Genomic DNA, 57,141 nt, shown 5'->3' with positions numbered 1-57,141 from the left:
GCAGGTAGTCCTCGGCACGATAGAGGTAGTCGGCGACGTCGGGGTGCACGTAGGCGTTGAACAGCGCGGTCGCCCGACGCCGGTCCGGGTCGGGATCAGGTGCGACCTCCCCGGCCCGCAGGAGTGGCACCGAGTCCAGGCAGTGCCGTGGATAGTGCTCGGCGAAGGTTTCCGCGAGGTCTTCCTCGGTGACGGCAGCGCCGTCAGCACAGGCCACGACCAGTCCGCGAGCGCCGTCCTGCAACAACGAGCGGATTGCGGGCAGGGCGTGAGCCCTCGCGTCCCCGTCACCGCCCTTCGGTACCTCGGCCACCATGGCCGGCGCCACGAACAGGCCGATCCCGCTGTCCGGTCCGAACTGGGCGGGATCGGTGTCGGTGAGCAAACCGATCCGCGGCCCCCGTCGCTGCACCACGGTGTTGGTGCCGACGGTTGTCGCGTAGCGCACCGTGACGGTGTCGCGCAGCATGTCCGGCACGGTCATCCCCAGCGCACCGGCCGCGCCTTCGATGACCTCGCGGAAACAGGCGGCCAGGTCATGCGGGGTTGTCAACGTCTTGATCGTGTGCGCGACCCCGTCCCGCACGATGAACCCGTCGGTGAACGTACCCCCGGTGTCGATATCGATCGTTACGACCGCCATGTCTCTCCTCTCCAGCCACCCCAGGAGGGCTTGACCCGCGTCCAGCGCGGCACGGCATAACCTTGGTCACAGCCGTGACCGCACTCAATGGGACCAACGGACACCACCTGGTGTGGTCGGCGAACAACGCGGACGAGCTTGCGCCCCAGCCGAACTCCCTTGCGGCTGAGGGCATGTTTGCGCACCTCGGCGGCCTTAGGATCCCGCCATGTCGAGGACAATGACTGCTGCACATCCCATGAGTCAGGTCGACTCAGCGCCGCAGCCGTTGCGGTGGCTGGTCCGCTGGACGAACGCGGAACTCGACGTCCTGCTCGATTCCCTGGTGGACGAAGAGCTCGCCGAGATCCCGGAACTCGCGGTGGCGCGGAACGACCCACGCGGCGCCATCAGGGATTCGGTTCGGATCCACCTGGTCGCACTCTCCGCCTGCGTCGGCCAGCCACCGCGTGACGGCCGGATGACGATGCCCGCCTTCATCGGCAAACACACCCGCGCCCTGGCACGGCGGGACATGCCCTCACTGACCGCTCTGCTGCGAGCCTTCGAGAAGATTCACGCGGGCTTGTGGCGGCGGTTGGCCGCCGCCCTGCGGGAGGGCCCGTACCAGCTGGCTCCGGAACATCGCGCCGACGTCCTCGAACTCGCTTCGGCTCATCTGTTCGCCTACTTCCAGACCGCGAGCAAGGAGACCGCCGCCGCGTACGCCGCCGAACGCGCCCTGCTGGAGCGGCGGGCGATGTCCCGGCGAGCGGAGGTCGTCACGGCCATGCTCGCCGGATCGATGAGCCCGATCGAGGCCGAGCACGCCCTTGGCTACGCACTCAACGCCACCCATATCGGTTATGTGGCATGGACGGACTCACTGTCCCAGCTGGACCGGTTGGACGCCGCCGTCACGACGCTGATCGAACACATGCGACCGCGACAGCACCTGTCGGTACCTCATGGTGAACGCAGTGTGTACGGCTGGATCTCCTGCCATGCGAAAACGTGGCGGGACGTGCTGCAGGACGGCTCGCTGCCCGAGGGAATCCACTGCGCGTGGGGCGCACCGCAGCAGGGTGTGGGCGGTTTCCGTGCCAGCCATCTCGAAGCGCTGGAGGCGCGCCGGGTCGGTGAGGCCGTGGGGCTCACGAAGGGCGTCAAGCCGGTGCTCTTCGATGACGTCGCCGTCGCTTCGCTCGCCTCTCGCGACCTGGCGTCGGCGAGCACGTTCGTGCATCGGCAACTGGGCAGGCTGGCAAGCGAGGACGAGTCGGCCGTTCGCCTGCTGGAGACCCTGCGCGTCTACCTGGAGGAGCTGGCCAGTCCCACGAAGACCGCACGTCGCCTCCATGTGCATCCCAACACCGTTATCAAGCGGGTGGAGCGGATCGAGGCGATGACGGGCAGGTCGGTCGACCCGGCGAGCCTTTCGCTGCGAGTGGCGGTGGAGCTGGCCGCCTTGGCCAGCCCCACCCACGACGTGTGACTAGGTGCAGTCGACGACGCCTCCGTCCAACGGGATCAGTGCGCCCGTCAGATACGCCCCTGCACGCGAGGACAGGAACTGCACAACCCCCGTGATGTCGGCGGTACCGCCGGTCCTGCCCATTGGAATGAACTGATCGAGTGCCTGTTTCGCATCCGGGTCGTTGAACACGAAGGCGCTCATCCTGCTCTCGAAGTAGCCGGGAGCTATCGCGTTGACCGTCACGCTCTCGGTGCTGAGGCGACTGGCCAGGTGGCGGGTGAGCATATGTACCGCCGCCTTGGTCGCGCTGTAGGCGTAGTTCTCCATGGACGTCACCCGAATGCCTGCGATCGACCCGATGTTGATCACACGAGCGGGATCCGCGGCACTGGCCCCCGTGCGCAACGCGTCCAGCAGGGCGACGGTAAGCCGGAACACCCCGGTCAGGTTGAGGTTCACCAGCTTGTCCCACGCCGCGTCCGGAAACTCCTCGAGTGGCGCGCCCCAGGTGGCACCCGCGTTGTTCACCAGGATGTCGAGCCTGCCGTCGAAGATCTCCGTCACCGCGTGCTTCAGTACCGCCACACCCTCCGGTGTGGACACATCGGCAGGAACACCCGAACACTGCCCGAACCGGCTGAGCTGGTCCGCGGTGTCCGCGCATGCCTGTGGTTTGCGGGAGGAGACCACCACCCGCGCACCCGCCCGCACCAGTCCCTCGGCGATCATCAACCCGATGCCGCTGGTGCCGCCGGTCACCACGGCGGTCTTGCCCGCGACATCGAAAAGTCCGGTCGTGAACTCCGTGGAGGCGACGCTCATAGGGTCACCGAATACCCGCCGTTGACCGGGATCGTCTGCCCGGTGATCCAGGACCCTGCGGCGGAAGCGAGAAACGTGACCATGCCCGCCGCGTCCGACGGCTCGCCGACTCGGCGCACCATGTACTGCGACAGGATGCGCTTGCTCTGCTCGGGATCGGCGAGGTACTGCTCGGTAGCCGGCGTACGGGTCGCACCGAGCGCGACGCAGTTGGCCGTGACCAGATGCCGGCCGCCCAGACGCGCCAGTGACCTGGTCAGGCCCGCGGCGCCGGCTTTGGCGGCGGAGTACGCCTCGAGACCGTTGATCTCTCCGACCCGCCCGGCGTCGGAGATGACGGTGACGATCCGGCCACCGGATTTGCCGTAGACCATTTGCGCGAGTGCGTTCCTGGTGCAGTTGAGCACACCGTGCAGATTCACCCCGATGGACGGCAGCCACTGTGCGGGCCCCTGCTCCCAGAACGGCACTGATGGGGGCGCCGCGTCGCCACCCTGATTACCCGCGTTGTTGACCAGTACCCCGACCGGGCCGTACGCGTCCTTGATCGCCGTGAACATTTCGCCCACCGCGTCGAAGTCCACCACGTCGCACTGGGCGCCCATGGCTTCGGTCCCGCTCTTCCTGATCTCGTCGGCCACACTCTCCGCACGCTCGCGGTTGATGTCGTTCACCACAACCGCGCCCGCGCCGTGCGCGGCGAGATCGAGGGCGATCTGGCGGCCAACACCCTGACCGGCTCCGGTGACCACGGCGACGCGGCCCTGGATGTCTAGTAGCTGTCGTGTTTCGCTCACAGGGTCAGCGTCCCTTCCATACTGGTTGACGTTTCTCGGCGAAGGCGGCCATCCCCTCGCGGTAGTCGGCGGAGTTCAACACCTGGTCGATGAACGGAACCTGGTTGGTCCAGCTCTCCTCGTCGGTCCACTCCTGACTCCGGCGCACGATGGCCTTGCTGGCGCGTACCGCGACCGGTCCCGCCGCCGCGATCTCCTCGGCCAGTTCGAGCGCGACGGTCAGCGCCGAACCTGGTTCGGCGAGGCGATTGACCAGGCCGAGCTCATGGAACCGTTCCGCGGACCAGGTGGCCCCGGTGATGGCCGCCTCCATGGCGATGGCATACGGGATGCGCCTGGGCAGCCGGAACAGTCCACCGCCCATCGCGGGAAACCCCCGTTTGGCCTCGGTGAGGCCCATTTTCGCCGTACGCGCCGCGACCACGAGGTCACAGCTGAGACAGACTTCGAGGCCGCCACCCACCGCGTGTCCCTCGACCGCCGCGATGATCGGCTTCTCCGGTGGCTCGGCCATGATGCCGCCGCCGCCCCGACGTTCGGTCGCACCGATCTCGCCCCGGGCCGCCGCGATGATGTCCTGTCCCGCGCAGAACATCTCCCCGGCTCCGGTGAGTACAGCGACCCGCAGGTCGTCATCGGCCTCGAACTGGTCGATCGCCGATTCCATCTCGTGCGCTGTCGCCAGATCGAAGGCGTTCCTACGCTCCGGCCGGTTTATCGTGAGAATCGCGACGTGCCCACGGCGTTCGAACAACACCCGCTCGGTCATGCCGCCGCCTTCTGGTAGATGGTGACCACACCGGCGCTGCCGAGGCCGACGTTGTGGGCCAAGCCGACCCGCGCGTCCTGGGCCTGGCGGCGCCCGGCCAGGCCACGCAGCTGCCAGTTCAGCTCCGCGCACTGGGCAAGACCGGTCGCGCCCAGTGGATGTCCCTTGGAGATCAGCCCCCCGGAGGGATTGACCACCCACTTGCCGCCGTACGTGGTCGCCCCGGCGTCGATCAGCGAACCGCCTTCGCCTTCGGCACAGAGCCCCAGTGCCTCGTAGGTGAGAATCTCGTTGATCGAGAAGCAGTCGTGCAGCTCGATCACGTCGATGTCCTCCGGGCCGAGTTGGGCCCGCTCATAGGCCTGTCGAGCGGCCCGCTCGCTGACCCCCATGCCCACGATGTCGAACGCGCTGTCGTAGGCGTCCTCTCTGTCCGTGGTCAGTGACTGACCCACGATCTCGATGGCCTGATCGCCGAGTTGGTGTCGCTCGACGAAGTCCTCGGAGACCACGATCGCCGCGGCCGAGCCGTCCGAGGTGGGCGAGCACTGGAGCTTGGTCAGCGGATCACACACCAGCGTGGAGGAAAGAATCTCCTCGAGCGAGTACACGTCCTGGAACTGGGCGTTGGGATTCGCCGCGGAGTGGCGGTGGTTCTTCTCCGCCACCTTGGCGAACTGTTCGGCCGTGGTCCCGTAGCGCTCCATGTGCTCCAGCCCGGCGGCGCGGAACATCTCCAGCACGATCGGGGCGCCGGTCGGTTCGCGAAACTCGGCGGCCGCCCTGACGAACTTCTCGACGGGATTGGCCGCCTGCGGATGTGCGGGCGTGCCGAGGGAGCCGCGCTGCATCTTCTCGAAACCGAGGGCCAGCACGCAGTCCGCGAGACCACCCGCGATGAGCTGCCGGGCGTAGAACAGCGCCGTCGATCCGCTCGCACAGTTGTTGTTCATGTTCAGCACCGGGATGCCGGTCATCCCCAACTCGTAGACCGCACGCTGGCCCGCGGTCGAGTCGGCGTGCACATAGCCGACAGCTGCCTGCTCGATGTCGGGATAGGTGATCCCGGCGTCGGTCAGCGCAGCGGTCACTGCCTCGAGAGCAAGCTCGGGATAGTTGGGGGCAGGCTTGCCCGGCTTGTCGAACTTGGTCATGCCGACGCCGACAACGAATACACGTTTCATGGTTTTTGTTCCGATTCTCATTGGGTTGCTTCGGGGCGGTACTGGTCCCGCACCAGCCGGCGCAGCACCTTGCCCACTGGGGTCTTCGGCAGTTCGGTACCGAAACGGACGCTGGTGACCCGTTTGACGGCGCCGACCCTGTCCCGCGTCCAGGCGATCAGTTCGTCCTCGGTGGCCGTGGCGCCGTCCGCCAGCACGACGAGCGCCAACGGCGTCTCACCCCACTTGTCGTGGGGGATCCCGACGACCGAGGCTTCGCGCACAGCGGGATGCGCGACCAGCGCGTTCTCCAGTTCGGCCGGCCAGATGTTGAAGCCGCCGGAGATGATCATGTCTTCCTTGCGGTCGGTGAGAAAGAGATAGCCGTCCTCGAGATAGCCCATGTCACGAGAGAGCACGGAGCCGTCCGGCAGTCGGCGTGCGCTGGTGGCGGCCGGGTCGTCCCAGATCTCGGTGAACGCACTCGGCGTCTGGAACGCGATCTCGCCGATCTCGCCCTCCGGCAGCTCGTTGCCCTGTTCGTCGACGATCCTGATCCGCGAGTTGGCGGTCGGCTTGCCCGCGGATCGCAGCAGTCGCCCACCCTGCGCGGTGTGGTCCCCGGGCGGCAGACAGGTGACCGGCGCTCCTTCGCTCTGCCCGTACAGCTGCAGCATGACGTCACCGAACACGGCGCGCGCCTCGTCGAGCGCGGTCTCGGTCATGGGTGAGCCGCCGTAGACGAAGACCCGCAGGCTGCTCAGTTCGGTTCGTTGTGCCGTCGGATGCTGCGCGGCCAACTGCACCATCGTCGGGACGCCGAAGGTCAGGGTGCAGCGATGCCGCTCGATCGCCGCGAGGAACTCGCCCGGCTCGAACGCGCGTAGCACCACCACCGAGCCGCCCGCCGCGAGTACCCCGGCGACGGGCATGATCGTGGCGTGGGCCAGCGGCCCCGCGGCGAGGTAACAGTCCGCCGAGGTCAGCTCCGGCAGTATGCTGGCCGTCTCGGTGCCCAACCCCGTCCACGCGCGGACCGAATGCATGATGCCCTTCGGCTTTCCGGTGGTTCCCGCGGAGAACCGGATCGTCTGCGGCGCGTCCGGCGGCAGCACGAGGCCGCGATCCCCGTCGGAGGCCTCGGCGAGCAGACCCTCGTAGTCGAGCACCCCGCTGGGCACCTCACCGTCGAGTACCAGGACGTGCCGCACAGTGCGGGCGGACGCGAGATGTGGGGCGATGCCGTCGTAGTGTTGCCGTTGCACGATCAGCACGGTCGCGCCGATGTGGTCCAGCAGGTAGCGATTCAGTTCGGCACTGTTGTGGGTGTACAGCGACGCACGCACGAAACCACCCAGCGCGATACCGAACACGAGCTCGAGCGCTTCGGGACTGTTGTCGGTCAGCGTCGCCACCCGATCACCCTGCTGGACGCCCAGACCAGCAAGGGCGTTGTCCAGCTTGCAGGAGCGCCGGTAGACCTGCGCGTAGCTCTGGCTCCTGCCGTCACAGACGATCGCAGGCTGGTCGGTGTAGTGCTTGGCTCCGGTACGAATCAAGCTCGCGAGGTCCATAGGAAGACCCTCCAGTGAGACGTTGGATGCCCGATTCGCGTTCGATCGGTCGGGCCGTGCAATCACGCTAGGAGCGCCCTGAGCGGGCAACAATGGGCCGAACTGACACCTGGTGGTGGTGCGTGAGCACTGGTCACACGGCTGGGCAGGTTGGCGTCGCCGAAACGTGAGCTAAGCTACATCGGGTCGGATGCCTGGAACGACCGACAGGAGCGACAGCCGTGCCCCACACCGAGTTTCACGCCGAGACGGCGAGCACGGCCGGGATGCCACCCGGCGACGCCCGGGAGTTCTGGCGCTCGGTCGCCACCAACTACCAGTGCCAGATGGACTGCGAGTTTCCCGAGAACGAGGCGGTGACGGGCACCCTCACCCGTATGCGAACCGACCGGAACCAGGTACTGGCGTGGCATTCGCCGCCGGTGCGGTACGGCAGAAAACCGAAGCACGTGCGGAAGGACGGTATCGATTCCTACGTGCTCCTGGCCCCGACGGCCGGTACCGCGATCATCGACGCCGACGACGGCGAACTCGTCCTGCGTCCCGGTTACGCGAGTCTGGTGTCAACGGCCCGGCCGTTCACCGTCACCCACTCACCGCACGCCCAGCTACGCGCCGTCACCATCCAACGGCGCGAGATCCAGCGGCGGATGAACCGGCACGCGAGACTGAGCGCCCCGCTCGACTTCTCCACTGGGCTGGGCGGTGTGGTGCATAACCTGCTCGACAGCATCGTCCGGGAGTTGGACCAGCTCACCTCACACCAGTTCGACGCGGTCGTCGACCGGCTGACCGAACTGCTGTGCATACAACTGGGCGACTGCGTGATCAACGCCGGTGATCACTACAGCGAGATCGAAGCAGCGATCCGGCGCTATGTACGCGACCACGCCCAGGACCCCGGACTCAATGGCGAGATGATCGCCAGCGCGCTCGGTTGGTCGGTGCGGCAGATCCAGTTGGCGCTCCAGCGGGCAGGCACCACTGCCCGCGAACTCGTTCGCGAGGAGCGTCTTTCGCTCGCGCACGACTGCCTGGCCAATCCGGCCTACCGGAACATCTCAATCACCGAACTCGCCCACCGGTGTGGATTCGTCTCCGCCGGCACGTTCAGCACGGCCTTTCGGCAGCGCTTCGGGATGACCCCACGGGAGCTGCGCGTCGCCTCCTTCTGACGGGTCAGCACTCCGTCCCGCCGTTCGGTGGTGTTGCGGATGTCCTGGTCATCGCCGCTCATCCGCAGACCGTTGTAGAGATTGTCGTGCATGTCGGCGCTGCCCGCGTCGATGGCGGAGAACAGGGCGAAGCTGTCATCGGCGTGGCGGCGGTGCGTCCCCTTGCAGCAAAATTGCGCAGCCCGAGGTTCGAAGGACAGGGAGCATCGGACTCTACTCGAACACCAGTCCTACCCCCAGGTCTCCTCGGCCTACAGTTCCCCTGATCCGGCAGCAGCCGACCCGATCACCCCACTTTCCCGGGAAAGTGCGGATGGGGGTAGGTGACGGCGAGGGTGATCTTGCATGGTGGTACTTGCAGGCGCACCATCCTTGAGGGAATCGGATGGGACCCACCATTAGCAGCCAAACCCGGCTGTAGTCCATAACGGACTCCAGTCGGGTTTGGCCACAACGCCAGGTCACGCCTGGCGGTTGTAGAGCTTCTTCGCCCACACGTAGCCGAGCAGTGCGATGCCCGCGCACCAGGCCAGCGCGATCCACACGTCGTTGCCGACCGGAGTGTCCATCAGCAGTGCCCGGATGGATTCCATGATCGGGGTGAACGGCTGGTACTCGGCGAACCAGCGCACGCTCGCGGGCATCGACTCGGTCGGCACGAACCCGCTGCCGAGAAACGGCAGGAACATCAGCGGCATCGGCAAACTGCTGGCGCCTTCGACGGTCTTCGAAGCCTGGCCGACCGCCACGGTGAACCAGACCAGCGCGAAGCTCACAGCGGCGAGCACTCCGACCAACGCCAGCCAGTCGACGAAGCCCGCTTGTGGGCGGAAGCCGATCGCCAGGGCGACCCCGATCACCACGGCGAGGCACAGGAAGACCTGGATGATGCTGCCGACCACGTGGCCGGTCAGCACCGACACCCTGGCGATGTTCATGGTGCGGAAGCGGGCAATGATCCCTTCTGTCATGTCCATGGCGACGGATATCGCGGTGCCCTGAACAACGGTCGCGATGGTGATCACCAGGATCGCCGGCACCACGTAGTTGACGTATTCGGCACGGCCGCCGGAAGACCCGCCGAGCCCGGCGCCGAGGGTGCCACCGAACACGTACACGAACAACAGCAGCAGGAGGACCGGCATGGCGATCAGCTGCACGGTCATCGACGGATATCGCACCATCCGTTTGAGGTTGCGGCGCACCATCGTCGTCGAATCGCGCAATGGATAGTTCGCAACTGCGGCGGTCATTGGGCCGTCACCTTCTCGTCGTCGGAATCACCAGTAAGGGCAAGGAAAACGTCGTCCAGATCGGGCGTGTGCACGGAAAACCCGTCCACCGCGATCGACTCACGATCGAGATGGTCCAGCAGTTCCTTCAGCGAGCGCAGGCTGCCGTCGTTCGGCACCCGCAGAGCCAAGGCGTCCCCGTCGGAGTGTGCGGCTCGGCCGAGAACCCGTTGCGCGGTCCGGTAACCACTGGCTTCGGTGAACTGGAGCCGGACGTGGCCACCCGGAATCCGGCGTTTCAGCTCCTCCGGGGTGCCCTCGGCGACCAGTCTGCCGCCCTCCAGCACCGCTATCCGGTCGGCCAGTTCGTCGGCCTCGTCCAGATACTGTGTGGTCAGGAAGATGGTCACGCCAGCGGCCACCAACTCCCGCACGATCTGCCACATCTCCCGCCTGCTGCGCGGATCCAGCCCGGTGGTCGGCTCGTCCAAGAAGATCACTCGGGGACTCCCCACCAGCGTCATCGCCAGATCCAGCCGCCGCCGCATGCCACCGGAGTAGGTGGATGCCGGTTTCCGCGCAGCCTCGGTCAGATCGAACCGCTCGAGCAGATCGTCGGCCGCCCTCTTTCCATCCTTTTTGGATAGATGGTTCAGGTCCGCCATCAATCGCAGGTTCTCCTCGCCGGTGAGCAGGTTGTCCACCGCGGAGAACTGGCCGGTGACCCCGATCGCCGCGCGCACCGAATCCGGCTCGGATGCCACATCATGTCCCGCGACCTCGGCCCGGCCGCCGCTCGCGGCGATCAACGTGGACAGGATCTTCACCGTGGTCGTCTTGCCTGCGCCGTTCGCGCCGAGCAACGAGAAGATCGTGCCCTGCGGGACGTGCAGGTCGATCCCGTCCAGCACCACCTTGTCATCGAACGACTTCCGTAGCCCGCTCACGGAGATCGCCGGTTGCGCCACATTGTTCGTCATCAGAGTTTCCTTCGCTGTAAGAACCGGGGCTCATGCCGCGCCACGCGCCCGTTCATGCGCGGTTGACCGTGATGTCGCCAAATCCGGTGTGCGCGCGTACTTCGACCGTCTCACCGGTCTTCTCCTGCGGCTTCGCTGTCTCGTCGAGCGCGTTGCGCACCTGCCCGAAGTTGGTCTTCACATCGAGCCAGGCCGCCACGCCCGCACCGATGCCGATTTCCAGGTCGCCGTTCGAGGTCTCCAGCACGACGGAACCGCGAGCCACCTCGCCGACCCGGATGGCCCCGTTGGCGGTCTTCGCATCCACTCCGGCGCCCGCCCGGTCCACCGTGATGTCGCCGTTCGCCGAGCGCACTCGTGCCTCGCCGCCGATCGTGCCGATATCGGTGTTGCCGTTGGAGTTCTTGATAGTGGCGCTGCCCTCGATCTCACCGATCCGGACCCGGCCGGACCCGGTGGTCACCTCGGCGTCGCCCGCCACGCCCTCGACCGAGACCTGCCCGGCGGAGGTGTTCACCCGCAGCGGCCCGGTCCGGCCCAACCGGGCGTGCCCGGCGGAGGACTTGAACCGGCACTCGCCGAGCCGTCCGGTCGACTGGAAGTCGCCGACGGACGCGTCCGCCTGCACCTGCGAGCCCTCGGGCAGTTCGACGGTCACGTCGACCGACCAGCTCTTGGTGGACAAGGCCTCGAACGGGCGCGGGTTCTTGCCCTTGATCAGCAGTGTGCCGCCCGAGTACTCGACGCGGACCTGCTTGGCCGCTTTCACGTCCGAGGATTCGTTCTCGTCTGTCGGACGCACCTCGACCACGGTGTCGGTGCGCTCGCTCGCGACGAACCGCGCGTTGGCGACGCTCATATCGAGAGTCACGATGATCGGATCTGGCGTATCGAATGTAGGCATAGGTATCCCCTTCAATGTGGTGAGTGTGACGTTCTCGCTGGTGAGAACGTTGAGATGCGGTGGTGCGGCCTGGCTCTAGCTGACCCAGCCGGTGTAGCGCTGCTTGCCCCTGCCGCCGCGCTGTGCCGAGGCCTGCTCCTTGCCGGGTTGCCGCAACGCGGCCGAGGCGACCCTGCCGAGCCACGCGTTGACCGAGCGGCCCTCCTTCGCGGCCGCCTCCTCGATCGAGGCCTTGAGCTGTTCCGGGAGCCGGAAGTTGATCCGCGCGGTTGCGGCCTCCTCGGCCCCCGCCGGACCGGGGTCCATTGCCGGCTCGGGCTCCGGCGCTGCCGTGACGTATGCGGGCTCGGACGGCGGCGGCGTCACCACGAAGTTCGGATCGCGGCCCCGCAGCCGGACCTCGACCGAACCGGGCGCGAGATCACGGGTGATCTCGTCGGCCGCGGCCGACAACGCCTCCAACAGGGTCAGCCGGACCGCCGACTCGATCGGCCTGGTCAATCGCTCAGCCAGCGCACGGGCCTCCTCGCCCCCGGCCTCGGCGGCGGTCGCCAGCTCCCGGCCGAGGAAATCCACATAAGATGTCAAGTCCATGGCGCCACTATGGCACACGAATGGCGCCATCACAAGCCATTGTGGCGACAGACGGCGCCACAATGGCGTTACGCCTGGTAAAGGTGGCGCCGCCGACAGGCCCGACAAAGCCGTCGGACGTCCTGACCGGGACGTACGACGCGGCACGTCCCGGTCAAGGGCGGCCTATCTCAGAGGGCGCTCGCCAGGCGATCGGCCAGCAGGCGGGTGAACCGCGGCGGGTCGCTCAACTCGCCACCCTCGGCGAGGAGCGCCATCCCGTAGAGAAGTTCGGCCGTCTCGGCCAGCCCGGTTTCGTCCCTGCGGTCGTCGTAGGCCTTCCGCAGGCCGCTCACCAGCGGGTGCGCCGGGTTGATCTCGAGGATTCGCTTGATGTGCGGTACGTCCTGTCCCATCGCGCGGTACATCTTCTCCAGAGTGGGCGTGACGTCGTGCGCGTCGCCGACGATGCAGGCGGGAGACGTGGTCAGCCGGGAGGACAACCGGACTTCCTTCACGTTCTCCTCCAGCGACTTCGTCATCCAGGACAACAGGTCGGCGAAGTCCTTCTGCCGCTGGTCGCGTTCGGACTCGGCGGTCTTCTTTTCTTCCTCGGTATCGAGGTCGACCTGTCCCTTGGCGATCGACTGGAACTGCTTGCCCTCGAAATCACGAACCGACTCCACCCACATCTCGTCGACGGGGTCGGAGAGGATCAGCACCTCGAAGCCCTTGGCGGCGAATGCCTCCATGTGCGGCGAGTTCTCGATGGCCGACCGGGAGGCGCCGGTCAGGTAGTAGATGTTCTCCTGCCCCTCCTTCATCCGCTCGATGTACTCGCGCAGGTTGGTCGGTTTCTCCGCGTCGTGCGTCGAGGCGAACGAGGCGATGTCGAGAATCGACTCACGATTGTCGACATCGTTGAGCAGACCCTCCTTGACGGCAGGGCCGAACTCCGTCCAGAAGGTCTGATAGCGATCGCCATCGTTGGCCATCATCGTCTTGACCGTCGAGAGCACCTTCTTGACAAGGCGCTTGCGCATCAGGTGGATCTGCCGATCCTGCTGGAGAATCTCCCTCGACACGTTCAGCGAGAGGTCCTGCGCGTCCACGACACCCTTCACGAAGCGCAGGTACTCCGGCATGAGCGCCTCGCAGTCGTCCATGATGAACACGCGCTTCACGTACAGCTGGACACCGCGCTTGCGCTCACGCATGTACAGGTCCAGCGGCGCGTGGGACGGGATGAACAGCAGCGCCTGGTACTCGAAGGTCCCCTCGGCCCGCATCTGGATGGTCTCCAGCGGATCGGTCCAGTCGTGGCTGATGTGTTTGTAGAACTCGTTGTACTCGTCCTCCGTGGCCTCGTCCTTGGGCCGGGCCCACAGCGCCTTCATCGAGTTGACCGTCTCGACCTCGCGGGTCGCATCTTCCGCACCGTCCGGTCGCTCGACCTCCATCCGGATCGGCCAGGTGATGAAGTCGGAGTACCGCTGGATGATCTCCCTGATCTTCCAGGTACTCGTGTAGTCGAAGAGCTGGTCGTCCTGGTCCTCCGGCTTGAGGTGCAACGTCACGGACGTGCCCTGCGGGGCGTCGTCGACCGTCTCGATGGTGTAGGTGCCCTCTCCGCTGGACTCCCAGCGGGTTGCGTCGCTCTCCCCGGCACGCCGGGTCAGCAGGCTGACCCGGTCGGCCACCATGAAGCTGGAGTAGAAGCCGACACCGAACTGCCCGATGAGTTCCTGCGAGGCCGCGGAGTCCTTCGATTCCTTTAGTTTGCGCAGGAGGTCGGCCGTTCCGGATTTCGCGATGGTGCCGATGAGGGTCACGACCTCGTCGCGGGACATACCGATCCCGTTGTCCCGCACCGTGAGTGTGCGCTGCTCCGCGTCGACTTCGAGGTCGATGTGCAGGTCGTCGGTGTCGACCTCGAGGTCCTTGTCCCGGAATGCCTCCAGCCGCAGTTTGTCCAGCGCATCGGATGCGTTGGAGATGAGTTCCCGCAGGAAGATGTCCTTGTTCGAGTAGATCGAATGGACCATCAGCTGCAGGAGCTGACGTGCCTCTGCCTGAAACTCGAGCGTTTCGGTCTGCGTTTCCACTGGAGTCCTTTCGGGGGAAGTCACCGAAGTCAGAAATGGGCAGCGCGGTCACCCGGCGGTCCCCGCGCACCCGCGGATTATCGCAACTGGAATGACTCGCCGCGCATGGCCTTCCCTGTGTCGCGCGTCACGAAATTCAGGACGGCCTTCAGCGCTACACAGGAGTAGAAAGTTCCTACTCGAGGGAGTGACATGTCCGCCACCGCCACACCGGAAGAAGCATCCGCCACGTCGGTCGTCCCCGCGCTCGACGACTTCGACTTCCCGCTCACCGACGGAGCCGCCTGCCGCATCGAGGACCCCGACTGCGAAGCCTGCCAATGAGATCAGGAGCCGTCGCCTGAGGCGAGCGCCGGCGCAACGACGAACTTCTCCGGCGATCTCGGCGTGACAATACGCTTGTATTGTCCGTAATATGATCGTATAGTACGGCCTATGGGGTCGATCTTCGGTTCCGCCGACCGCCCGGCGGAGGACCTGACAGCACGAGCCAGGATCAGGGACGCCGCACTGGCGCAGTTCGCCGAGCACGGCACCAAAGGCGCAACGATGCGGGGGATCGCGGACGCGGCCGGTGTTTCACTCGGGCTGGTGCAGCACCATTTCGGTACGAAAGACGCGCTCCGGGATGCCTGCGACGAGGCGGTGATCGAGGTGTTCCGCCGTCGGCTGACGGACAGCGCCACCACCAACTCCCTCGGGGAGCCGGGCTTTCTGACCGACCTCTTCGAGACCAGTGGCCTGCTGCTGCGCTACCTCGCGCGGGCCATGATCGACGGCTCACCGGCGGCGGCCAACGTGTTCGACGAGCTCGCCGGGGGCACCGCGGATTTTCTCAGCCACACCTGGCCGGACCGCTTTCCGCCGGGCTCGGCCAGAGCCCGCGACGCGGCGTCGGTGATGGCGGCGATGCACAGTGGGACGGTCCTGCTGCACGAGCAGCTCGCCAGACACTTCGGCGATGACCCACTCGACCGCGAGCACGCGACCCGCATCGGTATGGCGATGTTCGACGTCTACGCCTCAATCGGCGAGTTCACCACCTCACCCGCCGGTCAGCGGATCAAGGAGTCCACTGCGAAATACCGCGACCACATGGGAGGGCAAGCGTGAAGACGTACAGCATCGACCACCTCACCCCGGTACAGAAAACCCTGCTGGTCACCCTGAAAGGCCGCGTGCTGGACAGTCGGTCGAACAACCCGATCCTGCGTGACCCGCTGGTCACCGACATCGCGCGACGACTCGACTACGACATCGACACGGTGAAGCTGAGCTTGGGTGTACCGGAAGCGATCGCCATCCGCACCAGCATCCTGGACCGCGCCGTGGACGCGTTCGTGCGCACGCATCCCGATGCCGTGGTCGTCGAACTCGGCAGCGGACTGGAGACCCGCATGTTCCGTCTCGCCCCACCCGCCACTGTGGACTGGTACGACGTCGACCTTCCCGAGGTCATCGAGTTGCGCGACGAACTGATGCCGCACCGCGAGAACGCGCACTCGGTCGGCACCTCGCTGCTCGACCCTGGCTGGACCGACACGATCCCGAGCGATCGCCCGACGATCGTCGTCGGTGACGGCATTCTCGGGTTCCTCGGCGAGGAACAGAACAAACAAGTGCTGACGCGCATCACCGATCACTTCACCGGCGGAGAACTCGTCTTCAACGCCTACACCAAGATCGCCGCCCGCATGACCGGCCGCTACACCAGTTCGGTCGGCATGCCCAAGGAATTTCGCGGATTCGGTTTCAACGACCCACACGACGTGGTCGCCATGAACCCCAGGCTGACCTTCGTCGACGAACAGACCGGCGCCGCCGCACCGGAAAGTGAGCAACTGAACGGCCTGTACCGCCTGCTCGCACGCTGGTTCGCCCGCTGGCCCGCCCAAGCCCGCCGCGGAGTCTGGGTGGTCCGCTACCGCTTCTGACCCGCACGTCAGATCACGACCCCAACCCTGGAGTACTTGCGGTCAGCACGGTGAGGAAGTCGGTCACCACGCGGTTGCGGTAGCCACCGGCACGGCGGACGGCGACGACCGGGACGCGTGCCTCCATGCTGGGCACGTCGATTGTGCGCAGGCTGCCGATCCGGAGCTCTTCCCGGATGTTGTCGACGGGCATGAGCGCGACACCGAGACCGGCCTCGATCAACCTTTTCTGCGCGGTCAGGCTGTCGACCGTGGTGATCGCCGGATCGGTGATGCCCGCGGCCGCCAGTTGACGTTCGAGGAGGCCGCGGAAGCTGCCGTCGCGCCCGCGTTCCGCCGGGAAGCCGAGCCACTTTTCGTCCCGCAGCAGGCGCAGGTCCGGCAGCAGGCCCGCGGTGACCTGATGACCGGCGGGCACCACGACGTAGAGCTTCTCCTCGCCGAGCGGAATCGACTCCAGCTTGGGGTCGGTGTCGGGGTGGTAGCGCAGGCCGAGGTCGGCGTCCCCGCTGCGCACCAGCGCACTCACCTCGCGGCTGGTCGCGGTGCGCAGGTCGACCGAGACCTCCTTCGACCGCGAAGAGAACTCCCGCAGCGCATCCACGATATGCGAATCGGCAAGCGTTCCGACGATGGCCAGCCGGAGTGTCACAGCACCCTGCTCCCGGTCCCGGACGGCGCGTTCACCATCGCGGATCGCGGCCAGCGCGGCCTCCGCATAGGGAAGCAACCGGCGCCCCGCCTCGGTGAGGATCACCCGGCGCCCGACCCGCTCGAACAGCGCCGCGCCCAGGCTGCCCTCCAGTTCGTGGATCCGTCTGCTGATCGCGGGTTGCGACCGGTGCAACCGCCGCGACGCCTCGGTGAACCCTCCAGTGTCGGCGATACAGACGAAGGCCTCGATCTCGTCGAACGTCATGTGATGAGTATTCCTGATGAGTTCCGGTCAGAACTATGCATTTGCCTGATCGCCGAGCCGGCGGCACAGTGAACTCGTGACAACTGATCTGGTAGCGAAAGTTGCGCGATTCCGCGCCCTGCACGAACGGCCGGACCCCTTGCTGCTGCCGAATCCGTGGGACGCCGGCACGGCAAGGCTGCTGGCCTCGCTCGGCTTCGAAGCACTCGCCACCACGAGTCTCGGCGTGGCCAATGCCGCCGGTCGCACCTTCGCGACCAGGCAGGAGATCCTGGACAACTGCCGGGTGATCAACGAGGCGACGGTCTTGCCGGTGAACGCCGACCTGGAAAACGGCTTCGCGCACGAGCCCGCGGAGGCAGCCCGAATGATCGAAGACGCCGCGCACGCGGGCGCTGCCGGAGCATCGATCGAGGACTACAGCGGCGAGAGCCACTCGCCGATCTACGACTTCGCGTTGTCGGTCGAGCGGATCCGTGCGGCCGCGGAAACGGCGCACGCCCTGCCTGCCCCCTTGCTCCTCACCGCACGGGCCGAGAACCTCCTACACGGTGTCGACGACCTCGACGACACGATCAAACGCTTGCAGGCGTACGAGAACGCCGGAGCCGACGTGCTGTACGCGCCTGGACTCCGCACGCTGGACGAGATGCGCGCAGTGGTGTCCTCGGTGCGCAAGCCCGTCAACATCGTGATGGGATTCGCGGATCCGTCGATCACTCTGGAACAGCTCGGCGAGATCGGAGTGCGCCGGGTCAGCATAGGCGGCGCACTTTCCCGGCTCGCACTCAAATCCTTCATGGCCGGAGCGAAGCAGATGCGCGCAGGCCGGTTCGGGTTCGTCGCCGAACTTCCGCCGACCGCCGAACTGCACGAGGCGTTCGGCGATCAGTAGCGGGTTGAGGTGCCACAGCGCCGACGCACCGCAGCGCCAGGACGGCCGCGCGCCTCGCTGTTTTCGCTGAACAGAACGACCGGCCACGGATGGCCGCCGCTTGACCTTCCCAGTACGTCCCGCCCCCGACACCGTGGTGACCACGCTGGCGAGCAGCCGGCAACACATCGAGGGGCGAGTGGCTCCCAGTCAGGAGGACAAGCGTGACGACCAGTCGACGGCGGCTCATCGGCTTCGCGGGAGGGTTGTCGCTCGCTCTCACCGCGACCATCGCGCCCACGGCCGCAGCTGAGACCGAGCACGTGGCAACCCAGGAAGCACTCAACCAGTACCGGGCGGTGGGCGGGCCGGGAGCCGCTGTCCACGCCGGCGACGCCGACTCGGCGTGGACGCTGACGGCCGGAACCGCGAAGATCGGCGAAAACCGGCCGATCACGTCGAGCGACCACTTCCGCCACGGCAGCCAGACGAAGACGTTCACGGCGGCGGCGGTTCTGCAATTCGTCGACGAGGGGTTGGTCGAACTGGACAAGCCGATCGAGGAGTACCTGCCGGGCGTGGTGAGCGGCAACTACGACGGCAACGTCATCACGGTGCGACAGCTGCTGCAACACACCAGCGGGTTGGTCCGGGATCCCCGCGACGCGCAACCGGCCGCGGACGGCACTTACGAGCTGGCGGAGCTGGTCCGCTCGGCGATGGACGAGCCTGCGCAGGCCGCCCCCGGCGGGGCGCCGAAGTACTCCAACGTCGGTTACCTGGTCCTCGGCATGCTGATCGAGGAGCTCACCGGCCAGCAGGTCGGTGACGCGATCACCGCAAGGATCGTCGAACCGCTCGGCCTCGAAGGAACCTCGTTCCCGGAGCGAGGTCAGCGAGCACTCTCCGCGCCCTTCGTGTCCGGCTACGAAATCCTCCGGCTCCCGCCCTTTGTCTTCTGGACGGAGAGGACCACCGCGTTCGAGCTGTCGATCATGTCCAGCGCGGGGGCGATGCAGTCCACATTGGCGGACTCGGCGTCGTTCTTCAGGGCGCTGCTCGACGGCAGGGTCGTCTCGGAGCGTGCGCTGGCGGAGATGCGGAACACGGTGCCGTATACCGCCGATTACGGAATGGGCCTCGGAATCAATGACAGGCCGCTTTCGTGTGGTGGAACTGCTTGGCTCAAGCACGGCGCACTGACGACAGGACACGCATCGGTGACAGCGGTCACCGATGACGGCCGGTTCGCGTCGCTCGTCACGAACAGTTTCGCGATCGGCGAAGCAGCGGTGACGCGGGCTGACGCGGTCCTGGACGCCGCGCTCTGCGAGTAGCCGGAACCTCCGTGCCCCGTAGTCGCCCCCGTTCGGGGTGGCTACGGGGCAGCACCCGCACCCTGACTAGTCGATGCCCACGGCGAGCGTGATGAGCATGGCGAGCCGTTTGCGGGGATTGTCGAGTCCGAGTCTCGCGATGTCGGTCATTTTGCGGAGCCGGTAGCGAATGGTGTTGGGGTGAACGCCGAGCTGTGCCGCGGCGTCGGCCAGGTCGCCTTGTGCTTCGAGCCAGGCTCGCAGCGTGGGTATGTACTGGGTGGAGTTGGCGTGGTCGTGGCGGGCGAGCTCGGCGATGGGGCCGCGTGACGGGAGGCGTCCGCCTGATGCGGCCGTGCGCAGGCGTTGCAGCAGGATCTCGTCCCAGGACTCGTCGTAGCAGACAGGTGGGGTGTTGGGGCGCGCGGTGTGGAGGGCGAGGCTCTCGTCGGCTTCCTGACGACTCGCCGAGAGTTCGCCGGGCTCCGCGGTACCGCCGATTCCGGCGGAGATGGCGACATGCGGCGGCATCGCGTGCAGCATGTCGCGTAGCCAAGCCTGTGCAGGCGCAGGATCGTGGTCGCAGGGCAACAGGGTGTAGACGGTGTTCCCGAACAGCGTGCTGCGACTGGGGCGCGACCAGCCGAAACCGGTCGTGGCGCGTTCGAACGCGAGCAGAATCGCGGCGTGCCGTTCGCTCTGGGCGTGCGCCTGCAGGGCAACGACGCGCAGGCGTCTCGGCGGCAGACCGAGCTTGCTGATGACGGCGGCCGCGTCCGGAGTGCCTTCGAGCAACTGGATGACCAGTTCGGATTCGACCTGCCGTTCCAGGTCCGCGCTGACTCGTGAGCGCAACAGGTGCAACGCGACGGTGTGTGCTCCATCGGCGAGGACTTGCGTCCGCACGGGTTCCAGCGGCGCGTCACTGCTGACCCAGACCGAGCCCAACAGCTCCCTGCCTGCTCGTACGGCGACGACAACTCGCCCGTGCAGGCCGTGTTCCGGCGAGGCCGGCACGTACAACGGCTCGTCCGAGGCTGCGAGATGCGCGAACACACCCCGCCTCTCGAACAAGGCTCTGACGGCGTCCGGCACCCGCCTGCCCAGAATGGTGTCGAGACGCGCCGGGTCGGCGCCCTGCTGCAGACTGGAATACGCCATCACCCGCGAGAGCTGGTCCTCGATGGTGACCGGACCACCGGCCGCGGCCGCGATCGTGTCGGCGAGGGCGAAGAGATCGCTCGGACCACGCCCGGACTCTGTCTCACGGCCTTCGAGTACCAGGCCGTAGACGACGCCGGACACCTGACTCCAGGACACGCTCGGGTCGATGAGCAGGAGTGCGATGCCGTGCTCGCGCGCGGCGGCCAGCACCTCGCCGGTTGGCTCGGTGTCCGTTCGCGCCAGGACCACGACCGCCTGCGCCACCGCCGCGAACTCGACGGCCGAGGACACGTCCTCGACGCCGACGGCCAGGAACGCGTCGCCTACGCTCGGCCCGTTATCGGTCGGGTCGTGCACCACGACACTGCGAAGTTCCTGATCACGTGCACGACCGGAGCCGATCAGGCGAGCACCATAGCCACCGAGAACGTTGATCAACCGATCCAGTCTGACCATGCGTCGATCCGTTTCGCCTCTCCGTCGCCGGCGAACTCGTACCTGCTCCGGCTGGGTTTGTCAGTCACGTCCGCGCTCGGCCGCCAGGACTCCGTGCGTCCCTGGTCGCCAGCACACCTCCCATCATCCTGCCTACTGGCCGAAACCAACAATCCAGGGCACCTCGATTGTTCATTATCGACAACAAGCGCGGCTGCCTGCTCGGACATGCTCGGTGGGGAGCAGCGTTTCGAGGAGTTCGCGGAGGTACACATGGACGAGGTCGCGCACATCGGTGACGGTCCCCGAACGGCCGTCGTCATCGGTGCGGGCGTGGTGGGCCTGTCGACGGCCTGGTTCCTGCAGGAGCGGGGGGTCGAGGTCACGGTGGTCGACCGGGACGACGTCGCCACAGGAGCGTCCTGGGGCAACGCGGGCTGGCTGTCCCCCGGGTTGGCGATCCCGTTGAACGAGCCGAGCGTGCTGCGTTTCGGGCTGCGTGCTCTGCTGGACCCACGGGCGCCGCTCCATGTCCCCGCCACGTTCGACCCGGGACTGTGGCGGTTCCTGCTGCGGTTCGCCAAACACTGCACCTGGAAGTCGTGGGAGCACGCGGTGAGCGCGAACCTGCCACTGAACACCGAATGCCTCGAGGCGTTCGACGTGCTCACCGCCAACGGGGTACGAGCACCCACGGTCGAGGCGCCGATCACGGCGGTGTTCGAATCCGCACAGCACGCTGCCGGGCTGCTCCATGAACTGCGCAGGCTGACCGGCGCCGGGCAGGCGGTCGACTACACCGGGATCTCCGGCACGGAAGTGCGCGCGCAGTTGCCGCAGGCGTCCGGCCGAATCCGTGCCGGGGTGCGACTGGACGGACAGCGCTACGTCGACCCCGGGGCCTTCGTCGCCGCGCTTGCCGAGTCGGTCCGCACGAGGGGCGGGGTGATTCGCAAGGGATTCGACGTGGTCGAGTTGCGTCCTCAGCGCTACGCCGTGACGGCACGTTCGAGGTCGGCGGAGACGATCTCGGCCAGCGTCGCGGTACTGGCGACCGGCGCCTGGATGGGCAGCCTCGCCAAGCGCTGGGGGGTACGGGTCCCCGTGCGAGCGGGTCGGGGCTATTCGTTCACCGTCCCGACCGACGAGCCCATTCCTGGGCCCGTCTACCTGCCCGACGTCCGCGTCGCCTGCACGCCGTACCGGCACGGGCTGCGGGTCGCGGGGACGATGGAGTTCCGCACGCCGGACGCCGCACCGGACAACGCGCGAATCGACGCGATCATCGCCTCGGCGCGGCCGTTTCTCGACGGCGTCCGCTGGGAGGAACGCACGGACGAGTGGGTGGGGCCGCGGCCCGTCACGCACGACGGGAAGCCGTTGATCGGTGCGGTACGGGCACCTGGGGTGTATGTGGCAGGTGGACACGGCATGTGGGGGCTGACGCAGGGACCGATCACCGGGCGACTGCTCGCCGAGCAGATCACGACAGGAAAACGACCGGAAGCCCTGCGCGAGGTCGACCCGCTGCGTTGAACGGCCGATCCTCCGGAAAGGACAGAGGACGACATGTCCCAGGCTGAGCCGATCGCCGATCGGACCCCACCACTCGACCGGGATGAGCGTGCGGAACTGGAATGGCTGCGGACCGAGAACGCGCTGTTGCGCACCGAACGCGACATCCTCGTGCGAGTCGCCAGCGGCTTCGCCGACGACGCCAACGCCACCCTGCTCGCTCGCCGCTCCCATATGGAGCGACCGTGGACCGATCAACACAAGGAAGCACGATGAACACGACTCGAGATGTCTGGTTGACCCCGGACGCCTTCGACCGGCTGCAGGAGGAACTGGCCGTCCTGCTCGCCAAGGACGACAGCCCCGTGCCCGAAGGGACGGATCACGTTTCGGAGGCTCGCCGCAGAAAGGCTCGCGTCCGCGAAATTCAGGAGCTGATCCACCACGCCGTGGTCGGGCATGTGCCGCCGGACGACGGCATCGCCGAGCCAGGGATGGTCCTCACCGTCCGGTTCGATGATGATGCCGACACGGAAACATTCCTGCTGGGCGTGCGCGACGGGGCAGATCCCGGTGGGCTCGAGGTCTACTCACCCGAGTCACCTCTGGGCACAGCGCTGTCCGGTGCCCGGCAGGGCGAGCAACGCCGATACACCGTGCCCGACGGCCGGACGATGCACGTCACGCTCGTCCGCGCGGTTCCGTACGGACGCCACCACGAATCCCACGAATAGGAACGCGGACGTGCCACCGGCATGGCGTCCGGGTCCGCGGACGCCGCCGGTCACTACCGCATCCTCGGGTCGTGCGTGGGGTCGGCGTACCTCGGCGGGCCGCCGTGCTCGGCACCGTGCTCGGACAGCCACGCCAGGGCGTCGAAGGGCCCCGATGCCGACCGCGTTCCCCGACACCAGACCGTGGTCGGGTTCGCCTCGTTCTAGTTGGCAGACGTGCCCTCGACCCGCACCGGCGTCTTCTTCGCCTCGACAGGCTTGGGATCGACGAACCTCGTCTCCACCTTGCCGAATCTCTGCCGCCTCCGACGCGGTGTCCGCGCGGTCGCCGGCATCGAGCCGATCGCGGCAGGTAGCGCCTCACCTGGCGCAACGCCGAGCTGGCGGCCATACGCGAGGTCCTGTGCGGTCTGCTGGGGCTGCTGGTCCTCGTGCTCCCGCCGTGCCGCAGGCCGGTGCGGAAGCTCGTGCCCTGCCGGTCGAGCGCACGGCTCTCCGGTCGCGCGCAGCAGGTGCCCACAGAAGTGTTCCATCCGTTGAGGCTACGGCACCCCTGTTGCGGATCGGCAGGCCCTGACCTGCGGTCCACATCCAGACACTGCCGAGGCGCGGTCGTTGTCGGCATGGATTCCATGCAGCGATCAAGCCGCGGCGCCGGGCTGCGAGGGACAGCTCACCGGGCAGGCACAAACCGTGAACGATGCGTCCACGAGGTCCCCGCACCACGAATTATCACGGTGACGCGCTCGCCTGCGAGTTGCCCTGGAGCGCGGCCAGTGCCTGGCGGTGCCGGTCGGAAAGCCGGTAGACACTTGAGTCGTCGACGGAGTCGGAATCGAGGTACTCGTCGAAGCTCATGTTGTCGATCGCCAGGTTGCCGATGACGGATTGGAACGCGTCGGGCACGACCGCGCGGAACGTCCGACCGGGTTCGCCCCTGACGTCGATCAGCAGCAGCGAGCGCTCGGCGGCGGAGAACGTCCGGTCGTCGGCGACGACGAGCACCGGATATTGGCTGCCGTCGGGGACCAGTGCCACCAGCTCCGGCACGGACAGGCCCTGGTGAGCGGGGTCGGCCATGACGGCTACCCAGCTGTCGTCGATCTCGTCCAGTAGCGCCTGCCAGGCCGTGTCGTCGGTGAAGTCGGTACGCAGGAGTGGCGAATAGTCGGTCACGGTCAACCGTGCTGCCGTCATGTGTCCTCCAGCGCTCGAAAGAAGACTGCCAGGCTACAAGATCAATCCAGCCGGACCAACACGTATCGGGGGGTGGCGTCGCAACGGTTGGGGCATTCTGTCCTACCTCGCACGGCGTGCCCGATACTTCCTGTCTTACCTCCTTTGCGGACGCCGTCCTTCTTTGCAGCAAGCCGGATCGACGACAGATGGGCCACCGCTGTCCTACTATCAGATTTTCTGCCACAGCGCGGGCGTGCTTGCCGGGTCCCACCCTTCCTGCGCCGTGTGTGACTGGCGGCAGCGGTAATCAGCGCCGTTGTAGGTCACTTGGTCTCCGGTCGCGTACTGACTTCCCGCAGCCCAGGTTCCGGTGTCCGGCGGGTTCGGCGGCGGGTCCGTGGGGGGCGGGTCCGTGGGCGGCGGGGAGGGATCGCCGCCGCCATCGCCGACCTGAACGTCTACACAGGAGTAGAAAGCGTTCGCCGTGTCAGCGATGTTCCAGATCGCCAGCACCTTTTGCTTCCCGCCGACCCCCCGCAGATCGACTGTGTGGGAGACCCTTGAACCTGGCTGCCTGCCGGCGTCGTCGAAAACTGCTACGCGCCGGTCTCCCACGTAGTACTCCCAGGTGCTGGTCGCGTGTCGCGCGGTCAGGATCCAGTTGAAGGTCACCGTATTGCCGACCGAGGTAGCGGGCCAGTTCCGGCTGTCGTCGTCGAGGACGGCGAACCTGGCGTTGCCGCCACTGCAGCTGCGCAGGCCCTTGGGACCTTCCACACTGTGCGGTTCCCATTTGATGGCACCGCAGTCAGGGACTCGCTCGGAGGCGCACAGTGCCTGCCTGCTCGGTGGCGAGGACACATAACCGTGAGCATTCGCTGTCGCCGTCGGCATCGCCACCACGAAGAGCGGAGCGAGTCCGACGCCCGCCATGGATGCGATGAGCTTTCGCCTCATATGCATGACATCTCCTACAGGTGCGGAACCACCGCATGGTTCAGCGGAGCGAGCGACTATATGTCCGCAGGGCAGGTTGCCCCGCGGACGACGGGCCTGTACCGGTCGCGAAGGACGGAAAACCGCCGGCAGGGGCCGAATCGCACAACTCGGATGTGAGGTCTAGACCATGATAGGGACAACTGACTCCGTCCGAGAGGGCCGAAAGTAGGTAGCTGCCCTGAGATCCGACGTAGTGGCACATGACCACCCTCCACAGTGGTCCCGTCGAGAAACATCCCGCTCGACATCGAAGAGCTTTCCTACCCCCCGGTAGGCTTCCGAATGGTCTATACCAACCGTGCGTCGGGCTTTATACCATCGGCCTCACCCTGCACACGCCCTCACTGAGGAGAGAGCGGAAATGAAGAGAAAAATTCCCGCCGTTATCGCGGCGGTTGTCAGCACGGCAGGCCTCGCCACCGCGTTGGCCGTCACCCCGTTGGCTACGGCCGATCAGCCGACCATCGACGAGAACCAGTCAGCGATCCTGGCTGCCATGTCCCGCGATCTGAACATCACCCCGCACGAGGCCAAGCTCCGGCTGGACCGCGAGCATGCTTCCGCCCGCACGGACAGCAAGCTCAGGACGGCTCTCGGTTCGGACTACGCGGGCTCCTGGCTCAACGACGATGCCACGACCCTGACGGTTGCGGTGTCCGATCCGAGCCGGGCGGACGAGGTCCGCGCCCTCGGCGCCGTACCGAAAACCGTGGCACGCAGCCAATCTGAACTCACCACACTGAAGGAACGATTGGACGCAGAGGCCACCACGGCCCCTGAGACCGTACCCGGCTGGTACGTCGACGAGACCACGAACGAGGTCGTCGTGCTGACGAACGCGGGTGGCGAGGCTACCGCTCGAGCCTGGGCGGAGTCCGCGGGCGTGACCGGCGACGTAGTCGATTTCGTAGCGTCGGCCGAAGACCCCCAGCCGTTCATCGACATCATCGGCGGCAACGCCTACACCTTCGGCCAGGGCCGCTGCTCCATCGGCTTCTCCGTCGAGGGCGGCTTCGTCACCGCGGGCCACTGCGGACGCACCGGAACCCGCACACAGAACCCCAGCGGCACGGTCGCGGGCTCCAGCTTCCCCGGCAATGACTACGCCTGGGTCCGCACGTCCTCGGGCAACACCCCGCGCCCGCTCGTGAACCGCTACCCCGGAACGGTGCCGGTGGCGGGCTCGCAGGAGGCCCCGGTCGGCTCGTCGGTCTGCCGTTCCGGATCCACCACCGGCTGGCGCTGCGGGACGATCCAGCAGAAGAACGCGTCGGTCACCTACCCCGAAGGCACCATTTACGGCCTCACCAGGACCAACGCCTGCGCCGAACCCGGCGACTCCGGCGGCTCCTGGCTGACCGGTGACCAGGCCCAGGGCGTGACCTCGGGCGGCTCGGGCAACTGCCGGACCGGCGGCACGATCTACTTCCAGCCGGTCAACGAGATCCTGTCTGTCTACAACCTGAACCTGGTGACGACCGGGGACGACCCGCCGCCCACCGATCCCCCGACAGACCCGCCGAACGAGGGCACCTGGGAGGCGGGGACCTACTACGAGGTCGGTTCCCAGGTCACCTACAACGGCGCCCGCTACGCGGCAGTGCAGAGCCACACCGCACAGTCGGACTGGACGCCACCCAACACTCCCGCTCTCTGGCGCCAGCTCTAACTGCCCATCGGACCAGGTGCCGCCGCCACCGGGCACCTGGTCCACAAGGGGCTGTCCGCGAGCGGTATCGGCCCGGTAGTCGCTACCCGATGCGGGTGAGGAAGAAATCCCGGACGTCCTCGGCGAGCAGCTCCGGCACCTCCATGGCCGCGAAGTGACCTCCGCTGTCGAACTCCGACCAGTGTCTGATGTCGTAGCGCCGCTCGGCCAGTGGTCGCACCGACTGCGTGATGTCGTGCGCGAACACGGCCACGCCGACCGGCACCGGGCATGGCTCGCTCCGCCGCGGCGCCTCGCGGTGCAGCCGGGCCGAGGAAGCCGCGGTGGCGGTCAGCCAGTACAGCGAGATGTCAGTGAGCATCCGCTCATCACTGACCGGCGTGGTGGGGTCGGTCCACTGTGCGAAGCGCTCGGCGATCCATGCCAGCTGGCCGACCGGCGAGTCGGTCAGCGCGTAGCCGATGGTCTGCGGGGTGGTGGCCTGCAGAGCCTGGTACGGCGGACGATTCGCCATCAACTGCCGGACCTTGTCCAGCCGGGCTTCATCCGTTTCGGACAGTTCGATGCCGGCGTCCGAGTCCGGCCGTGTCGGCAGGTAGTTGACGTGCACCCCGACGACCTGCTCGGGTGCAACCGCGCCGAGCGCCATCGAGATACCCGAGCCGAAATCGCCACCCTGCGCGCCATAGCGCTCGTATCCGAGACGGCGCATGAGCTCTGCCCACGCCCACGCGACCCGGATCATGTCCCAACCACGTTCGTGGGTCGGTCCGGAAAAGCCGTAGCCCGGGATGGACGGGATCACCAGATGGAAGTCGCGCGCCAGCGGCTCGATCACGTCGAGAAACTCCAGGAAGGAACCGGGCCAGCCGTGGGTGAGGACCAGCGCGAGCGCGTCCGGTTTCGACGACCGGACGTGAACGAAGTGAATGTTCTGGCCGTCGATCTCGGTGGTGAAGTGCGGAAGCTCGTTGAGCTCGACCTCGTGCTCGCGCCAGTCGTAGCCGGTACGCCAGTATTCGGTCAGTTCCTTGAGCCGGGCCAGCGGGAAGCCATAGTCCCACCCAGCGTCGGCGACCTCGTTGGGCCAGCGGGTACGGGAGAGCCGGTCATTCAGGTCGTCGAGGTCGGCCTGTGGGATGTCGATGCGGAACGGCTTGATCATGGCCTCAACTCCAGGGGGCTCGTTCGGCGCCCAGACGCTCGGACTGCTCACTTCTGCTCCTCGGACGATCTTCCGTGATGCCGGTGCCCGCCTGGGAGACATCCGGACGGAGGGGCAACCTGATTGATTGGCGACGCCAACGTTGGCCCCACCTATCATACATACAATCGTGGGTACCGCCAACAAGTTGCGACAACGCCCGCCGGACCGGCCGTAGTGGCATCCGACGGCTACCACGACACCGTGGCCCTGTTCCTCGCCCACCTGACCGATGGCCGCTATGGCTGGGCAGACTTGCCCGGCTCGGCAGGCCGTCAGCCGGAAGACCCCTTGTTGCTGAGATCCTCGATAGTCTCCCCGTCATGGCAGTGAGTGCGGGTGATTTGGCTGACCTTCCCGAGTCGGTAGTGATCGAGCTGCGCCGCACTGCCGCCGAACTGTTGGGGGACGTGTCGTCGTATGCCGACGACATGCTCGACTACATCCTCGACCGTATCCCGGAAGCCGGGGCCGATGACGATCTCCGTGGCCTGACGCTCGGGTCGTGCTCGTCGAACCTCGAGGCGGCGCTGTCGATGGTGCGGCACGGTATCGACGTGAGCGCCGCGACCGCGCCGGTCACGGCCCTGGAGCATGCGCGCGCCATGGCGGCCCGCGGGTACAGCGTCGATGTGATGCTGCGCTTCTACCGGATCGGTCACGCCTACTTCAGCGAGCGCATCCTGGCCGGCATCGCCGATTTCGTGCCCGACCCGGCCCTTGGCCTTGCGGTGGTGGCCAACCTGCAGCGCTACGCGTTCGCATACGTCGATCGCATCTCCAGCGAGGTCGCCGCCGAATACGTCGCGGAGCTCGACCGTATGCAGAACCGGGTCCGCGCGGCCCGGACTGACGCTGTCCGCGGGTTGATCGCCGGCGACCGGATCGACCTCGGGCGTGCTGAACGCACCTTGTCCCATCGGCTCACCGGATGGCAGACCGCGTTCGTCTGCTGGACCGATCGCGAGGACGCCGACCTCACGCGGGTTGGTGCAGCGGTCGGTGCTCACTTCGGTTCGCGTCATCCCCTGCTCGTCCCGGACGGCGCCCAGGCGCTGTGGGGCTGGGTGTCCACCGCGCGCGCCCCCGGTGTGGCGCCGGAGGACCTCGCGCTGTTGGCCGACCAGATCCCCAAGACGGTCCGGATCTCCATCGGCACGCCGGCGCGAGGCCCCGGCGGCTTCCGTGACTCCCACGCCCAGGCACAGCGCGGCTGTCGGATTGTCGAACTCTCCGGCCGGGGAGCTCCGGTCACGTCGTATCCCGAGCTGGCGCTGGTGGACGCGATGAGCGGCGACCTGGAACTTGCCCGTGCGTTCGTCACGACCGAGCTCGGCGCCCTGGCGGTCAAGGGGCGGCGGGAGGAGGAGGAACGACGGGCGCTGCTGGCAGTGCTCGACGCGCAGGGAGGGCTGGCTGCCGCAGCCGGGGAGTTGGGGATACACCGCAACACCGTGCTGCAACGCCTGCGCCGGGCAGAGGAACGTCGAGGGCGTCCCGCTACGCATCGTGTTGCCGAGCTGCATGCCGCGCTGCGGCTGGTCCATGTGCTCGGCCCGGTGGTGCTTACCCCGGACCCCGGCCGAACCTGACCGGCATGTGCTGTGCGCACATCGGTGTGGGCTCGGGACCACTGGCGGGGTTAGCTCGCGCATTCGTACCTTGCGAGGCATGTCCGCAACCACAGAGCAACCCGCGCCCGGAGCCTTGCATCACGCGCTTCCTGATCCTGGTGAAGGGGTCCCGGCGATCTCGTGGCCCATTGTTGGCATCTTCTCCGGGGCCATCGCGGTCTTCGCGTTCTCCACGTGGGCGGCGCTGGCCGACAGGCTTCCCGTCGCGGTGACGGTCTTGCTCAGCGCGGCCGCGATCTTCGTGCTGTTCACCGTGCTGCACGACGCCGCGCACTACTCGGTGAGCACCCATCGCTGGGTCAACGTGGCCTTCGGCCGGATCGCGATGTTCTTCGTGTCGCCATTGATCTCGTTCAGGTCGTTCGCGTTCATCCATATCGAGCACCACCGCAACACCAACGACGGCGAGAACGACCCCGACCACTTCGTCAGCGGCGCTCCGTGGTGGCAGGTCCCCGTTCGGTTCGCGCTGATGGACGTGCCGTACCTGGGCTTTCTGGTGCGTCACTGGCGGCGCCGTCCCAGGGCAGAGGTACTGGAGACCTCGTTCCTGCTGGTCACGAGTGTCGCCGTGGTCGTCACCTCCACGTTCACCGGACATCTGTGGACACTGGCGGTGCTGTACCTGATCCCCGAGCGGCTCGCCATGATCGTGCTGGCGTGGTGGTTCGACTGGTTGCCGCACCACGACCTCGAGGACACTCAGCAGGAGAACCGCTACCGCGCCACCCGCAACCGCGTCGGCGCCGAATGGGTCCTCACACCCCTGCTTCTCTCACAGAACTACCACCTCGTCCACCACCTGCACCCCTCGATCCCCTTCCACCGCTACGTCGCAGCCTGGCGACGCAACGAGGAGGCCTACCTCGAGCGGGACGCCGCGATCGGCACCGTCTTCGGCCAGCAGCTCGACCCGGATGAGTACCGCGAGTGGAAGAGGGTGAACGGCAAACTGGCCCGGCTCCTCCCAGTGCGGCTGCCGAAGCGGTCCTCCGCCCGTGCCGCGGTGTTCCACGCTGTCCCGGTCGCCGGAGTCGACCGGCTGACCGATGACAGTGTGCTGATCCGCTTCGAGGTGCCCGACGACCTGTGCGACCGGTTCTCCTTCGAGCCCGGTCAGCACGTCACCGTGCGCAGCGATCTCGGCGGCGAGGGCTTACGACGCAACTACTCCATCTGCTCCTCGGCCACCTCCGACACCCTGGCGATCGCCGTCAAACACATTCCTGGCGGGGCTTTCTCCAGCTTCGCGATGGAGCAACTCCGGGCAGGCGACACCCTCGATCTGATGACACCGACCGGTTCGTTCGGCACACCGCTGCACCCACTCGCCACGAAGAACTACGTGGCGATCGCCGTCGGCAGCGGCATCACCCCGGTGCTCTCGATCCTGCAGACGACACTCGCCGTCGAGACCGAGAGTCGCTTCACCCTGGTCTACGGCAACCGGGACTCCGGCAGCACGATGTTCCGTGACGAGCTGGACGACCTCGAGGCGCGTTACGCCGACCGGCTCCGGATCATCCACGTGCGCTCCCGCGATCCGCGACACCCGGCACATCTGCGCGGTCGCGTGGACCGCGCGAAGCTCGAACAATGGCTCGGCGCCGACTTTGCCGCGGCCTCCGTGGACGACTGGTTCCTGTGTGGACCGGTAGAGATGGTGACCGACCTGCGCGAACTGCTCATCGAGCGCGGCGCCGAGCCGGACCGCGTCCACGTGGAACTCTTCCACGGCTACCAGAAGCCCAAGGTCGCCGACGATTTCGCTCCGGCGACGATCGCGGTAAACCTGCGCGGCCGTCGGCACGAGGTCTCGCTGGCAGCCGGTGACACCGTTCTCGAGTCCACGCTGAAGGCCGGACTGGACGCGCCGTACGCCTGCCTCGGTGGCGCCTGCGGCACCTGCAAGGCGAAGATACTGCTGGGGTCGGTCGCAATGGAACAAAACTTCGCCCTGTCACCGGCCACCGTGGAAGCTGGCTACGCGCTCACCTGCCAATCGCACCCGACCACGCCGTCGGTCACCGTCGACTACGACGCCTGAAACCATGCCGTCGCCGCGACCGCAGGTCCTCGAAAGGCACCGCCGCCGCTGGCGCGCCACACCGGCGAGTTCAGGCCATTGTGCCGCCGAAACTGTGTTCCAGTCCGGCCTGATCAATTTTTCCGTGAACGAGATCGACGTCGCCCGATCATGTGGGCAATGATTGATGCACACCAGCGCACGAAGGAGTGACCATGGCGAAGACGCGAGAGCGAGGGACGCAGCGCCGGCATCCGGTCGCCGCGATCGCTGTCGCATCTCCTTCTGACAACCACCCGAATCCCCTTTGCTGGCAGGAAAAAAGTCTTCTGGACGACCCAGGCTCCCGCACCATGACGTAGAACGTGTCATGTCGAGGGAGCCGCCCATCGGGGAAACCGATCCGGGCGGCTCCTCTGTTTTCCGCACTCAGAAACAATTGTTTCCTATCGACGAGCTTGGGAAGCACGACGGTCTCCAAAACCGTTCGCCGGGGGTTCGACGCCCTCCACCGGTGCTTGACGCCGCCATTTCGATGGTGGTGCTGTTCATTGACATCTGCACAGCGGAGCAGACATTTCTCAGGCTCGCTCCCGCCGCCTCACACGCGGTCAGGCCTGTAGCTCAGTTGGCCAGAGCGCCGCGCTACGAACGCGGAGGTCCAGATTCGACTCCTGCCAGGGGCACGATCGTGGCGGCCCGGCCTCCCGCGTGGAGCCAGCGGCGCGACCGGCATCGAGCTTCTTCTCCCTGTAACTGAAGAACGTCTCTCACGCAGAGTGATTACCGGGCGCCCCCAATGGTCGGTTGACTGCTCATCACGTCTGGTTACTCTCAATGTGTGGGTGAGCACAAATTGTAACTCTTCTGAGTACGACGGAGGAGGAACGGGGGGATGGCAGATGGCGCTCGGCCTTGACATCTATCGCTATCAGACCGTCAATGACTGGGGCGCGGTCCGCGACCACGGCGTGACCTTCATCTGGGTCAAGCTCACCGACGGCGGTGGGCAGGCGATCACGCCCGGTGACAGGCAGGTCGGCGGCGCGCGGTCCGTGGGTATCCCCGTCGGCGGCTACCACTACGCCCAGCTCAGTCCGAGCCCCGAGCGGCAGGCCGACGTGCTACTCGGGGAGGTGACCAGACTGGGCGCGAACGACCTGGTTCCGATGCTCGACTTGGAGTCGCCGTTCTCGCCCGACGCGACCGCGCGTGATTTCGGCATCCGATTCTGCCGGCGTATCCGCAGTCGCGGCTACCAGCCCGGCGTCTACATGAACAACAGCTTCGCGGCAAACCTGCGGCCGGACCGGTGGGACCCGGCCCCAGTCGTCTGGATCGCCCGTTACGGTGCGCGCCCGGACTACGGCGGCCACTACGACGTACATCAGTACAGCAGCTCTGGCCGAGTGCCGGGAATCTCCGGCGCGGTCGACCTCAATGAGTCCTACACCAACCGGCATTTCGCCCGTCGAGGCGAGGAGGAGGACGAAATGACCACCCTGCTACCACCGGGTGAGAACCAGTCGGTGACCCTCTGCGTGCCGACCTGGGCACGCTACCTGTTCCTCGGGCTCGGTGACGTGCGCTCGCTCACCGTGCACAGCATCCACTTCTTCGGTGACGACTTCCCGGCTGATCCAGACAAATTCGACGGTGTCGGCGGTGGTCGCGGCGAGTACACACTGCACCGCAACCGGCCGACCATGTTGGGGATACCGCCGGGAGCCGTTCAGGTCAGCATCCGCTACACCCAGCCGGAAGGCCGGGTCCACGCCGGCGCCGGCTTCCGATCGGCGTCGTCGTGAGTCCGCCTTGAACCCTGGACACCACACCTAGACGGTGCGGGTCCACATTGTCCCGCCTGCGTTCATGCATCGTGACCCGGTCAACGGCAAGCGCTACGGAGGCCCGGTCGACGTGGCGTTCATCCGCTCGGTACCAATGGTGGTGTCGTCGCCGTGGCCGGTGTGGACCAGAGTCTCGTCGGGCAGGGCGAAGAGCTTGGCGCGGATCGAGGCCTCCAGGGTTGACAGGTCGCTGTAGGAGCGGCCGGTGGCACCCGGTCCGCCGTTGAAGAGGGTGTCGCCGGTGAAGACGCAGCCCAGGTCGGGCGCGTACAGGCAAACTGCGCCGGGGGCATGGCCTGGTGTGTGCAGCACCTGCAGCGCCGTACCGGCCACTGTCAGGGTCTGACCGTCGGCGAGGTCGAGGTCCCATTGTTGATCGGAATGGGCGAGGTCCCACAGGGGACGGTCCTCGGGGTGGAGCAGAATGGGTGCGCCGACCCGCTCGCGTAGGGCCGGTGCCATCCGGACGTGATCGTCGTGAGCGTGGGTACACACGATCGCCCGGACTTCGCGGTCGCCCACGATCTCCAGAATGCTGTCCACATCGTGGGGCGCGTCGATGACCAGGCATTCCCGGTCGTCCCCGACCACCCAGACGTTGTTCTCGACGTCGAAGGTCTCACCATCGAGCGAGAAGGTTCCCGACGTGACACCGTGGCTGACTCGAACACTCACAGGATCACCACCGAACGCAGCACTCGCTGACCAGCACCGGCATGGTGCATTTTCTCGAACGCCGCCTCGACCTGGTCGAGCTCGATCTCCTCGGTGACGAACGTGTCCAGGTCAAGGCGCCCCTGCCGGTAAAGGTCAACCAGCATCGGGAAGTCGCGGCTGGGCAGGCAGTCCCCGTACCAACTCGACTTCAGTGCTCCGCCGCGGGCGAAGACGTCGATCAGCGGCAGATCGGGAACCTTCATGTCGGGAGTGGGAACGCCGACCAGGACGACCGTGCCGGCCAGGTCGCGGGCGTAGAACGCCTGCTTCCACGTCTCGGGGCGCCCGACTGCCTCGATGACGACATCGGCACCCTCGGCTCCTTCGTAGGTTTGTGCGCAGATCTCCCTGATCGCCTCGACCGGGTCGACCACCGAGGAGTTCACGGTGTGGGTCGCTCCCATCTTCGTCGCGGTCTCCAGCTTTCCGGCATCGATGTCGACCGCGATGATCGGCGATGCGCCGGCCAGCGCGGAGCCCGCGACCGCCGCCACGCCGACCCCGCCGCAACCAATGACCGCCACCGACTTGCCGCGAGTCACCTCGCCGGTGTTGATGGCCGCGCCGATGCCCGCCATCACACCGCAGCCGAGCAGTCCCACCGCCGCCGGGCGGGCGTTCGGGTCGACCTTGGTGCACTGCCCTGCCGCCACGAGTGTCTTCTCCGCGAACGCACCGATGCCCAAAGCCGGCGAGAGTTCCGCGCCCGCGCCGGCGCCCTCGGCCAGTGTCATCTTCTGGATCGCGTTGTGGGTGTCGAAGCAGTATTGCGGATCACCCCGCCTGCAGGCACGACACTGACCGCATACCGCTCGCCAGTTCAGGATCACGAAGTCGCCCGGTGCCACCTCGGTGACATCCGGGCCGATCGATTCGACGATCCCGGCTGCCTCGTGGCCGAGCAGGAACGGGAAGTCGTCGTTGATGCCACCTTCGCGGTAGTGCAGGTCGGTGTGGCACACCCCGCACGCCTGTACTTTCACCACCGCCTCGCCCGGACCCGGGTCCGGCACGGTGATCGTCACGACTTCCAATGGAGCACCCTTGCTCCGTGCGATGACGCCCTTGACCTGCTGCACGTTGTGTCCCTTCCAGCTACCTCGAGATCAGTGTTGTTCGATCTCCGTCAGATCGCCCGGCAGAGCCGGGCCGTGTCCAGCATCGCCGCGCGGGCGTTCCGGCTCGCGACGGCGTCGCCGACGCGGAACAACTGGAACCTCCCGCCCGTGTTACGCACTATGCCCTGAGAACACCGCGCAAGCAGGTCGGCGAGATTCATCGCACCCAAGTTCGTCGATCTGTCCGACGTGAGGCGAGGAACTGGCCTTCAGCTGATTTGGCGCTGAGCGTCGAAGTAGCTCACGTTCCAGTCCCCGAACAACTCGCGACGCCGAGGTGTTGTTGTGTCCGATCGACAGTGAGTGTACAGTCACTCACGTGAACGAGGAACGAGCGACACTGTCGACGTCCGAGGCCCGCCGAGAGACCGTCGTGACCAGCGCCGTGAAGGTGTTCGCGCAGGGCGGGTACTCCGGCACGCCCATCACGGCGGTCGCCGAGCACGCGCGGATCTCGCCCGCGTATGTGTTCAAGCTGTTTGCCGGCAAGGTTCCACTTTTCGTCGCGGCGCTGGAGCGATGTTACGAACGAATCCTCGACGCACTCGAGGACGGGGCCGCGCGGGCCACGACACAGACCCCGGCAGGCGTACTGCATGCGATGGGCGAGGCTTACGCCGCCTTGATCGCCGATCGGGATCTGCTGATGCTGCAGGTCCACGCGCAGGCCGCCACCGACACACCGGAGATCGCCGGGGCTGTCCGAAATGGAATCGCTCGCATCACCTCGTTGGCTGCCGGCCGGTCCCGCGCGAGCGCGGCAGAGGTGCAGCGGTTCGTCGCCTATGGACAACTGTGTCACCTGCTGACCACGCTCGACGCCTTCAGCGTCGACGAGCCGTGGGCGACCACGCTGACCGACGGCATCCGACACCACCCCGCGGAAGGAGGTGAGCAGACATGACCCGCACGGCAACGCGATGGATTGCACTGATACCCCTGGCAGTTCTCGACGTCATCATGTTCGTCGCCTGGAACTGATCCAGTCCCGCCCGCGGTCCGACAGCGGGCGCTTCTTTTGACCATTTTAGTGATTGATCAGTCACTCACATCTCAAGGAGTATCCCCATGCCTCAGGAAGCCGACAGCCGCACGTCCGTTCCCGGCGAACTCATCGCCTGGCGAATCACGCTCGCGATCCTCGTTGTCGCCGCCGTATTGATGCTCGGCGCGTGGAACTAGCGGACCGTCCAGCACGGCAATCGACAGTATCGATCCACCCCAGGAGAACACCTATGAGCAGCACAGACCTGCACGTCGTACTCGGAGCCGGGCCGGCGGGTACCGCGATCGTCGCCGAACTCGCAGGCCGCGGCCTCGCGGTGCGCCATGTGGACCGGGAAACGATCAACGGTGCGCCGACCGGTGTCGAGACGCATCAGGCCGACATTTCCAGACCGGAGGCGGCAATCGCCGCGACCGACGCCGCATCCGTCATCTACCACGCGATCAACGTGGCCTACCACCGCCAGGTCGAGGCCATGCCCACGATCGCGAACAACATCCTCACCGCGGCCGAGCGGCACGACGCGAAAGTTGTCGTGCTCGACACGCTGTACCCCTACGGCGAGGCCGATGGCGAACACATCACCGAAGCCACAACGTGGGCGGCGACCAGCCGGAAGGGAAAGCTGCGTGCCGAACTCGACCGGCGCTATCTGGACGCCCACTCCTCCGGCGCCGTGCGCACCGCGATGGGCCGCTCGGCCGACTTCTTCGGCCCTGGCGTGCTCAACTCCACCCTCGGCGCCGCGTTCTTCCCGGGAGCACTGACCGGGCAGTCCGCGCTTGCCTTCGGCGATATCCAGCTACCACACAGCTACAGCTACATCCGCGACATCGCCCGCGGGCTGGCCACGCTCGGCACCACCGACCGTGGCGACGGCAAGGTCTGGCACCTGCCGACCGTCCCCGCCCTCAGCACCACCGAGATCCACCGCATCGTCGAGGACATCACCGGCAAACCCATCGAGGTCGATTTGCTGACCGAAGCGAAACCCTACGGCCCTTTCGATGAAACGTTCATGGCGGAGTACGCCGAGATGTTCTACCAGCACCGCATCCCACAGAACATGGTCTCCACCGCATTCGAAAGCACCTTCGGGCAACACCCGACCCCGCTGCGCGATGCGTTACACGACACCATCGACTGGTACCGCGAGTACCTCGCGCGGACCTGACACCGACGGAGCCCGGCGTAGTTGTCGTCGAGACAGGCGCCGGGTCCCGGTCGGCGGTGGGTGTGCGACTGCCCCCTGATCCGGCCAGCGGCTGAGGAATTCCTATGAGCTGGGCGCCTTGACTGCGAACCATCTGCCTGCTGCCCAGTCGCGGTCGCCGAGTTCTCAGGGTTCTCCCAGAAGTGTTCCGAGAATGCTCAGCCTGCCCCGGCAGGGTCGCAAGCATGACAAATATCGACCTACGAGGGCTGACCAAGCGGTACGGGCCGGACACGGTGGTGGACGACGTATCGTTCACCGTCGAACCCGGGCAGGTGACCGGCTTTCTCGGCCCGAACGGCGCAGGCAAGTCCACGACCATGAAGATGATTATCGGCCTGGCTGCCCCGACCCGGGGTTCGGTCACGATCGGTGGCCGACTTTACGGCGACCTGCCCGCACCGCTGACCGAGGTGGGTGTGCTGCTCGACGCCGGAGCCGTGCACGGCAGCCGCAATGCCTACGACCACCTGCGCGCGCTCGCGGTGAGCAACGGGCTGCCCAGGCGCCGGGTCGACGACGTTCTCGCCCGTACGGGGCTCGAAGGCGTGGCAGGCAAGCGGGCAGGCAGGTTCTCCCTCGGCATGCGGCAACGTCTCGGCATCGCGGCGGCCCTGCTCGGCGACCCGCGGGTGCTGATCTTCGATGAGCCGGTGAACGGGCTCGACACGGACGGCATTCGCTGGATCCGGGAACTCCTTCGCTCGCTGGCTGGCGAGGGACGGGCGGTGCTTGTCTCCAGCCACCTGATGAGTGAGATGGCGCAGACCGCCGACCACCTGGTCGTGATCGGCCAGGGCCGGGTCATCGCCGACACCGGTATCGCCGAGTTCCTGCGCGCGGGTGGTGAGGGAACCGTGCTCGTGCGCACACCCGAGCTGAGCGTCTTCGCGCTCCACTTGACTTCCGCGGGAGCCACAGTGGACACCCGCGCGGGAGCGTTGGTCGTCTCGGGCATGACCAGCGACGAGATCGGCAAACTGGCCGTTTACCACGACATCCCACTCAGCGAACTCACCCCGCAGCAGGCGTCGTTGGAGGACGCCTACATCGAACTGACCAAGGACAGCATCGAATATCAGGGGGCTGTGACATGACAACGCTCGCCACGGCACCCGCCACACCTGACGCCGGCTTCCGGCACACTCTGCACGCAGAGTGGATCAAGCTTCGCAGTCTGCGCTCCACCTGGTACACGCTGGCGTGCCTGGTTGTCGTCGGACTCGGCATCACGGTGCTTTCCATGAGCTCGGCCGGGGAGTTGTACGCGAGCGCGAGTGCCGCGGAGCAACAGGCCTGGGATCCGACCAACCTCAGTTTGCGGAGCTACCTCGTCGCCCAGCTGATCATCGGCGTGTTTGGCATCCTGATCGTCACCTCCGAGTACGCGACCGGCCTGATACAGCCCACGCTGGCCGCCACGCCCCGCAGGTATCGCCTGCTCACGGCGAAGCTGGTGGTAACCACCGGCATCGCCGTGGTCGCAGGCCAGGCGCTGATGTTCGCGGCATTCCTCATCGGACAGACGATGTTGGCGGCGCAGGGTGTCCCGAACGCCGCGCTCGGCGATCCCGGTGTGCTGTCCGCCGTCGCGGGTGGCGGGCTCTATCTCGCAGCGATCGCGCTGCTTGCCACCGGCCTCGGCACCCTCATCCGGGCCACGGCGGGCGCGCTCGCCACCCTGGTTGGGATCATCTTCCTGGTGCCCGCCCTTTCCAGGATCTTCCCCTTCTGGCTTCAGTGGCTCATCGACCTCTGGCCGAGTGTGGGCGGCGCCGCGGTTCTCACGACCGTGCCCGACCCCGACTACCCGCACCCCTGGGTCAACCTGGGCGGGATGTGCCTGGGAATCGCGTTCGTGCTGGTCGCCGCGTTCCTGACTTTTCGACGCCGCGACGTGTAATGGACGTGTTCTGTGGCCCGTCGTCCGTATCGTGGTCCCCGTGCAACGATCGGATCCGGCCATGACGCCCGGAGGCGGCGCCGAGCGGCTGCTTGTGGTCGACGACGAGGCCACCGTACGCGAGCTGCTCTCCGCCGCGCTGCGGTTCGCAGGTTTCGAGGTGAGTGCCGCGGCGAACGCCACAGAGGCGGTCGCCGCGGCCACCGAACAGCCGCCCGATCTGGTGCTGCTGGACATCATGCTGCCGGACATGGATGGCTTCGATGTGGTCCGGCAACTGCGCGCGCAACGCCCGGACAGTCGAAGCGGGCCGGTGCCAGTCCTGTTCCTCACCGCCCGCGACGGTCAGGCCGACAAGGTCACCGGGCTCTCCCTCGGCGCCGACGACTACGTGACCAAGCCGTTCGATTTGGCGGAGCTGATCGAACGGATCCGGGCGATCCTGCGCCGCACCACCGGCCAGCACACCGGCATGCTGACGGTGGGTCCGCTCGCGCTCGACGCCGAGGGGCACCAGGTGACGCGGGAGGGGCGGCCCGTCCGCATCTCCCCCACCGAGTTCCGCCTGCTGCACTACCTGATGGCCAACGCAGGGATCGTGGTGTCCAAAGCGCAGATCCTCGACCGCGTGTGGGAATACAACTTCGGTGGTGATGCCAGCATCGTCGACACCTACATCTCCTACCTACGGCGCAAAGTCGACACCGAAGAGCCCAAGCTCATTCACACCGTGCACGGCGTGGGCTACGTGCTGCGGGAGCCGCGGCGATGATGCACCCGCTGCGGCGGTTCTCGCTGCGGGCGAGGCTGCTAATGCTCACCGCAGGCCTGTTGCTGGCGGGGCTGAGCCTCATCAGCGCGGTCGTTGCCGACCGCCTCGAGAATTACCAGATCGAGCGGATCGACAGCCAGTTGCGCTCACTCACCGAGCTCATCTCCCACGTGTCGCCGGCCAACCTTCGGAACGCCGAGCAGACGGTCGCCCGTCCGGAACTTCTCGGCGCTGGGCTCAATTTGTTCGGCAGCCCGTATCTGGCGTACTTGAACACCGACAGAATGGTCGCAGCGGATATCCACGCCCCCGGGCTGGACAGCACCACCTTGCCGCCGCACGAAGAGATACGTGGGCTTCCCGCGACCGGGGCTGCCACCACGCTACGCGCAGCGGACGGTTCGGAACGCTGGCGAGCTGTCGCCCGGCCGGGCACCGGACGGGATGGGACGGTCGTCGCCGCCGCGCCGCTGAGTGAGGCCGACGCCACCATTGCCCAACTCAGGGCAGTGAGCCTGATCAGCGGTGCGGTACTGCTCGTGCTCCTGACGGCGGCGGGCTGGTTCGCCCTCGGCCGGGGCCTGCGGCCACTGCGTCGGATCGAGCATACGGCGGCCGCGATCGCCGAGGGTGACCTGTCCCGGCGCGTACCTGTCCTCGCCGCGCCCAACACCGAAATCGGGCACCTCGCGACCTCGCTCAACACGATGCTGGGTCAACTCGAACGAGCATTCGCCGACCGGGCCGCGTCCGAAGCTCGAATGCGCACCTTCCTCTCCGACGTCGGCCATGAGCTGCGCACACCGCTGTTCGGCATCAAGGGCCTGACCGAGCTCTATCGGATGGGCGCGCTACCCGAGCGCACCGACGTGCACGAAGCGATGCGCCGCATCGAGCGGGAGGCCGCCCGGCTCACCGCCCTCACCGAGGACCTCTTGCTGCTCGCCCAGCTCGACCAGGCACCCGACGCGCAGCTCGACCGTGCCCCGATGGATCTGCGCACCCTCGCGGGCGACGCCCGGCACGATCTCCGCGCTCTCGACCCGGCTCGGACGATCGAGCTCACCGGGCCGGGCGGAATCGGACCACCCGGCCCGGCCCCTGTGCACGCCGACGAGGCCCGGCTAAGACAAGTCGTCACCAACCTGGTGGGCAATGCCATCGTCCACACCCCACCCGGCACCCCGGTCCGTGTCGGAGTCGGCACGGCGAACAGCAGAGCCGTGCTGGAGATCGCCGACCAGGGTCCGGGGATGGCTGCCGAGCAGGCCGATCGCGTCTTCGACCGCTTCTATCGGACAGACCGTTCCCGCAACCACTCAGGCGGCGCGAGCACGGGTCTCGGGCTCGCCATCGCCCGGTCCCTTGCCAGGGCCCACGGCGGTGACATCGAACTGGACACCGCACTCGGCGACGGAGCCTGTTTCCGGATAACACTGCCCCTGTCGGACTGACCTGAACACCTGCCCGCTGTCCACAGTAGAAGGTGCGGTGATCAGCGGATCCGCTGCACCATGTTTTCGGCCGATTCGATGACCACGCCAGGCTGGTCGGCCGGGATGTCGTGCGAGCTTCCCGCGGCGACAACGAGTCGCCGGTTCGGCGCTGCCCGCGCGAACTCCTGCTGCGCCTCTCGCCATAGCTTCGCGTCCTTTTGTGTGGGGAACGGCGTCTGTGACAGCCTCGACTGGCACGCTCGCCCAACTGGGGTTTCACCTCATGGTTCGTTCGTAGGCGGCAGCGGCCATCAGAACCACGTGGTCGTCCCATCGGGCGCCGCTGAGCTGCAGTCCCACCGGCATGCCGGATCTGGGATGGAATCCACAAGGGATACTGATCGACGGACCCCCGTACATGGACCAGGCGTAGGTGAACCTCGCGATCTCGCGGGTGGACGCGGCGAGGTCCACCGCGTCGTGCAGCGGCACGTCAAGCGGGATCGTCGGTGTGACGACGACGTCGACATCGTCGAAGACGGCGTCGACCCTCCGCTGGAACCCGAGCTGCCAAGCGCGTGCCTGCCGGGTGCGCTCCGCGGTGACCCCTTGCCCGAGCCGCAGCCGCCGTAACACATCGGGATCGATGGTATCGGGCTCGTACCGCAGACGGTCGGCGTGCACAGCAGCAGCCTCCGGATACATGATATCCAGCATTCGCTCCTGCGCACGACCTGCATCAGGCACGTCCACGTCCCGCACCTGAGCGCCCAGCCCACGCAACGTGTCCACAGCGGACCGGATCACGCTCTGTACCCCGGGGTCCACACCCTCGTCGAAAAACTCCCGCGGCAAGCCCACTCGCAGCCTTTCCGGCTCGCGTTCAAGGCAGGAGCCGACCGCGATACGCCCACCCGCCCCGGAGGTCGGATCGTCGGGGGCCCAGTGTTCCAGCGCGGCGAGCACCGCCGCGACGGTGTGAACGTCACGCGCCATCGGCGTGACCGTGTCGAACGACGGGCTGACCGGCAACACCCCACGGTTGGACACTCGGCCGACGGTCGGCCTCATCCCGACGATGCCGTTGACAGCGGCGGGAATCCGTCCGGATCCTCCGGTATCGGTGCCGAGCGCGGCCGTGGACATCCCGGCGGCCACGGCGACCGCCGAGCCGCTGCTGGACCCACCGGCGATGCGATCGCGATCCCAGGCGTTGCGACAGTCGCCAAAAGTACGGTTACGACCGGTCACGCCCATGGCGAACTCCGCCATGTTGTTCTTGCCCATCACCACCGCACCGGCCTGCCGTAGCAGCCGGGTGACGGCGGCATCGGCGGGAGCCACGCCGCGCGCATGATGGCCCGACCCAGCGGTGGTGGGTACACCTGCGACGTCGATGTTGTCCTTCAGCGTCACGGTCAGTCCGTGCAATGCCTCCCGTGGTCCCGATCCGGCGTCCAAGCGGTCGGCATCCCGCAACGCCTGCCGCTCGAGCGTGACGACCATTGCGTGCAGCTGCGGGTCGCGCTCCCCCACCCGTCGCAACTGCCGCTCAACCTGCTCACGCACCGCCCCCACCACCGCCTCCTTCCTGCGCGGGTGGGCGGATCACACCGCCCACCCGCCAGCGAACGACCTATCCTGCGAGCTGTTGCGCGCGCCGCTGAGAAGTCGCCTCCTCGTCCACGGTCATGGTCGCCTCGTCGATGACCACGCCGTAGTGCTGCCTCGCGTCCGACACGGAGACGAAGTCGTCCAGCACATCCTCGAGCACGACCGCGGCCTGCCTGCGGAACGGATCGCCGTAGCCGCCCCCGGAGGGCAGCTTGATCTCCAGTGTGTCACCGGCAGCGCACATCTCCTGCGTGACCTTCGAGTAGAGCGGCTCCTCCCGATTGGTCCCCTGGTTGCGGGTGAACGCGCCGGGCAGGCCGTTGTGCCCGCCCGCGAGCCCCTTGGGCGGGTCGGTCCGGTTGTCCGCTTCGGAGCCGATGAACGTGTCGGTGAGCATCTTCCATTTCCGGACGCTGCCGATCCCCCCTCGGTACTGGCCGGGAGCGGGCGGTTCGTCTCGCAACTCGTACCGCTCGGCGAGCATGCCGTGGTTGAGTTCGAGTTCTTCGATCGGGTTGTTCCGGGTGTTGGCCATCAACGTGTCGACGCAGTCCAGCCCGTCCTTTCCGTTGCGCGCGCCGTAGGAACCCTCGTTGATCTCGATATAGACCCAGTAGGACTGTCCGTCCGGGGCCAGCCCGGAGTACGCGATCGCGCACAGCGCCGCGGATGAGCCCGCCACCGCGCGGTGTGGCAGCACGTCGGCCAGCGCCAGATTGATCGAGTCGAAGATCCGGTTGATCTGGGAGAAGCGGGCGAAGCAGGAGGCCGGGAAGTCCGGGTTGAACAGTGAGCCTTCCGGCGCGTATGCCTTGGCCGGCCGGAAGCAACCATCGTTCTGCGGCACGAACTCCTCGGTCAGCGCCTCGTCGAGCAACAGGGTACGTACCGCGGAGGCGACGGTGGGCAGGACCGATCCCTCGAACGGCACGTTGAACGCGGTGGGAACCTGGTCGTTGGAGCCGGTCAGATCGACCGTGATGTCGCCGTCGGCGACCTTGACCTTCACCGCGACCTTCAGCGGCACCCCGCGGTTCTTGCCGTCGTCGTCCAGGTACGAGACCGGGGCCTCGTACTCGCCCTCCGGGATCTCGCGGATCTTGCGCCGCAGCATGTCCTCGGAGTAGTCCATCCACCTGTCCGCGGCCGACAGCACGACGTCGACGCCGTAGCGGTCGAGCAGATCGGTGAAGCGTTTCTCCCCCAGCCGTGCGCAGGCGATGAGTGCCTCGAGGTCACCGGCGTTCTGCTCCGGAGTACGCACGTTGTCCAGGATGTGCTGGATGAGGGCGTCGTTCCGCACGCCAGCGTCATAGATCTTCGCCGAATCCATCAGCTTTCCCTCGGCCCAGACGTCGACGACGTCCATACACAGCCCAGGGAAGTTGCCGCCGATGTCGGAGACGTGACCGGTACAGCCCGCGAAGCCGATGTGCCGGTCACCGTGGAAGATCGGGATCATGATCCCGTAGTCGGGCGAGTGAGCGGCTCCGTGGTAGGGGTGGTTGTGCAGGATGACGTCGCCCGGCTGGTAGGTGCCGGCGAGCTTACGGTTGATCCCTCGGATGTATGCGGGAATCGAACCACAGTGCATGGGCGTGGAGTCAGACTCGCACAACTCTCGGCCATTGGAGTCGAAAATTCCCGCGCCGAGGTCCTCGGACTCCCGGATGAGGCTGGAGTACGCCATCCGGTAAAGGATCTGGGCCATCTCCTTGGCGATGGAGTTCAGTGCACCCCCGATCACGCGCAGGGTGATCGGGTCGACCTCAACTGTCGTGAAGTCCTGGGGTGCTGTGCCGGCGAGTGACACACCGGCGGGGTCGAGAGCGGTCACCGCTGGCCTCCCTGGGTCTCGGTGGTGTTGATGACGATGTGGCCGACCGGGTCGATCGTGGCGCGTTGCTGGGGACCGACGACAGTGGTGGAGTCGAACTGCTCGACGATCGCCGGCCCGGTGATCACATTGCCCGCTTGAAGCAGTGTGCGGTCGTACACGGTCGTGGTGAAGGGCCTCGGCTCGTTGTCGTCCGTCCAGAACAGGGCTTCGGTGGTGGTCTTGATCGCGGCGGACGGATCGGCCCCGCCGGCCTCGATCTCGGCGAGCGGCACGTGCCCGACCTTTCCGATCGCGGTGACCCGGACGTTGACGAAGTGCACCGGCTTGTCGTCGAAGCGCTGCCGGTACGTGCGTTCGTGTACATCGTGGAAGGCTTCGGCGGCCCGGGCGATCCAGCCGGTGTCGATCTCACCGGCGGGTGCCGGCACCCGCAGCTCGTAGCCCTGCCCGATGTAGCGGCAGTCGAGACTCCGTTCGAGCACGATGTCCTCCGGGCGCAGCCCGTCGGCGGCCAGCTGCTCCACGGCCTGGGCGCTGAGCCGGTCGAACTCGCCGGCAATCCGCTCGGTGTCGGGGTCGGCGGACGAGGTCCACACGGTCGCGGGTGTCTCCACGCGGATATCGGTGGCCAGCAGCCCCATCGCCGAGGCGATGCCCGGGTGGTGCGGCACGATGACGCGCGGGATGCCCAGCTGCTCGGCGATGTGCCAGGCGTACAGCGGGCCGGCGCCGCCCTCTGCGACCAGGGAGAAATCTCGCGGGTCGTAGCCCTTCCGCACCGAGTGGAGGCTGATCCCCTCGGTCATGGCGTGTGCCAGGATCTGGAAGATCCCGATCGCGGCGTGCTCGACCGTACTTCCGAGTTTGCTCGCAATGTGCTCGTCGATCGCCTTGAGCGCGAGCTCCGGCTCCACTCGCATCGCCCCCGAGAGGAAGCTGTTGGCGCGCAGCCATCCCATGGCGACCATGGCATCGGTGCTCGTCGGTTCGGCGCCGCCGCGGCCGTAGCAGGCGGGGCCGGGATCAGCGCCCGCGCTTCGCGGTCCGACGCGGAACATGCCACCTTCATCAATGAAGGCGACCGACCCACCCCCGGCCCCGATCGTGTCGACCTCGGCCATCGGAACCATGGCGTGGTAGTCGCCGATCCGGGTGTCGAGCAGGTGCTTCATCCGCAGCCTGCCGTCCGGTGCGACGCCGATGTCGGCAGAGGTGCCACCGACGTCGAGGGTGATCACGCTCGGGTAGCCCGATGCCTTGCCGATGGCGCAGCCACCGAGCAGCCCGGCCACGACGCCGCTGGTCAGCAGCAGTACCGGGTTGTCGGCGGCTCTGCGCGAGGTGATCAGGCCACCCGCCGAGGTCATCAGTCGAATGTCACCGCGTACTCCGGCCTCGCGTGTCGTGTTCGCGAGGTTGTCGATGTAGTTGGAGACCTTGGGTCCCACGAAGGCGTTGAGCGCGGTGGTGGAGAAACGCTCGTACTCCCGGTACTGCGGTGCCACCTCGCTGGACAGCGAGACGAACACGCCCGGGAACTCCTCCTGGATGATCCGCTTGACCACCTGCTCGTGAACGGGATTGCGGTATGCGTGCAGGAAACACACGGCGATCGCGCGCACACCTTGTGATTTGAGCACCCGCACCTGCTCGCGCACGGCGTCCTCGTCGAGCGGGACGAGGATCTCCCCTGTCGCGTCAATCCGTTCCGGCACGACCCTGCGGCTTCGCCTGCGCACCAGCTGCCATTTCTGCCACGGCAGGTCCTGGTACGACGAGTAGTTCAGCGGTCGCTTCTTCCGGGCGATATGCAGGAGGTCCCGAAACCCCTCTGTGGTGATGAGGCCGACCTCGGAGCCGTTGTGCTCCAGCACGATGTTGGTCGCGACGGTCGTGCCGTGCAGGAAGTGGCCGAGCTCGTCGATCGAGATGCCAACCTTGTCGACGAGTTGCTGGACACCGTCCACGGTGGCCAGTGAAGGGTCCTGAGGTGTCGAAGGAACCTTGTGCACGGCCACCGAGCCGTCCTCGTCCCAGTACATGAGGTCGGTGAAGGTGCCTCCGACATCCACTCCGATGCGTTTCATTGTCCGGTCCTCCTTGACCCGCGAATGCTGTGCTGCGTCGTCGATGTACTCGGGTGATCACTCATCGGTGTCCTTCAGCCAGCGCGAGAACGCGCCGAGCCCGGCGAACCACGGCCACGTCAACCATGCGTCCCGCCAACACGACGACTCCTGTTCCCTCCGATTCGGCGGCCTCCGCCGCGCGGATCACCGCGCGCGCGTCGGCCACCTCCTGGTCACCGGGCCGCATGGCTTCGTGAGCCACCTCGACCTGTCCAGGGTGGATGCACATCCGGCCGAAGAACCCATTCCGCAGCAGTGCAGCGGTGGACGCGGTGAACTCCGCCAGATCGTTTACTGTGGCGGCGACCGGCGCCGGCGGCGGGGCGAGTCCCGCCGCGGCACAACCCGCGACAACCTGTGCCCGTGCCCACGCCAGAGGCGCTTGGTCAGTATCGGGCGACGCGGTGCCGAGGTCGGCCGCGAGGTCATACTCCCCGAGCGTGAGGGTATGCACACCGGGAAGCGCGGCCAACTCATGCAGCTGCCACAAACCACGTGCCGTCTCCACCAGCCCGAACAGCGGCCGCCGGGACCGGTCCGTCACCGCCGTTACGCCCTCCGGCTCGGCCTTGGGCAGGATGATGCCCCCGATACCGAGTTCCTCGACAGCGTCCAGGTCCGCGTCGAGGTGTCGTTGGTCGTTGTTGACCCGCACCCACACTCGGCTCGCGGTGTCCTGGTTGCGGCGCAACCAGTCCGCGATGTCCGCACGCGCGTCCGCCTTGCCCAGCACGGGCACGGCGTCCTCCAGGTCCGCAACGACGACATCGGCGACGCGAGCCGCCTTGGTCAGGCGGTCCGGCCGGTTTCCGGGGCAGAACAGCCAGCTGCGCGGGGTTACCATCCGACCCTGCCCTTTCCGGAGACGAGTGCCTTGGCGATGACCGTCCGCATGACGTCGCTCGTGCCTTCGCCGATGGTCATCAGTATCGAATCGCGGTAGAGGCGTTCGATCTCGAACTCGGCGGAGTAGCCGTAGCCACCGTGCACCCGCATCGAGTCCTGCGCGGCCTGCAACGCAACCTCGGACGCGAACAGCTTGGCCATCCCCGTTTGCAGGTCCGAGCGCTCGCCGTGATCCAGCGCGGAGGCCGACCAGTACGTCAGCAGCCGCGCCGCCTGCAACTGCGTGGCCATCTCTGCGAGCCGGATCTGAATGGCTTGGAACTCGGCGATGGGGTGACCGAAGGCGTGGCGCTGCCGCGCGTAATCCAGTGCCTCGTCGTAGGCACGCTGGGCGATACCGAGGCTGCGGCCCGCGATATTGAGCCTGCCGACCTCCAGCGCCGAGAGCACCTGTTGCATGCCGCGCCCCTCGACGCCGCCGAGCAGGTTGCTCGCCGGCACGCGCACGTTGTCGAAGACGACCTCGCACGACTCGGTGCCCTTGTACCCCAGCTTCGGAATGTCCCTGGCGACCTCGAATCCCGGTGACGCCGCGTCCACGAGCAGAACGCTCATGCCCTTGTGCGCCGGATGCGAGGTCCGGTCGGTCTTGACCAGAACCGGTAACGGGTCGGCATGGCGGGCGTTGGTGATCCACATCTTGCTGCCGTTGACGACATAGCTGTCGCCGTCGGCGACAGCGGTGGTCCGGATTCCCTGCAGATCGGTGCCCGCGTCCGGTTCGGTAAGCGCGATCCCGGTACGCCGCTGCCCGGTGGCGAGTTCGGGAAGATACCGCCCCTTCTGCTCCTCCGTGCCGTGCCGCGCGAGCATCCAGCAGGACAGCGAGTGGCTGCCGAGTATCCCGGCCACACCCATCCAGCCTCGCGCGATCTCTTCGAACATCAGCGTGAAGGACACGAAGTCGGCGTCCGCGCCGCCGTAGGACTCGGGAATCATCAGGCCGAACAGACCGAGCTGTTTCATCTGTTCGACGATCTCGGCCGGGTAGCGGCCTGCCTGCTCCCATTCCCTGGCGACCGGCACGATCTCCGAGTCGACGAAGTCCCGCAGTGCCGCGCGAAACTGTTCCTGATCCGCATTCAGTGCGAAGTCCACGGTCCGCTCCCCTCCGGTCCGAAGGCGCCGTCGCGCGCCAGCTGGCGAATCCGCTCCGGGGTCGTGCCCAGCAGGTCGGCCAGAACAGTGTTGGTGTGCTCGCCCAGAAGGGGTGCGCGCTGGTACTCCGCGCGCGGCTCCCCCGCCCGTACTGGCGAGGCCACCTGCCGCACCACGCCGAAGCGTGGGTGCTCGGTGGAAACGACCATTCCCCGGGCCTTCGTGTGCTCCTCTGCCAGCGCCTGCGGAACGGTGTTGATCGGCGCGCAGGGAACCCCGCCATTCTCCAGCAACTCGAGCCACTCGGCCGTGTCACGCTGCACGAGCTCCTTCTCCAGGAGCTGTACACATTCGGCAGAGTTGTCGTACCGGTCTGCGGGTGTAGCGAACTTCGCGCTCAATGCCCACTCCGGTGCGCCCAGCACCTCAACCAAGCGCTCCCAGAACTTCTGCTTCGCGCAACCGATGACGATCCACGAGTCGGCGGTCGGGAAGTTCTGGAACGGGACCAGACTCGGATGCGCCGAGTGGTGCGTACGCTTCGGCTCGAACCCTCGGTTGAGATGCCACGTCGCGAGATAGGTGAGCATCCCGATCGCGGTGTCGTACAGGCTGACATCACAGTCCATTCCGGTGCCGCCTCGGCGGGCCGCGTGAATACCGGCCAGCATGGACATCGCGGCAACGAAACCACCTGAGTAGTCCACCATGGACAAACCGGATTTGGTCGGCGGACCGTCAGGCTCGCCGGTGACCGACATCCAGCCCGCCAGTCCCTGCAGCATGTAGTCGTAACCGGGCTGCTTGGCCCGTGGGCCGGTCATCCCGTACCCCGACAGTGAACAGCACACGATCTTGGGATTGAGATGCTTGAGGTCGTCGTAGCGAATAGCCATCTTCTCCGGCACGTCGCCGCGAAGGTTGGAGTAGACGGCGTCACTGACCTTCACCAGCTCTTCGAAGGCGCTCCGACCTGCCGGATTGGTGAGGTCGAGCAGCACAGATCGCTTGTTGCGATTGAAAGCCTCGAAGAACAGCGAGTCCGCCTCCTCCGCGTACGGGGGAGTGTGCCGGCCGACATCGCCGCCGAAGCGTGGATCCTCGATCTTGATGACCTCGGCGCCGAGATCGGCGAGATGCACCGAACCGAACGGGCCGGCACCGTATTGTTCCACCGCAAGGATGCGGATGTCGCTCAACGGCAGTGATTCGCTCATGCCGTCCCCTCCGTCGTTCCGGATAGTGTCAGCGGCCCGTTCTTCGCCTCGGGGAACGAGTTGATCGCCTCGGCCTGCGAGTGCTTGTACACCAGAACCGTGCGGTCGAACGAAAGGCACTCGTCACCGTCACCATTCAGCGCGCGGGTGTGCACGTTGACCAGGCCTGCGTAGGGCCTGGATGACGACTCCCGACGGCCGGTGCAGATCGACTCGGCATAGAGAGTGTCGCCCACAAACACCGGGTGAGTGAGCCGCACATTCGTGAGTTCGAGGTTGGCGACGGCCTTCTGACTGATGTCGGTGACGCTCTGGCCGATCAGCATCGCGATCGTGAGGCCGGAGTTCACCAGGATCTTGCCGAACGGTGTGTTCTTCGCGTAATGGGCATCGAAGTGAGCCGGGTGCGTGTTCATCGTCAGCAAGGTGAACCACGTGTTGTCGGCTTCGCTGATCGTGCGGCCCAACGGGTGGCGGTAGACATCACCCACGACGAAATCCTCGTAGTAGCGCCCTTGCCAGCCATCGTGCACGGCCACGGGGTACCTCCTCTGTACGGCTATCCGCCGTTCTCGTGATCGACGGGGCATGCCTCGGGGACTGGCGATGGGCCGCCTCCGGCATGCGGGTTGCCGAGAAGTATGCATCTGACAACCCCTTGCGGCAATACCTCAGACATTTAAATATCGAAGCGGGCGGACACGGCAGACTTGATGTCATACGCTTGTCGGCACGATCCACGCAGAACTGAACGAACAGGGGAATCAAGGATGAGCGAGAAGGCCGGCGCCTACGCAGGGCTGCGTGTTCGCCGGGTGCAGGCGGCCTACCGACAGGTAGCCGACCAGCTCAAAGAGCAGATTCTGACCGGTGAACTGGTCTCTGGCACCCGATTGCCCAGCGAGGCGGACCTCGCCCGGCTGTTCGGCGTCAGCCGTAGCACTGTCCGGGAGGCGCTACGGCTGCTCGCCAGCCAGCACCTGATCGACACCACGCGGGGCGTGACCGGTGGCAGCTTCGTGTCAAGCCCCGACGCGGGCACCGTGGCGGAGAATCTGGGCGGCACACTGGGTCTGCTGCTCAACGCCCACGACATGACGGTGGCCAATCTACTCGAAGCGCGCTTGATCCTGGAACCGTCGGCGGCGCGGCTCGCCGCCGAGCGGGCTGACACCGCGACGCTCGAGGCGTTGCGGTCGACCATCGAGAGCACCTCGGCACTGGCTCCGGCCCGCGGTTTCGAAGTGCATTGGGACTTTCACACCACACTGGTGGCAGCCACCGGCAATCCCCTTCTGCGACTGATGTGCCAGCCGGTCAACCAGGTGTTGCGAACACGACTGCATCGAGAGCGGATCGCGAGGGAGGTCTGGGATCGCGTCGACACCGATCACATCGACATCTACCAGGCTGTCGCCGACGGCGACGTCAGCCGAGCGGAGCAGTTGACGCGCGACCACCTGCACAGCCTTCGCCCGCTGTACGAGCAGATGGACGACGGCGACCGAGCGCAGGTCCACTAATTGTCTGATGTTTATATTGCGGCGGTCCGAGCGATAATGCAGACTACTGGTGGGCCGGGTCGGCCGACACGCGACTCATGTAAGGACTCATCCATGCAACAGCCCACCGTGGCCGAACACATTGGCGAGTTCGCCGCGCAACTCCGGTTCGAGGACCTTCCCGTCGACGTCGTCGAGCACGCACAGCATCTCGTTCTGGACTCGGTAGGGGTCGCGTTCTGCGCAGCGAACGAACCGTTCGCGGAACGGGCACGTCGCGCGCTCGGATTACTCGGAGACGGCACACAGCCGGTGCTCGCACTACCCGATCGCCTGTCACCGCGTGATGCCGCGATGCTCAACGGAATCCTCATTCACGGGCACGACTTCGACGACACTCACATCGGTTCGATCGTGCACGTCTCGGCGTCCGCCTTGCCCTCGGCGATCGCCTCCGCGATCATGAACGACCGAACCACCCGGGAGATGCTTGTGGGCTATGTCCTGGGTGTCGAGGTGAGCGCGCGAATCGGCCTCGCCGCACATGGCGGCTTCCACGAAGTCGGCTTTCATCCCACGGGGCTTGCGGGTGCCTTCGGCGCCGCTGTCACCGCCGGCAAACTTGCCGGCCTGGACGCGCAAGGCATCGCCGGCGCACAGCAGGTCGTCGGGTCGATGGCCTCCGGGATCCTGGAGTTCCTCGATGACGGAGCTTGGACCAAAAGGCTGCACCCGGGCTGGGCGAGCTCGTCGGCTCTCACCGCCGCGGCCTTTGCCGGCGCGGGTTGGCCCGGGCCGCGGCGGGTGTACGAGGGCCGCTACGGCCTCTACGCCACGCACCTCGCCGGCAAGGACTGGGATGCCGAAGCGATCACCGCGGGCCTCGGTGACCACTGGGAACTCCTCGCGACGGCCGTCAAGCCCTACCCCAGCTGCCACTTCACGCACGGATTCGCGGACGCGGTTCTCGCGTTGCGGTCAGCAGCAGGCTTCGCCGCGGAGGACGTTGAACACATCCGCTGCCTCATCCACCCCACCGCCGCCGCCGCCGTGTGTGAGCCACTCGAGCGTAAACGGCGACCACACGACCTCTACGACGCCAAGTTCAGCGTCCCCTATGTCGTCGGCGCCTGCCTGTCGCGAGGCAAACTCACCCTCGCCGAGTTCACCGACGACTCACTCGACGACCCCGCGATCCACAAGCTCGCAGACCGCGTGGATGTCGCCGACGACCCGGACAGCCGGTTCCCTCAAGCCTATTCCGCCGCAGTCGAGATCACTCTACGAGACGGCCGCCGTCTCAACAGGCGCGAACCGGTGAACCGTGGCCACCCCGAGCGGCCACTGAGCCATCAGGAGATTCAGGACAAATTCACCGCCAACATGCGCGCGGTCGGTGACGAACAGTTGATCCAGCGGGTACGCGATGTGGTTCGCGATCTCGGATCGGACCACAGCGCCCTGGAGTTCGCCGAAGCTTGCAGCGCTGCACCTGCGGCGGGTGGGGGCGAGGTGTTATGAGGTGACGGTCCCTGAGGTCCCAGTGTCGTCGCGTCCCAAGTCTTGGTGACGTCGCGAATCAACTCGAGCAAAACCGTCTCGTCGTTGACCGCTCGACGGGATAACGGCCTGTTGCCCTTGGCATCGATCACCATGCAGTGGTGATGCGCCTTGCCGATGTCGGCCCTGCCCAGATCTTCCCTCACGATCACCTCCGCGTTCGCCGAACAGGTCCCATCGACGACCTCGCCGGCGCTTCCTTACAGAGCGGTCTGCGAGACCCTACGACGGCCCTCGAACATCAGCGCCGTGGGCCGGAAGTCGGGCCATGAGTATGTCCCAGCGTGCCGACGGAGGTGGTGGTGGTGGTGTTGACGTTGGGCGGCGCGGATCTGCGGGAGTGCACTGATGTCTACGGGGCGGGGCCGCGCCCCGCCTCATGCCGACGGTCCCGCCGAACAGGGGTGTCCCGACCGCAGAAGCTGCCCCAGTGCGGTCTTGACGTCGTCGAACCGCTCGGCACCCACCACGCGGGCACTGCGGTCCTCGAGTTCGGCGAAGTACTGCGCGGCGGCCTCTGCCGCTGCCTCGCCCCGTTCGGCGAAGACCACGATGCGCGCCCGTCCGTCGGACGGATCGGGGATCCGCCGGACATAGCCCGCATGTTCCAGATGTGTGACCAGTTCGCTGATTCCCTGCGGCGTCATCCCGGCCCGGTGCGCGAGGACTGTCGGCCTGATTCCGTCGCACTCGATGTGGCGCAACACATTGATGACATGAGTCGGCCTGAGGTCGTGGAAGCCACGACTGCTCAGGTGGTCGTCCAGCCCGGCCACCACCCAGTCCAGCATCTGGCTGATCAGCTGGGGCAGGGAAGCCGGCCCCGCGTTCGCCGGTGATTCGGTCATCGGGGGAGATCGCCTCTCGAGCTGGAATCGTGCTGCCGGACCCACTCGGCGACCGTCTTCGTGAAGAGTTCGGGCTGACACAGATTCGACGGGTCAACGGAGTCCTCGATAAGCATGAACTCCGATACCGGCAACGCTTCGTGGACCCTGCGCATCATCGTCACCCCCGTCGGCATCGCGGCACCGGCAAGGCACAGCGTAGGCGTGACGCAGTGCCGTAGACGGTCTTCCAACCGGATCGCGTTCACGGCCCGACGTTGCTTCACGAGATCGTCGCGCCGGGAGTTCACCAGAGTATCTGCCACTGCCCGCCCAGCCTCTGGCCACCGCCGGTAGAGACGCCGCTCGAGCGCGACCAGCCAGCGCTTCGGCAGCCGGAAGAGGAGCGGCTGCACCTTCGCGCCTGCCATCAACAGGCGCTCGGGCACGCCCCGCGGCCGCGTATCGCAAAAGCTGTCGCAGATCACCGCAGACGCGACACGTTCCCCGTGGTCCAGCAAGAGCGTCTCCGCCACGACCCCGCCGTAGGAGATGCCCACCACGTGCGCCGACTCGATCCCTCGCTCGTCCAGGGCGTCGACGATGTCCTGGGCCTGCGTTCGCAGGACATCACCTTCCGGGACACCGTCGAGGGTGGGTGACTCACCGCAGCCACGTAGATCGACGGCGAGGCAGCGGAACTCGTCCCGTAACCCCTCCACCTGTGCCGCATACATCCGATGATCGCTACCCAGTATGGGGAGCAAGACGACAGCCGGACCACTGCCTTGGTCGAGTACGAACAACACGTCCTCCACGCTGCCGGGGCGGCAATCTACTTCAGCTTCCTTGTAAAGGAACTTACTAAGGTTCCTTGAGCATAGGCGTGGCAAGAGGCTGTGGCAAGACCGTGCTAAGGCGGCGGCCGACCCCGGCGTATGCGTGACGGATAGCTGTATGTCACCCGCGGACCAGCGGCCGACCCGCCGCACAACCAGAATCCAGCCAACCGGTTCAGGGAGGTTGTTCAGGCTGCGCAGGGACGTCACTGCCGATCCCTGACTCTGACTCGGCATTGAGGGACCGCCGTGTCGGCGCTGGCGGCGAGGCACGGCCGTCGTTCCCGCAGCTTCTCTCACCCCCGCCGAGGCGGGCGGACTTCTCGCTGTGCGGGAGTCCTGGTTGAGACGTCATGCGGGGACACGTGCGGTCCCTCGTGCCGCTACTCGCGCCGACCAGATCCCCGAAATCGCCCAAACCCGCCCACTCGGGCACCACCTCGACAACCGCATCGTCGAGACCTACAGCCACGTCGCCCCCGAAGTCGAACACCGACTCCTCACCGCCCTCGAACACCGCTGGCACACCCCCACCACCAGGCTCGCCCACCCCTGACGACGAGCCACTGGCCCCAGTTGTCCCCCTCTTCGCCGGTACGCGGGACACCACCCACCCACACCACAACGTCGAGCGCCAGCAACGAAAGCACCGGAATACACAGTCCACACGCCACCGGCCGCTGCCCCCAAGCGCCCCACCTGGGGCACGCACACGGCAGTCCCCCGGACCATCCAAGATCACCCCTGGGCACAAGAAAACCCCTCCGACCAGCCAAAACGGCATCCACCTCCGATTCGGCGACCGAGTCATCGTCGAACATCCGACGTTCCTCCCACTTCTGGATCTACTGGAGGCAGCCGGGGTTGACGTGCAAGGAGTGAGCCTGGACGAGGAGGGCCTGATCCCTGAGGAGTTGAACTTGCTGAGGTGGTTCGGGGTCGCGACATCCTGGTCGTCGAGGACGACTACGCCAACGGAATCAGCAACTCGCCGGATCTCGGCATCGGCGTCTTCGAGCCCACGATGACGGTACACATCCGGAGCTACTCCAAGTCCCACGGTCCAGACCTCCGCCTGGCGGCCGTGACAGTCGACGCGGCGCGCGTCGAATACGCTCGCCGCCGAAGCGCCTTCTACGAAGTGCTGGCCGACTTCGGGATCCAGACACTCGACTCCGACGGCCTGAACGTTTGGATTCCCGTCCTCGACGAGGCGGTGACGCTGATGCGCCTAGCCTCCCTCGATATCGGCGTCACTCCGGGCGAACCGTTCGCGCTGCTCCCTGAGGAGGGCAGACGCATCCGCGTGACCACTGGGCTCCTTGATCGGGACCCTCGAGCGAGTAGCGTCCCAGGTTGCCGAGGCTGCCCTGATGGACGGCTGGCGCACTGGCGCCCGTTGAGGTTGCGTTGCAGGACCGCTCAGGAGGCGGCGCTAGGGCTTTCGGGCAACGTGCGCGCCCTGTCCCCGAACGTAGCCGATGATGAAGCCAACCACCGGGATGAGCCCCAGGAACGTACTCACACCGGCGCTTCCTCCCGTCACGAGCGTGAAGTTGGAGACCACCAGGTACAGGCTCAGGAGAAGCCCGAGGCAGGCCAGTACCGGCGTGACTCGCGTGGACCAGAGGTGACCCTCGCGCAGGTCGCTGCGCCGGGTGAAGAAGAAGATCACCGCCAGCGACGTGCTCAGCATGAGCAGCACCATGCCCATGGTCGCCACGCCTGCCATCGAGCCGAAGACGCCGACCAGCGGGTCGAGGTCGAGCACAGCGAAGAGGCAGAGGATCAACGCGGCA

General features: G+C 66.7%; 54 protein-coding genes and 1 tRNA gene (2 of these 55 only partly in view). 25 read left to right on the top strand and 30 right to left on the bottom strand.

Going from position 1 to position 57,141, the window contains the following annotated elements:
• Positions 1-643, bottom strand: partial view of a hydantoinase/oxoprolinase family protein gene (locus BM199_RS22255; RefSeq protein WP_091675245.1) — the start only. Its footprint begins 1,199 nt before the window's first position; 643 of the gene's 1,842 nt are visible here — the first part of the coding sequence; the start codon lies at positions 641-643; the stop codon falls past the left edge of the window.
• 238 nt (positions 644-881) lie between these two features.
• On the opposite strand from BM199_RS22255, the gene BM199_RS22250 reads away from it, so the two are divergent.
• The gene (locus tag BM199_RS22250) at positions 882-2,117 is read left to right on the top strand and encodes a PucR family transcriptional regulator (protein ID WP_177242738.1); all 1,236 of its coding nucleotides are present in this window, start codon (positions 882-884) and stop codon (positions 2,115-2,117) included.
• Here BM199_RS22250 and BM199_RS22245 read toward each other — a convergent pair whose 3' ends face one another.
• Genes BM199_RS22245 through BM199_RS22225 form a run of 5 tightly spaced genes read right to left on the bottom strand, consistent with a single transcriptional unit; the run spans position 2,118 to position 7,224 of the window.
• Complete coding sequence (locus BM199_RS22245; RefSeq protein WP_091675243.1) at positions 2,118-2,921, bottom strand: SDR family NAD(P)-dependent oxidoreductase; 804 nt, start codon at positions 2,919-2,921, stop codon at positions 2,118-2,120.
• Positions 2,918-3,718 carry an SDR family NAD(P)-dependent oxidoreductase gene (locus BM199_RS22240; protein ID WP_091675242.1) on the bottom strand — a complete coding sequence of 267 codons (801 nt, stop codon included), beginning with the start codon at positions 3,716-3,718 and terminating at the stop codon, positions 2,918-2,920. Before BM199_RS22240 ends, BM199_RS22245 begins: the two co-directional genes overlap by 4 nt.
• A gap of 4 nt (positions 3,719-3,722) precedes the next feature.
• Positions 3,723-4,487: a crotonase/enoyl-CoA hydratase family protein gene (locus tag BM199_RS22235; RefSeq protein ID WP_091675241.1), complete on the bottom strand. Its 765-nt coding sequence runs from the start codon at positions 4,485-4,487 to the stop codon at positions 3,723-3,725.
• Entirely contained in the window at positions 4,484-5,671 is a 1,188-nt protein-coding gene (locus BM199_RS22230; RefSeq protein ID WP_091675240.1) for a lipid-transfer protein, read from the bottom strand. Before BM199_RS22230 ends, BM199_RS22235 begins: the two co-directional genes overlap by 4 nt.
• Before the next feature lie 17 nt (positions 5,672-5,688).
• Entirely contained in the window at positions 5,689-7,224 is a 1,536-nt protein-coding gene (locus BM199_RS22225) for an AMP-binding protein (RefSeq protein ID WP_091675239.1), read from the bottom strand.
• Positions 7,225-7,445: 221 nt separating this feature from the next.
• On the opposite strand from BM199_RS22225, the gene BM199_RS22220 reads away from it, so the two are divergent.
• On the top strand, positions 7,446-8,399 hold the full coding sequence (locus BM199_RS22220; RefSeq protein WP_091675238.1) for an AraC-like ligand-binding domain-containing protein: 954 nt from the start codon (positions 7,446-7,448) through the stop codon (positions 8,397-8,399).
• A gap of 461 nt (positions 8,400-8,860) precedes the next feature.
• Here the strand turns inward: BM199_RS22220 and BM199_RS22215 are convergent, their stop codons facing one another.
• From BM199_RS22215 to htpG, 5 genes are all read right to left on the bottom strand, one after another.
• The gene (locus tag BM199_RS22215; RefSeq protein ID WP_091675237.1) at positions 8,861-9,652 is read right to left on the bottom strand and encodes an ABC transporter permease; all 792 of its coding nucleotides are present in this window, start codon (positions 9,650-9,652) and stop codon (positions 8,861-8,863) included.
• Positions 9,649-10,611, bottom strand: coding sequence for an ATP-binding cassette domain-containing protein (locus BM199_RS22210; RefSeq protein WP_091675236.1), 963 nt, complete (start codon positions 10,609-10,611; stop codon positions 9,649-9,651). Before BM199_RS22210 ends, BM199_RS22215 begins: the two co-directional genes overlap by 4 nt.
• 52 nt (positions 10,612-10,663) lie before the next feature.
• Complete coding sequence (locus BM199_RS22205; RefSeq protein WP_091675235.1) at positions 10,664-11,515, bottom strand: DUF4097 family beta strand repeat-containing protein; 852 nt, start codon at positions 11,513-11,515, stop codon at positions 10,664-10,666.
• Positions 11,516-11,590: 75 nt separating this feature from the next.
• On the bottom strand, positions 11,591-12,109 hold the full coding sequence (locus BM199_RS22200) for an Arc family DNA-binding protein (protein WP_091675234.1): 519 nt from the start codon (positions 12,107-12,109) through the stop codon (positions 11,591-11,593).
• 170 nt (positions 12,110-12,279) lie between these two features.
• Entirely contained in the window at positions 12,280-14,193 is a 1,914-nt protein-coding gene (gene htpG / locus BM199_RS22195) for a molecular chaperone HtpG (RefSeq protein ID WP_091675233.1), read from the bottom strand.
• A 192-nt stretch (positions 14,194-14,385) separates the two neighbouring features.
• Here htpG and BM199_RS34990 point away from each other — a divergent pair, with 192 nt between their 5' ends.
• The 3 genes from BM199_RS34990 (at position 14,386) to BM199_RS22185 (ending at position 16,127) form a co-directional block, all read left to right on the top strand.
• Positions 14,386-14,517, top strand: coding sequence for a hypothetical protein (locus tag BM199_RS34990; protein ID WP_281245737.1), 132 nt, complete (start codon positions 14,386-14,388; stop codon positions 14,515-14,517).
• A gap of 111 nt (positions 14,518-14,628) precedes the next feature.
• A complete protein-coding gene (locus tag BM199_RS34985; protein WP_091675232.1) occupies positions 14,629-15,306 on the top strand; it encodes a TetR/AcrR family transcriptional regulator in 678 nt (225 codons plus the stop codon).
• Entirely contained in the window at positions 15,303-16,127 is an 825-nt protein-coding gene (locus tag BM199_RS22185; protein ID WP_177242737.1) for a class I SAM-dependent methyltransferase, read from the top strand. Before BM199_RS34985 ends, BM199_RS22185 begins: the two co-directional genes overlap by 4 nt.
• A gap of 13 nt (positions 16,128-16,140) precedes the next feature.
• Here BM199_RS22185 and BM199_RS22180 read toward each other — a convergent pair whose 3' ends face one another.
• On the bottom strand, positions 16,141-17,046 hold the full coding sequence (locus BM199_RS22180; protein ID WP_091675230.1) for a LysR family transcriptional regulator: 906 nt from the start codon (positions 17,044-17,046) through the stop codon (positions 16,141-16,143).
• 76 nt (positions 17,047-17,122) lie between these two features.
• Between BM199_RS22180 and BM199_RS22175 the strand changes: the two genes are divergently transcribed.
• Complete coding sequence (locus BM199_RS22175) at positions 17,123-17,941, top strand: isocitrate lyase/PEP mutase family protein (protein WP_245788541.1); 819 nt, start codon at positions 17,123-17,125, stop codon at positions 17,939-17,941.
• A gap of 203 nt (positions 17,942-18,144) precedes the next feature.
• Complete coding sequence (locus BM199_RS22170; protein ID WP_091675229.1) at positions 18,145-19,257, top strand: serine hydrolase domain-containing protein; 1,113 nt, start codon at positions 18,145-18,147, stop codon at positions 19,255-19,257.
• A gap of 66 nt (positions 19,258-19,323) precedes the next feature.
• Here BM199_RS22170 and BM199_RS22165 read toward each other — a convergent pair whose 3' ends face one another.
• Entirely contained in the window at positions 19,324-20,856 is a 1,533-nt protein-coding gene (locus BM199_RS22165) for a PucR family transcriptional regulator (protein ID WP_091675228.1), read from the bottom strand.
• A gap of 252 nt (positions 20,857-21,108) precedes the next feature.
• On the opposite strand from BM199_RS22165, the gene BM199_RS22160 reads away from it, so the two are divergent.
• From BM199_RS22160 to BM199_RS33950, 4 genes are read left to right on the top strand one after another with little or no spacing between them, the layout of a single operon-like run.
• On the top strand, positions 21,109-22,371 hold the full coding sequence (locus BM199_RS22160) for an NAD(P)/FAD-dependent oxidoreductase (RefSeq protein WP_091675328.1): 1,263 nt from the start codon (positions 21,109-21,111) through the stop codon (positions 22,369-22,371).
• A gap of 33 nt (positions 22,372-22,404) precedes the next feature.
• Positions 22,405-22,626 carry a hypothetical protein gene (locus BM199_RS22155; RefSeq protein ID WP_091675227.1) on the top strand — a complete coding sequence of 74 codons (222 nt, stop codon included), beginning with the start codon at positions 22,405-22,407 and terminating at the stop codon, positions 22,624-22,626.
• On the top strand, positions 22,623-23,084 hold the full coding sequence (locus tag BM199_RS22150) for a GreA/GreB family elongation factor (RefSeq protein WP_091675226.1): 462 nt from the start codon (positions 22,623-22,625) through the stop codon (positions 23,082-23,084). The genes BM199_RS22155 and BM199_RS22150 overlap by 4 nt, the downstream gene beginning before the upstream one ends.
• Before the next feature lie 21 nt (positions 23,085-23,105).
• Positions 23,106-23,291 carry a hypothetical protein gene (locus BM199_RS33950; protein WP_091675225.1) on the top strand — a complete coding sequence of 62 codons (186 nt, stop codon included), beginning with the start codon at positions 23,106-23,108 and terminating at the stop codon, positions 23,289-23,291.
• Here the strand turns inward: BM199_RS33950 and BM199_RS22140 are convergent.
• From BM199_RS22140 to BM199_RS22130, 3 genes are all read right to left on the bottom strand, one after another.
• Positions 23,288-23,617 (bottom strand): hypothetical protein, encoded by a 330-nt coding sequence (locus tag BM199_RS22140; protein WP_091675224.1) that lies wholly within the window; start codon positions 23,615-23,617, stop codon positions 23,288-23,290. The two genes, BM199_RS33950 and BM199_RS22140, sit on opposite strands and share 4 nt — an antisense overlap.
• A 199-nt stretch (positions 23,618-23,816) precedes the next feature.
• Positions 23,817-24,281 carry a DUF6924 domain-containing protein gene (locus BM199_RS22135; protein WP_091675223.1) on the bottom strand — a complete coding sequence of 155 codons (465 nt, stop codon included), beginning with the start codon at positions 24,279-24,281 and terminating at the stop codon, positions 23,817-23,819.
• A gap of 210 nt (positions 24,282-24,491) precedes the next feature.
• A complete protein-coding gene (locus BM199_RS22130; RefSeq protein WP_091675222.1) occupies positions 24,492-25,226 on the bottom strand; it encodes a lytic polysaccharide monooxygenase in 735 nt (244 codons plus the stop codon).
• 397 nt (positions 25,227-25,623) lie between these two features.
• On the opposite strand from BM199_RS22130, the gene BM199_RS22125 reads away from it, so the two are divergent.
• Complete coding sequence (locus BM199_RS22125; RefSeq protein WP_091675221.1) at positions 25,624-26,931, top strand: alpha-lytic protease prodomain-containing protein; 1,308 nt, start codon at positions 25,624-25,626, stop codon at positions 26,929-26,931.
• Between the two features lie 82 nt (positions 26,932-27,013).
• Here the strand turns inward: BM199_RS22125 and BM199_RS22120 are convergent, their stop codons facing one another.
• A complete protein-coding gene (locus BM199_RS22120; RefSeq protein ID WP_091675220.1) occupies positions 27,014-28,096 on the bottom strand; it encodes an epoxide hydrolase family protein in 1,083 nt (360 codons plus the stop codon).
• Between the two features lie 407 nt (positions 28,097-28,503).
• Between BM199_RS22120 and BM199_RS22115 the strand changes: the two genes are divergently transcribed.
• The 4 genes from BM199_RS22115 (at position 28,504) to BM199_RS22100 (ending at position 33,603) form a co-directional block, all read left to right on the top strand.
• Entirely contained in the window at positions 28,504-29,727 is a 1,224-nt protein-coding gene (locus BM199_RS22115; protein WP_218160400.1) for an RsbRD N-terminal domain-containing protein, read from the top strand.
• Between the two features lie 79 nt (positions 29,728-29,806).
• Positions 29,807-31,816 carry a fatty acid desaturase gene (locus tag BM199_RS22110; protein ID WP_091675218.1) on the top strand — a complete coding sequence of 670 codons (2,010 nt, stop codon included), beginning with the start codon at positions 29,807-29,809 and terminating at the stop codon, positions 31,814-31,816.
• 594 nt (positions 31,817-32,410) lie between these two features.
• A tRNA-Arg gene (locus BM199_RS22105) sits at positions 32,411-32,481 on the top strand.
• A gap of 216 nt (positions 32,482-32,697) precedes the next feature.
• Positions 32,698-33,603, top strand: coding sequence for a glycoside hydrolase family 25 protein (locus BM199_RS22100; protein ID WP_091675217.1), 906 nt, complete (start codon positions 32,698-32,700; stop codon positions 33,601-33,603).
• A gap of 93 nt (positions 33,604-33,696) precedes the next feature.
• Here the strand turns inward: BM199_RS22100 and BM199_RS22095 are convergent, their stop codons facing one another.
• From BM199_RS22095 to BM199_RS33945, 3 genes are read right to left on the bottom strand one after another with little or no spacing between them, the layout of a single operon-like run.
• Positions 33,697-34,320: an MBL fold metallo-hydrolase gene (locus BM199_RS22095; RefSeq protein ID WP_091675216.1), complete on the bottom strand. Its 624-nt coding sequence runs from the start codon at positions 34,318-34,320 to the stop codon at positions 33,697-33,699.
• Entirely contained in the window at positions 34,317-35,441 is a 1,125-nt protein-coding gene (locus BM199_RS22090; protein WP_091675215.1) for an S-(hydroxymethyl)mycothiol dehydrogenase, read from the bottom strand. The genes BM199_RS22095 and BM199_RS22090 overlap by 4 nt, the downstream gene beginning before the upstream one ends.
• A gap of 47 nt (positions 35,442-35,488) precedes the next feature.
• Positions 35,489-35,641, bottom strand: a complete 153-nt coding sequence (locus BM199_RS33945) for a hypothetical protein (protein WP_177242736.1) — start codon at positions 35,639-35,641, stop codon at positions 35,489-35,491.
• A 158-nt stretch (positions 35,642-35,799) separates the two neighbouring features.
• Here BM199_RS33945 and BM199_RS22085 point away from each other — a divergent pair, with 158 nt between their 5' ends.
• The 6 genes from BM199_RS22085 (at position 35,800) to BM199_RS22060 (ending at position 41,828) form a co-directional block, all read left to right on the top strand.
• Positions 35,800-36,384, top strand: coding sequence for a TetR/AcrR family transcriptional regulator (locus tag BM199_RS22085; protein WP_091675214.1), 585 nt, complete (start codon positions 35,800-35,802; stop codon positions 36,382-36,384).
• Between the two features lie 331 nt (positions 36,385-36,715).
• The gene (locus BM199_RS22080) at positions 36,716-37,660 is read left to right on the top strand and encodes an NAD-dependent epimerase/dehydratase family protein (RefSeq protein WP_091675213.1); all 945 of its coding nucleotides are present in this window, start codon (positions 36,716-36,718) and stop codon (positions 37,658-37,660) included.
• Positions 37,661-37,884: 224 nt separating this feature from the next.
• A complete protein-coding gene (locus BM199_RS22075; RefSeq protein ID WP_091675212.1) occupies positions 37,885-38,796 on the top strand; it encodes an ABC transporter ATP-binding protein in 912 nt (303 codons plus the stop codon).
• Positions 38,793-39,602: an ABC transporter permease gene (locus tag BM199_RS22070; RefSeq protein ID WP_091675211.1), complete on the top strand. Its 810-nt coding sequence runs from the start codon at positions 38,793-38,795 to the stop codon at positions 39,600-39,602. The genes BM199_RS22075 and BM199_RS22070 overlap by 4 nt, the downstream gene beginning before the upstream one ends.
• A 61-nt stretch (positions 39,603-39,663) precedes the next feature.
• The gene (locus BM199_RS22065) at positions 39,664-40,374 is read left to right on the top strand and encodes a response regulator transcription factor (RefSeq protein ID WP_091675210.1); all 711 of its coding nucleotides are present in this window, start codon (positions 39,664-39,666) and stop codon (positions 40,372-40,374) included.
• A complete protein-coding gene (locus tag BM199_RS22060) occupies positions 40,371-41,828 on the top strand; it encodes a sensor histidine kinase (protein ID WP_245788539.1) in 1,458 nt (485 codons plus the stop codon). Before BM199_RS22065 ends, BM199_RS22060 begins: the two co-directional genes overlap by 4 nt.
• 258 nt (positions 41,829-42,086) lie before the next feature.
• On the opposite strand, the gene BM199_RS22055 is transcribed toward BM199_RS22060, so the two are convergent.
• From BM199_RS22055 to BM199_RS22025, 7 genes are all read right to left on the bottom strand, one after another.
• Complete coding sequence (locus tag BM199_RS22055; protein WP_177242735.1) at positions 42,087-43,379, bottom strand: amidase; 1,293 nt, start codon at positions 43,377-43,379, stop codon at positions 42,087-42,089.
• Positions 43,380-43,446: 67 nt separating this feature from the next.
• Positions 43,447-45,261 (bottom strand): hydantoinase B/oxoprolinase family protein, encoded by a 1,815-nt coding sequence (locus tag BM199_RS22050; RefSeq protein ID WP_091675208.1) that lies wholly within the window; start codon positions 45,259-45,261, stop codon positions 43,447-43,449.
• Positions 45,258-47,351: a hydantoinase/oxoprolinase family protein gene (locus BM199_RS22045; protein ID WP_091675207.1), complete on the bottom strand. Its 2,094-nt coding sequence runs from the start codon at positions 47,349-47,351 to the stop codon at positions 45,258-45,260. Before BM199_RS22045 ends, BM199_RS22050 begins: the two co-directional genes overlap by 4 nt.
• A gap of 61 nt (positions 47,352-47,412) precedes the next feature.
• Complete coding sequence (locus tag BM199_RS22040; RefSeq protein ID WP_091675206.1) at positions 47,413-48,237, bottom strand: HpcH/HpaI aldolase/citrate lyase family protein; 825 nt, start codon at positions 48,235-48,237, stop codon at positions 47,413-47,415.
• Positions 48,231-49,397, bottom strand: coding sequence for an acyl-CoA dehydrogenase family protein (locus BM199_RS22035; protein WP_091675205.1), 1,167 nt, complete (start codon positions 49,395-49,397; stop codon positions 48,231-48,233). The genes BM199_RS22040 and BM199_RS22035 overlap by 7 nt, the downstream gene beginning before the upstream one ends.
• Positions 49,382-50,614: a CaiB/BaiF CoA transferase family protein gene (locus tag BM199_RS22030; protein WP_091675204.1), complete on the bottom strand. Its 1,233-nt coding sequence runs from the start codon at positions 50,612-50,614 to the stop codon at positions 49,382-49,384. The genes BM199_RS22035 and BM199_RS22030 overlap by 16 nt, the downstream gene beginning before the upstream one ends.
• Positions 50,611-51,153, bottom strand: a complete 543-nt coding sequence (locus BM199_RS22025) for a MaoC family dehydratase (RefSeq protein ID WP_245788538.1) — start codon at positions 51,151-51,153, stop codon at positions 50,611-50,613. Before BM199_RS22025 ends, BM199_RS22030 begins: the two co-directional genes overlap by 4 nt.
• A 231-nt stretch (positions 51,154-51,384) precedes the next feature.
• Here BM199_RS22025 and BM199_RS22020 point away from each other — a divergent pair, with 231 nt between their 5' ends.
• Positions 51,385-52,137 carry a FadR/GntR family transcriptional regulator gene (locus tag BM199_RS22020; protein WP_091675202.1) on the top strand — a complete coding sequence of 251 codons (753 nt, stop codon included), beginning with the start codon at positions 51,385-51,387 and terminating at the stop codon, positions 52,135-52,137.
• A 93-nt stretch (positions 52,138-52,230) separates the two neighbouring features.
• Positions 52,231-53,637, top strand: coding sequence for an MmgE/PrpD family protein (locus tag BM199_RS22015; RefSeq protein WP_177242734.1), 1,407 nt, complete (start codon positions 52,231-52,233; stop codon positions 53,635-53,637).
• 416 nt (positions 53,638-54,053) lie between these two features.
• Here BM199_RS22015 and BM199_RS22010 read toward each other — a convergent pair whose 3' ends face one another.
• On the bottom strand, positions 54,054-54,524 hold the full coding sequence (locus tag BM199_RS22010) for a MarR family winged helix-turn-helix transcriptional regulator (RefSeq protein ID WP_091675200.1): 471 nt from the start codon (positions 54,522-54,524) through the stop codon (positions 54,054-54,056).
• Positions 54,521-55,579 (bottom strand): alpha/beta fold hydrolase, encoded by a 1,059-nt coding sequence (locus tag BM199_RS22005; RefSeq protein WP_091675199.1) that lies wholly within the window; start codon positions 55,577-55,579, stop codon positions 54,521-54,523. Before BM199_RS22005 ends, BM199_RS22010 begins: the two co-directional genes overlap by 4 nt.
• A 106-nt stretch (positions 55,580-55,685) precedes the next feature.
• On the opposite strand from BM199_RS22005, the gene BM199_RS33395 reads away from it, so the two are divergent.
• The gene (locus BM199_RS33395; RefSeq protein ID WP_143101889.1) at positions 55,686-55,898 is read left to right on the top strand and encodes a hypothetical protein; all 213 of its coding nucleotides are present in this window, start codon (positions 55,686-55,688) and stop codon (positions 55,896-55,898) included.
• Positions 55,899-56,777: 879 nt separating this feature from the next.
• On the opposite strand, the gene BM199_RS22000 is transcribed toward BM199_RS33395, so the two are convergent.
• Positions 56,778-57,141 carry the final stretch of an APC family permease gene (locus tag BM199_RS22000; RefSeq protein WP_091675198.1) on the bottom strand. The gene runs 1,097 nt beyond the window's last position, so the window shows 364 of its 1,461 coding nt (coding positions 1,098-1,461); the start codon falls outside the window, past its right edge; the stop codon is at positions 56,778-56,780.

Origin of the sequence: Amycolatopsis marina (assembly GCF_900111885.1) — a bacterium.
GTDB lineage: Bacteria > Actinomycetota > Actinomycetes > Mycobacteriales > Pseudonocardiaceae > Amycolatopsis > Amycolatopsis marina.
This window is presented reverse-complemented; position numbering and strand designations above follow the sequence as displayed.

Excerpts from the sequence above, each read along its gene's own strand:
- BM199_RS22250 (WP_177242738.1), top strand. The coding sequence starts at position 882 with ATGAGTCAGGTCGACTCAGCGCCGCAGCCGTTGCGGTGGCTGGTCCGC.
- BM199_RS22245 (WP_091675243.1), bottom strand. The coding sequence starts at position 2,921 with ATGAGCGTCGCCTCCACGGAGTTCACGACCGGACTTTTCGATGTCGCG.
- BM199_RS22235 (WP_091675241.1), bottom strand. The coding sequence starts at position 4,487 with ATGACCGAGCGGGTGTTGTTCGAACGCCGTGGGCACGTCGCGATTCTC.
- BM199_RS22230 (WP_091675240.1), bottom strand. The coding sequence starts at position 5,671 with ATGAAACGTGTATTCGTTGTCGGCGTCGGCATGACCAAGTTCGACAAG.
- BM199_RS22225 (WP_091675239.1), bottom strand. The coding sequence starts at position 7,224 with ATGGACCTCGCGAGCTTGATTCGTACCGGAGCCAAGCACTACACCGAC.
- BM199_RS22215 (WP_091675237.1), bottom strand. The coding sequence starts at position 9,652 with ATGACCGCCGCAGTTGCGAACTATCCATTGCGCGATTCGACGACGATG.
- BM199_RS22210 (WP_091675236.1), bottom strand. The coding sequence starts at position 10,611 with ATGACGAACAATGTGGCGCAACCGGCGATCTCCGTGAGCGGGCTACGG.
- BM199_RS22205 (WP_091675235.1), bottom strand. The coding sequence starts at position 11,515 with ATGCCTACATTCGATACGCCAGATCCGATCATCGTGACTCTCGATATG.
- BM199_RS22200 (WP_091675234.1), bottom strand. The coding sequence starts at position 12,109 with ATGGACTTGACATCTTATGTGGATTTCCTCGGCCGGGAGCTGGCGACC.
- BM199_RS34990 (WP_281245737.1), top strand. The coding sequence starts at position 14,386 with ATGTCCGCCACCGCCACACCGGAAGAAGCATCCGCCACGTCGGTCGTC.
- BM199_RS34985 (WP_091675232.1), top strand. The coding sequence starts at position 14,629 with ATGGGGTCGATCTTCGGTTCCGCCGACCGCCCGGCGGAGGACCTGACA.
- BM199_RS22180 (WP_091675230.1), bottom strand. The coding sequence starts at position 17,046 with ATGACGTTCGACGAGATCGAGGCCTTCGTCTGTATCGCCGACACTGGA.
- BM199_RS22165 (WP_091675228.1), bottom strand. The coding sequence starts at position 20,856 with ATGGTCAGACTGGATCGGTTGATCAACGTTCTCGGTGGCTATGGTGCT.
- BM199_RS22160 (WP_091675328.1), top strand. The coding sequence starts at position 21,109 with ATGGACGAGGTCGCGCACATCGGTGACGGTCCCCGAACGGCCGTCGTC.
- BM199_RS22155 (WP_091675227.1), top strand. The coding sequence starts at position 22,405 with ATGTCCCAGGCTGAGCCGATCGCCGATCGGACCCCACCACTCGACCGG.
- BM199_RS22150 (WP_091675226.1), top strand. The coding sequence starts at position 22,623 with ATGAACACGACTCGAGATGTCTGGTTGACCCCGGACGCCTTCGACCGG.
- BM199_RS33950 (WP_091675225.1), top strand. The coding sequence starts at position 23,106 with ATGGCGTCCGGGTCCGCGGACGCCGCCGGTCACTACCGCATCCTCGGG.
- BM199_RS22140 (WP_091675224.1), bottom strand. The coding sequence starts at position 23,617 with ATGGAACACTTCTGTGGGCACCTGCTGCGCGCGACCGGAGAGCCGTGC.
- BM199_RS22135 (WP_091675223.1), bottom strand. The coding sequence starts at position 24,281 with ATGACGGCAGCACGGTTGACCGTGACCGACTATTCGCCACTCCTGCGT.
- BM199_RS22130 (WP_091675222.1), bottom strand. The coding sequence starts at position 25,226 with ATGCATATGAGGCGAAAGCTCATCGCATCCATGGCGGGCGTCGGACTC.
- BM199_RS22125 (WP_091675221.1), top strand. The coding sequence starts at position 25,624 with ATGAAGAGAAAAATTCCCGCCGTTATCGCGGCGGTTGTCAGCACGGCA.
- BM199_RS22120 (WP_091675220.1), bottom strand. The coding sequence starts at position 28,096 with ATGATCAAGCCGTTCCGCATCGACATCCCACAGGCCGACCTCGACGAC.
- BM199_RS22110 (WP_091675218.1), top strand. The coding sequence starts at position 29,807 with ATGTCCGCAACCACAGAGCAACCCGCGCCCGGAGCCTTGCATCACGCG.
- BM199_RS22100 (WP_091675217.1), top strand. The coding sequence starts at position 32,698 with ATGGCGCTCGGCCTTGACATCTATCGCTATCAGACCGTCAATGACTGG.
- BM199_RS33945 (WP_177242736.1), bottom strand. The coding sequence starts at position 35,641 with ATGAATCTCGCCGACCTGCTTGCGCGGTGTTCTCAGGGCATAGTGCGT.
- BM199_RS22080 (WP_091675213.1), top strand. The coding sequence starts at position 36,716 with ATGAGCAGCACAGACCTGCACGTCGTACTCGGAGCCGGGCCGGCGGGT.
- BM199_RS22075 (WP_091675212.1), top strand. The coding sequence starts at position 37,885 with ATGACAAATATCGACCTACGAGGGCTGACCAAGCGGTACGGGCCGGAC.
- BM199_RS22070 (WP_091675211.1), top strand. The coding sequence starts at position 38,793 with ATGACAACGCTCGCCACGGCACCCGCCACACCTGACGCCGGCTTCCGG.
- BM199_RS22065 (WP_091675210.1), top strand. The coding sequence starts at position 39,664 with ATGACGCCCGGAGGCGGCGCCGAGCGGCTGCTTGTGGTCGACGACGAG.
- BM199_RS22060 (WP_245788539.1), top strand. The coding sequence starts at position 40,371 with ATGATGCACCCGCTGCGGCGGTTCTCGCTGCGGGCGAGGCTGCTAATG.
- BM199_RS22045 (WP_091675207.1), bottom strand. The coding sequence starts at position 47,351 with ATGAAACGCATCGGAGTGGATGTCGGAGGCACCTTCACCGACCTCATG.
- BM199_RS22040 (WP_091675206.1), bottom strand. The coding sequence starts at position 48,237 with ATGGTAACCCCGCGCAGCTGGCTGTTCTGCCCCGGAAACCGGCCGGAC.
- BM199_RS22030 (WP_091675204.1), bottom strand. The coding sequence starts at position 50,614 with ATGAGCGAATCACTGCCGTTGAGCGACATCCGCATCCTTGCGGTGGAA.
- BM199_RS22020 (WP_091675202.1), top strand. The coding sequence starts at position 51,385 with ATGAGCGAGAAGGCCGGCGCCTACGCAGGGCTGCGTGTTCGCCGGGTG.
- BM199_RS22015 (WP_177242734.1), top strand. The coding sequence starts at position 52,231 with ATGCAACAGCCCACCGTGGCCGAACACATTGGCGAGTTCGCCGCGCAA.
- BM199_RS22010 (WP_091675200.1), bottom strand. The coding sequence starts at position 54,524 with ATGACCGAATCACCGGCGAACGCGGGGCCGGCTTCCCTGCCCCAGCTG.
- BM199_RS22005 (WP_091675199.1), bottom strand. The coding sequence starts at position 55,579 with ATGCCGAGTCAGAGTCAGGGATCGGCAGTGACGTCCCTGCGCAGCCTG.